Below are 55,058 nucleotides of genomic sequence, written 5' to 3' on the forward strand. Positions count from 1 at the left end.
AGGCCGGCTATTCATCTGCCGACGACGCCGGATACATCCAGGACCGCGGCAGCGGGAGTGCCGGCGACGCCGTATCCCGGATCGACGAGGATGCGCTGAGGCAGATTGCAGGGCAGCTCGGCGTGCCGTACGTCCACCGGGCTGAAGGGGATGCCGTCGCACCGATGATGCAGACGGCCAAGCCCGGGGTGCTCAAGGAAACGTCGGAGTCCCTCGAGGGCCGGGTGGAACTCTACTGGGTACCGGCCCTTGGCGCATTCTTCCTGGCCTTGTGGGAGAGCCTGCGGGTGCTCCGCCAGCTGCGGCAGCTCAGGCCCGCAAAGACGGAGGTCCGCCAGTGAACGCCCAGCCTGTCCCGGAACGGGCCGTGAACGGTCAGAAGCAACGCCGGTATCGTCTGCTGCTGATGTCCGCGGCACCCGGGCTGCTTGCCGTGGCCTTCGCCGCCAAGCTGCTGAGCGTCGGCTATCTGGGCGGCCAGGCTGCCAGCTCATTCAGCCGAGGCGACCAGGCAGCAGTTGCCGCCGCGGCGTCAGGCCTGGATTTCGCGAACCTCGTGGAACGGCACAAGGCGCCCTTCGCCGCCGCCGACGCCCTGGTGCTGGGCGGAGACTACGCAGGCGCCCGCGCACTTTTCGAAACCGCGCTCGCTGATTCCCCGCCGGCCGATGAGTGCAAGGTACGGGTCAACCTGGTCCTGGCCATCGAGCGGCTGGCGGACAAGAGCGGTGGGTCTGCGGCTGCCGGGACGGAAGCGGCCCGCCTCTACCGCGAGGGACTGGACGTGGTCAAGGCCGCCCCGCCCGGATGCTTCGACCCGCAAGGCGATACTGACAGGGCCAACGGGACCGACGGCGAGGGCGAACGCCTCAGCCAAGCCGAAGGGCGCCTGCAGGCCAAAGCGGACAAGCTGGGCAGCCAGGAAGCGGAACCCGGGGACGACGCCGAGAGCCGGCCCCAGCCCGATCCCGAGCCGCAGCAGAGCCAGCTGGACAAGCTGAAGGAGTCCGCGAAATCCGCGCAACGGGAACGAAACGACGGCATGCAACGGGACGAGTACCTCAGCGGGGGCAACTCGGACGCCGGCACCGACAAACCTTGGTAGGCTATGCGGGCACCAGCCGATTCCGGTCCTTCGGCGAACAATGTTCTGCACGGTAACGAAACAGAGCGTAAAGGTGCGTCTTAATTCGGCGGCCAGCTTGAACGCTCCGACGTGCGGGCCCTAGAGTCGTATACAAGTTACCGAGGTAACGTGTCAGCGATCCTCCGCCAGGAGGGTGTGGGTGCCCCCATGTGGGCCTGACATTTGCTCACGGACAACTTCTCATCAGGCGTAACAGTCGCGGCTGCGCCCTGCCGAAGTTCACTCCGTGTTCCCCAAACTCAAATTCATTGACGGTTCATCGTTTCCACGGTCCCGGGGACCAGGATACAGCTGCCGCCAATGGCTCACAGCCAAGGACGCAAATGTCACCACCTAGCCTTATTGACACACATCCGAATCTCTCCGACGCCGCACCGGTGGCACTCTCCTACGAGCTGTTCCCGCCGCGTTCTGCGGCTGCCGCGGAATCGCTCTGGACCACCATCCGCGAGCTGGAATCCACCGACCCGGACTACGTCTCCGTGACCTATGGTGCCAGCGGCTCAAACCGGGATACCGCCGTCGAACTCATCAACCGGCTCCTGCTGGAGACGACGCTGCGCCCCCTGGCCCACCTGACCTGTGTCGGCAACACGCCGCAGGAACTGTCCGAAATCATCGGTGAGCTGCTCGACGTCGGCGTCCGCGGGATCCTGGCGCTTCGCGGTGACCAGCCCAAGGACGGCGGCACCCCCGCCAGCGGTTCCCTGCGGTACGCCCAGGACCTGATCGAACTGATCCGCCGGGTGGAGCAGCGCCGCTCGGCGCTGCTGTGCGCCGGCAAGGTGGCGGTGGGAGTGGCCGCCTACCCCACCCGGCACCCGGAATCACCCACGGAAGCGCACGACGTCGAGGTGCTGCTGGCCAAGCAGCGCTCCGGTGCCGACTTCGCCATCACGCAGGTGTTCTTCCACACCGAGCAGTTCGCCGACCTCATCACGAGGGCACGCCGGGCCGGTGTCACGATCCCGATCATCCCGGGCGTGATGCCCCTGACGAGCGTTCGCCGGCTGAAGCGCCTGGGCGAGCTGACCGGCGTCGAACCCGCTCCAGAACTGATGGAGCGGCTTGCCGCTGCGGACACCGACGCCGAACGCCGCCTGATCGGCGTCCGCGCCACCGTGGACCTGGCGAACGCCGCCCTCGACGCAGGGGCGCCGGGAATCCACCTGTACACCTTCAACGAACACGCCTGTGCGCTGGACGTCCTGGACAAGCTCGCGCTGCCCCGCCCCGCCCGTCCGGCGAGCAGGCTCAATGCCATCGCACGCCGGCACCAGGAAATGGCGAGCTGAGGGACACCTCCGCCGCCCGCACCAACCCCGTCAGCACCACCAACCCCCGCTTTTGACAGCAACCTCCAAGGAATTTCACATGACTGAGCAGAACACTGCGTTCCCGTCCGCCTCCATCCTCGGCTACCCGCGCATCGGCCGCCGCCGCGAACTCAAGAAGGCCGTCGAAGCCTACTGGGCCGGCAAGATCGACGCCGCAGCCCTGGACGCCGCCGCCAAGGAAATCCAGCTGGGCACCGCCAAGCGCCTGCAGGGCCTCGGCCTGACCGAAGCCGCTGCGGTTCCGGGCACGTTCTCCTTCTACGACCAGGTGCTCGACGCCGCCGCCCACGTCGGCGCCGTGCCGGCCCGTTTCGGCAACCTCCTCAACGCTGAGGGACAGCTGGACATCGACGGCTACTTCACCCTGGCCCGCGGCAACAAGGAACAGCAGCCGCTGGAAATGACCAAGTGGTTCGACACCAACTACCACTACCTGGTGCCGGAAATCGGCCCGGAGACCAACTTCGCGCTGACCTCCAACCGCATTGTTGAAGAATTCGAGTACGCCCTCGCCAATGGTGTGGAAACCCGCCCCTACATCGTGGGCCCGGTCACCTTCCTGCTCCTGAGCAAGGCCTCCGATGACGCCCCGGCCGGGTTCAGCCCGCTGTCCCGCCTCGAGGACGTCCTGCCGGTCTACACCGCACTGCTCGAGAAGCTGGCCGCCGCAGGCGCCAGCTGGGTCCAGCTGGACGAGCCCGCCCTCGTGGTGGACCAGGACACCCCGGAGCAGGAAATCCAGGCCGCAGTCGCCCGTTCCTACGAGGTCCTCTCCGCCGCAGCCAAGCGCCCGCAGCTGTTCGTCTCCACCCCGTACGGTGCACTGAACGGCCAGCTCGGCACCCTCGCCGCCACCAACATCGACGCCCTGCACATCGACGTCTTCAAGGGCGCCGTACCCTCCGCAGCGGCACTCGCGGCCCTGGGCAGCAAGACCCTGGTCGCCGGCGTCGTGGACGGCCACAACATCTGGCGCAACGACCTGCAGGCCTCCGCAGACAAGATCGCCGAACTGAAGAAGTCGGTGGCCAAGCTGGCTATCAGCACCTCCACTTCCACCCAGCACGTCCCGCACGACGTCGAGGAAGAGGCTCAGCTGTCCGAGCAGCTCCGCAGCTGGCTGGCATTCGCCGACCAGAAGGCTGTTGAGGTTGTCACCCTGGCCGGCCTGCTGACCGATGCAGCCGCCGTTCAGCCGGCCATCGACGAGGCCACCCGCATCATCGCCTCCCGCGCCGCCGCCGAGGGTGTGCAGCGCGCCGACGTCCGGGCCCGCACCGCAGCCCTGACCCCGGCCGACTTCAACCGCTCCGAGTACTCGGTCCGCGAAGCCGCCCAGGAAGAGGCACTGCACCTGCCGCCGCTGCCCACCACCACCATCGGCTCGTTCCCGCAGACGTCCGAAATCCGTTCGGCCCGTGCCCGCAACAACAAGGGCGACCTCACCAACGAGCAGTACGAGCAGCTCATGAAGGATGAGATCAAGCGTGTTGTGGAGCTGCAGGAAGAGCTCGGCTACGACGTCCTGGTCCACGGCGAGCCCGAGCGCAACGACATGGTCCAGTACTTCGCTGAGAACCTCGAAGGCTTCGACGTCACGGTCCACGGCTGGGTCCAGTCCTACGGCTCACGCTGCACCCGCCCGTCCATCCTGTGGGGCGATGTCACCCGCAGCGCCCCCATCACGGTGGCCTGGGCGGAATACGCCCAGGCCCTGACCAGCAAGCCGATGAAGGGCATGCTCACCGGTCCGGTCACCATCCTGGCCTGGTCCTTCGTCCGCGACGACCAGCCGCTGGGCGAGACCGCCAACCAGGTCGGCCTGGCGCTCCGCGACGAGATCGCCGACCTCGAAGCAGCCGGCATCAAGGTCATCCAGGTGGACGAGCCCGCCCTGCGTGAACTCCTGCCCCTGCGCAAGGCCGACCAGGCAGCCTACCTGGACTGGTCCGTGAACTCGTTCCGCCTGGCCACCGCCGGTGCGGCTGATTCCACGCAGATCCACACCCACCTGTGCTACTCCGAGTTCGGCGCCATCATCGACGCCATCGACGGGCTGGACGCTGACGTTACCTCCATCGAGGCCGCACGTTCACGCATGGAGGTTGTCCACGACCTCGAGTCCCACGGCTTCGGCCGCGGCGTCGGCCCGGGCGTCTACGACATCCACTCGCCGCGCGTCCCGGGTGAGCAGGAAGTCACCGAGCTGCTCAGCACCGCGGTCAAGCATGTTCCGTCCCGCCAGCTCTGGGTCAACCCGGACTGCGGCCTGAAGACCCGCGGCTACGCCGAGACCGAAGAGTCCCTGCGCAACCTCGTCGCGGCCACCAAGACGGTCCGCGCGGAGCTGCTGGAAGCCGCCAAGTAGCCAACGGCACCACGCCCGACGGCGGGCGGTCACCTCACGGTGACCGCCCGCCGTCGGGCTTTAACTATCGATCGCTTCAGGACTCCCAGACGATTTCGTCGTCCACCACGCCGTCTTCATCGGCCGATGCCACCAGCACTTCGTCGGTGAAGTGCTCGCCCAGGGTGAAGTCCAGGACAAAGTAGCGTTCCGGCTGGCCGGGGTAGATTCCCACATGGCCGAGCTTCAGCGCCTTCAGGAACACGGCATTCGTCAGCTGGCTCTTGTCCTCGACACCGAACACCTTCCGCAGGTGCTCGTCCTTGATGGCATTGCAGTGGAAGTGGCGGTACTCCTGGGGGCTGGTGCCGTCCTGCTCCAGTTCCTCGGCGATCATGTCCCGCACCTGGTCCACGAGTTCGGGCAGGTACCGCAGCCGGTAGTCGACCTTGTGCATGGCCGCCTCGTCGAAGTGGTCATGCGCATTGATGTTCAGATCCAGCTCAACCGGCTGTCCGCCCAGTTCGTGTTTGACGGCAATGTTATGGTCCCGGCCGTGATTGAGTTCGATCTCACCAAAGTGCCGGCTCAGTACCTTGTTCATACCTTCAACATAGACCCGAAAAGCGGTGCATTCCAGCATCGGGGATTTTTTATCTGGGACGGTGGCCGGGCCGGTCTGGGCACGGGTACATTGATCGGATGCACAGTGCCGCCGCTGCCGTCGCCCGATCCCGTGCGCTTTTCGACAGCGGGATGAGCCGGCCGCTAGCCTGGCGCCTTGAACAACTGCGCAATCTGCGCAGGATGCTGACCGAACGCCGTGCGGACTTTTCCGGCGCGCTTCTCAGCGACCTGGGCAAGCACCGGAGCGAAGCCCAACTCACGGAACTCGGCTTTGTGACCGCGGAAGCGGCCCATCTGGAGCGGCACCTGGCAGGCTGGCTGCGGCCCCGCCGTGCGGATGTGCCACACGCCCTGCAGTCGGCCCGTGCCTGGACCGAGCTGACTCCGCTTGGAGTGGTGCTGGTGATAGGAACCTGGAACTACCCGGTCCAGCTCACCCTGGCTCCGCTCGCCGGAGCCTTGGCTGCGGGCAACACCGTCGTCCTGAAACCGAGCGAGCAGGCCCCTGCCACCTCGGCTGCCCTGGTCCGCTGGGTGCCCGAATACCTGGGCGGTGCCGCCGAGGTGGTGGCCGGCGGGATCCCGGAAGCCAGGGCACTGCTGGCCGAGCGCTTCGACCATATCTTCTTCACCGGCGGCCAACATGCAGCCCGCGCGGTGATGCGGGCCGCAGCCGAACACCTTACGCCGGTCACCCTGGAACTGGGAGGCAGGTGCCCCGCCTACGTGGACGGGACCGCGGATCTGGCGACGACGGCAAAGCGCATTGCCTGGAGCCGGTTCGTGAACGCCGGGCAGACGTGCGTGGCACCCGACTATGTCATGGCGGCGCCCGAAGTGCTGGACGCCCTTGAGCCGAAGCTTGTGAACGCCATCACGGGCATGTTCGGCGCGGACCCGGCGGGCAGCGGTTCCTATGGCCGGATCGTGGATGACCGGCACTTCGAACGGCTCGCTGCACTGGCGGACGGCAGCACGGTGGTCTACGGCGGGCAGCGGGACCGCGCCAGCCGGTACTTCGCGCCCACCCTGCTGCGGCCCCAGCCCGGGGACACCGTGCTGGACGAGGAAATCTTCGGTCCGCTGCTGCCGCTGGTGCCGGCGTCCGGACCGGACGAGGCGATCCGGACGATCAATGCCGGCTCCAAGCCGCTGGCACTGTATGTCTTCAGCTCCGACGAAAGCGTGCGCGGATCCTTCGCGGCGAACACGTCGTCAGGCGCCCTTGCCTACGGGGCGCCGGCTTCACACCTCGCGGTCCCGGCTCTCCCGTTCGGCGGGGTGGGCGGCAGCGGCATGGGCGCCTACCACGGTGAACACTCCGTCCGGACCTTCTCGCACGAACGGGCCGGCTTGGACAAGCCGGCGTGGCCGGACACCCTGGGGCTCGCCTATCCGCCGTACGGCAAGGCGAAGGACAGGCTGCTGACCGCGCTTCTGTCCCGTGCAGGGCGGCCTCGTTCAGGGTGGGGGAAGGGCCGGTCCAAGGCAGGCTAGGCCTTGCGGGCGGTCCCCAGGCTGTGCAACGTATCGGCCAGGAGTTCGACGAAGAGCTGGACGCGGGCCGTCTGCTTGTCATTGATCAGCAGCGCGAAGACGTTCCGGGCAAGCCTGATCTCCGGAACGTCGAGGACCACCACTCCGGCTGGCCGGTGCCGCAGGGCAAGCTCAGGAACTAGTGCGGCGCCAAGCCCGGCCGCCGCCATTTCCAGGCTGGCATGGAAGTCGTCGCTGTAGGCCACCACCCGCGGGTGCAGGTTGCAGCTGGCGAACAGCCGCTCGATGATCGCGGCATCGCTGGTGCCCGGATGATGCACGATCCAGGGCATGTCGGACAAGTGGTCCGCAGCCACTTTCGCCTCGGCGCGGAAACCCCAGGCCGCGGGTAGCACCACGCGGAACTCGTCGTCGCCGATCCATTGGCGGTTCACGGTGTGGGGCCAGGCCAGGCCGGACTGGCCCACCTGGTAGACCAGGGCAACATCGAGTTCGCCGCCGGAACGCAGTCCCTGGATGGTCTGGGACGGCTCCGCCACGGACACCCTCAGGTCGATTCCCAGCCCCTTCCACTTCGGGTTCCGCAGGATCTGCGGCAGCACATAGGTGGCCAGGCTGGGAAAGATGCCCAGCCGCAGCTCCTGGCTGGTGGCATCGTGCGTCCGGGAGGCGGCCGCCATCAGCGCCTCGATGTCTGTCAGCACCTTAGCGGCGTGCCGTGTCATCACCAGCGCGGCTTCGGTGGGGTGGATGCTCCTGGCCGAGCGCTGGAACAGATCCACCCCTGTGTCCCGTTCGAGGGCCGACATCTGCTGCGAAACAGCTGAGGCCGTGTATCCCAGCCGGTTGGCCGCCGCCGCGAACGATCCCAGCCGCGTGACCTCGACAAGGGTCCGCAGATGAACAGGGTTGATCAATGGTTGCCCTTCGCCTCGGAAATCCCGATTCATTGTGGCATATGCCCGGGGCCCCGGGATGCCGCCGAGGAACGGTTCCAGCAGATAGGGGCCCTGACGCAGCTTAGGGCCCCGTTTGTGTGCCCTGCGACACGCTTTCGGGACCGCCGCGACACGCCGTCCAACGCACGACACGCACGGGATTAAATGTGGCTAACTCCTCCACAGGGTGTGGATTTCGTCCTCGAAAACAGCTGAAATACGGACATTTTTCGCCCCCTTGCCTGTGGATTAACGGTGCATTAAATGACATACTTGTAATACATCATCTTGGGGTCAGCATCGGGGCCGTGCACTACATGTAGTATCGACATACAGGTCGAGCGGGCAGGGGCCAGCTTCGAACGGGGGTTCAGTTCGGGCAGTGCCCACCGCAACCGAGACTTCGCAGTCGAGATTTACAGAGCAGAGACTTAGAGCAGTGACTTCAACAAAGGGGACAGGAACCATGACCGTTACGGTTTACACGAAGCCGGCCTGTGTTCAGTGCAACGCGACCTACCGTGCGCTGGACAAGAAGGGCATCACCTACCAGAGCGTCGACATCTCGCAGGATGCGGATGCACTCGAGCGCCTGAAGGCCCTGGGTTACATGCAGGCTCCCGTAGTGGTCACGGACCAGGACCACTGGTCCGGATTCCGTCCGGACAAGATCGAGGAACTGGCGCTGAGCGCCGCCGCTTCAGTGGCCTAGGCTTCACACGCCGGTTCCGGCAGAGAACGCTACGTAGATGAGGTGACTCCCATGGCAGCGCCGGCACTTGCCGATGCGCCGGTCGCAGCGACGGCTGTGAACGCGACGCGGAGTCGCCTCATCTATTTTTCATCCACCTCAGAGAACACCTCGCGTTTCATCGAGAAACTGGGAGCCGATGCTGCCAGGATCCCGCTGTACGCCAAGGACGCGCCGCTTCTGGCCTGCGAACCCTTTGTCCTGGTAGTGCCGACCTATGGCGGCACCGGCGGCGAAGGATCAGTGCCGAAACAGGTCATCCGCTTCCTGAACAACCCGCAGAACCGCAGCCTGCTCAGGGGCGTCATCGGTGCGGGGAACACAAACTTCGGGGACAACTACTGCATGGCAGGCGACATCATCGCCGCCAAGTGCTCTGTCCCGCATCTTTACAGATTTGAACTCATGGGGACGCCGGAAGACGTCGACCGCGTACAGCAAGGATTGGAAAAGTTTTGGACACGACTGTCGCAGACACAGAAGTAACCAGGTCCGAAGGAAGGGACACGTCCATGGATACGGTCACCAGCGCTGTTGAAAAGCAGGACAAGCCCGCGTTGCCCGCAGCCTACAAGGGCCTGGGCTACCACGAGCTGAACGCCATGCTGAACCTGTACGGCCCCAACGGCGAGATCCAGTTCGAAGCCGACCGCGAGGCCGCGCACCAGTACTTCCTGCAGCACGTGAACAACAACACGGTCTTCTTCCACGACCTCGAAGAGAAGCTCGACTACCTCGTCAAGAACCAGTACTACGAGCGCGAGACCCTCGACCAGTACACGATGAACTTCATCCGCGAGCTCTACAAGCGCGCCTACAAGAAGAAGTTCCGCTTCGAGACCTTTCTGGGCGCCTTCAAGTTCTACACGTCCTACACGCTGAAGACGTTCGACGGCAACCGCTTCCTGGAGCGCTACGAGGACCGCGTGTGCATGGTTGCCCTGCACCTGGCCCGCGGGGACGAGCAGCTCGCACTGCAGATGGTGGACGAGATCATCGAGGGCCGCTTCCAGCCGGCCACGCCCACGTTCCTCAACGCCGGCAAGCGCCAGCGCGGCGAGCTGGTCTCCTGCTTCCTGCTCCGCATCGAAGACAACATGGAGTCGATCGGCCGCTCCATCAACTCCGCGCTGCAGCTGTCCAAGCGCGGCGGCGGCGTGGCGTTCGCGCTGACCAACATCCGTGAAGTCGGTGCCCCGATCAAGCAGATCGAAAACCAGTCCTCCGGCGTCATCCCGGTGATGAAGCTTCTCGAAGACAGCTTCTCCTACGCCAACCAGCTCGGTGCCCGCCAGGGCGCCGGTGCCGTGTACCTGCACGCCCACCACCCGGACATCTACCGGTTCCTGGACACCAAGCGGGAAAACGCGGACGAAAAGATCCGCATCAAGACCCTCTCACTCGGCGTCGTGATTCCGGACATCACCTTTGAGCTGGCCAAGAGGGACGAGGACATGTACCTGTTCTCCCCGTACGACGTCGAACGCGTCTATGGCATGCCGTTCTCCGACGTCTCGGTCACCGAGAAGTACTACGAGATGGTGGACGATTCCCGGATCAAGAAGACCAAGATCAAGGCGCGCGAGTTCTTCCAGACCCTCGCCGAGATCCAGTTCGAGTCCGGCTACCCGTACATCATGTTCGAGGACACGGTGAACCGGGAAAACCCGATCGACGGCAAGATCATCATGTCCAACCTGTGCTCCGAGATCCTCCAGGTTTCGCAGCCCACCACGTACCACGATGACCTGTCCTACGACGAGACCGGCAAGGACATCTCGTGCAACCTTGGTTCGCTGAACATCGCGAAGACCATGGATTCGCCGGACTTCGGCCTGACCATCGAGACGGCCATCCGCTCGCTCTCGGCCGTTTCCGACATGTCGAACATCACCTCGGTGCCGTCCATTGCCAAGGGCAACGACCAGAGCCACGCGATCGGCCTCGGCCAGATGAACCTGCACGGCTACCTTGCCCGTGAGCGGGTCCACTACGGCTCCGAAGAGGGCCTGGACTTCACCAACATCTACTTCTACTCGGTGGTTTTCCACGCGATCCGCGCCTCCAACAAGCTGGCGATCCAGACCGGCCGGACGTTCGGCGGCTTCGAGAAGTCCAAGTACGCGTCGGGAGAGTTCTTCGACAAGTACACGGAGCAGGAGTGGGTGCCGCAGACGGCGAAGGTCGCGGAGCTGTTCAAGAACATCCACATCCCCACGCAGGATGACTGGCGCGAGCTGAAGGCTTCCGTCATGGAGCACGGCATCTACAACCAGAACCTTCAGGCTGTCCCGCCGACCGGCTCGATTTCCTACATCAACAACTCCACCTCCTCGATCCACCCGGTGGCGTCCAAGATCGAGATCCGCAAGGAAGGCAAGATCGGCCGCGTCTACTACCCGGCGCCGTACCTGACCAATGACAACCTGGAGTACTACCAGGACGCGTACGAGATCGGCTACGAGAAGGTCATCGACACCTACGCCGCGGCCACCCAGCACGTGGACCAAGGCCTGTCCCTGACGCTGTTCTTCAAGGACACCGCCACCACGCGCGACATCAACAAGGCCCAGATCTACGCCTGGAAAAAGGGCATCAAGACCATCTACTACATCCGTCTCCGCCAGCTCGCGCTGGAAGGGACCGAGGTGGAAAATTGCGTTTCTTGTATGCTATGACAACCGATTTAGGTTGATTTACGAGAGGCTCGAGGGCAATGAAGGGGACGACGACGGCGACGGGCGGCTTGGTCTACGGCATCCGGCTTAGGCGGGAAGTCGAGTACCGTTATGTCGGTATTACGACCAAGACGGCCAGCCGTCGTTTCCATCAGCACCTACGTGTCGCAGCCGAGGGTCGCAAGACTCCGTTCTATGACTGGCTCCGTAAGCATGATGCGGCTGATCTCGTTGCAGATGAATTGGACTGGATCGAAGGCTTGCTGGAGTTGGGGCAGGCCGAGGTTGACTGGATTGCCTACCTTAAACGTGACGGTGATAGGTTGCTCAATATCTCCGAAGGCGGCCTTGGCCCGACGGGGGTGGTCTGGACGGAGGAGCAGCGCGAAGCCGCCCGCATCAGAAACACCGGTCGCAAGGGGCTGAGCCGGCCAGGCGCGGCCAACCCCTTCTACGGTGGGAAACACAGTCCCGAGCAGCGAGCCAAGTGGGCGGCCGAACGCCAGGGTACGTACTCCGGTGTGGAGAACCCTAACTTTGGTAAGTTCGGTGTAGACCATCCGGGCTTTGGCCGGGCAGTGTCGGATGAAACCCGCAGGGTCCTCTCCGAGGCGAAGAAAGGTGCTGGCAATCCGAATTTCGGGAAGAAATTGAGCGCGGAGACCCGTGCGAAAATGTCAGCCGCACAAAAAGGCAAGCCGAAGCCTTCCAGCCAGCGCAATGCCCACACCAGACATCACACAAACAAAGGCATCGAGAAAGCCGACTGCAAGTATTGCGTCGAGGACTCAGCCAAATCAAGTCTCTCTTCAGAAAGCGAGTCGGAGTCATGACCGAGAAAGTAAAGCTGCTTAGCCACGTCGAGGCGATCAACTGGAACCGCATCCAGGACGATAAGGACGTTGACGTCTGGAACCGGCTGGTCAACAACTTCTGGCTGCCGGAGAAGGTGCCGCTGTCCAACGACGTCCAGTCGTGGGCCACGCTGACGCCGGCCGAGCAGCAGCTCACCATGCGCGTGTTCACGGGCCTGACCCTGCTGGACACCATCCAGGGCACAGTCGGCGCCGTCTCGCTGATTCCGGATGCGCTCACCCCGCACGAAGAAGCCGTGTACACGAACATCGCGTTCATGGAGTCGGTGCACGCGAAGAGCTACTCCTCCATCTTCTCCACGCTGGCCTCCACCAAGGAGATCGACGAGGCATTCCGCTGGTCCACCGAGAACGAGAACCTTCAGAAGAAGGCCCAGATCGTCATGGACTACTACCAGGGCGATGACCCGCTGAAGCGCAAGGTAGCCTCCACGCTGCTGGAGAGCTTCCTGTTCTACTCGGGCTTTTACCTGCCCATGTACTGGTCGTCGCGCGCAAAGCTGACGAACACGGCAGACCTGATCCGCCTGATCATCCGCGACGAGGCCGTGCACGGCTACTACATCGGCTACAAGTTCCAGCGGGGCTTGGAGAGGGTCTCCGAGGAGAAGCGCCAGGAGATCAAGGACTACACCTTCGAGCTGCTCTTTGAGCTGTACGAGAACGAAGTCCAGTACACGCACGACCTCTACGACTCCGTCGGCCTGGCCGAGGACGTCAAAAAGTTCCTGCACTACAACGCCAACAAGGCGCTGATGAACCTGGGCTATGAAGCCATGTTCCCGGCTTCCGTCACCGATGTGAACCCGGCCATCCTGTCCGCGCTGTCGCCGAATGCTGATGAGAACCACGACTTTTTCTCGGGGTCCGGGTCTTCTTACGTCATTGGCAAGGCTGTTAATACTGAGGATGACGACTGGGACTTCTAGGTCTTCTTTTTGTAGATGGACAACCCATTTGGTCCTGTGACAAAGGACATGGTCCTTTTGAGAGATTCGGAGCAGGTTGGACTAATTCCGACAACTTGGGCTTCAGCCCAGCTTCCTCCGAAACAGCTCGGCCAGCGGAGTCACAACTTGATTGGTGAAGTGACAAGGGAACTTGGCCAGAGTGTAACGAACCATCAAGAGGAGGCGGAAATCAGTTTGAACCGCACCCCGGAAGTTGGATTCGAAATTGAGAATCCAACTTCCGGGGGCAGTTCTTTTATGGTCACGTATCGAAGACATGATGATGAGGTCCGTGGTCGCCTGGCCGCTGACTTGATTCAGCAGCCGCTGGCATGCGCGCCTTGGATGAATCGGCGAATCTGAAGATTGAGGACCGTTCCATCCTCACTCTCCGGAGCAACCAGCAGCCGAGTAAGGCGACGGGCAATTGCGTCGGCGTTCCCTGAGGAACGGGCTTCTTGCATGACCGGCGGCCCGTTGGCGATCGCCTTATGACACACTCGGCTCAGCCGTTCCCATTGATCTCACTCCCGTCGCATCTCTGCTTCGGTCGGTGACGCCTCCCGAGGGGCGAAGTGCGGCGTACCCAATGAAGAGCACCACGACCCTGGGTGCTGGGCGCGACATGACCGCCCCACGCTCAGGGTACGCACTCAGCGCATGGGCGGAAGCTAGCTGCCGGTGCTTGATGACGGCTACGTGTGTTTCGTCAACTTTAAGTAGGCCATTTCAGCGGTAAGAATCAGGCCGCTTCGGAACGTTTCCGGGCCGTTTCAGCAGTTTGGTTATTTCATGAACAAGAGCCTGGCACCCTCGGTATCGATCGGAAGGTAGCCCAGTTCGTCGATCGCCAGGAGCTGGTTTTTGGCCAGGGAACCGAGTTCCTTGTCCAGCCGGTCCTCGTCCTTGGCGCGGCGCAGCATCATGACCAGGGCGGAGGTGGTGAAGAACCTGGCTTGGATGCCTTGCCGGTAGGCGGCCGCGACCAGGGCGGTGGCCATGTGGGTTTTTCCGGTGCTTACGTCTCCGTAGAGGACCAAGTCCTGGGCCCGGGTGATGAACTCCAGCGATTCGAAGGGTTCTCGGCCGTAGCCCTCGGGGAACCTGACGCTGGTGTAGTCGAGTCCGGTAAGTGTCTTCATGTCGGGCAGTCTCGCGGATTTCAGCAGCCGTTGGCGGCGTGATTCCTGCCGGTGTGGCAGACATGCTGCGCTCCCAATATCATGTGACTTCGTCATCATCCTTGTGCTTGGGCGCACATGATGATCATCAGTCACGCTAGCAATAGGTGCCACAGTCTTTTTCAACCGTGAAAATACTTTCGGCCCTCTGGAGCATTGCCCGGCAGGAGCTTGCGTTGGCAAGGGGCAGTGTGCGTTCCGCTCAGGAGCGGAATTTTTCAAACTGAACGGTGCCAACGGGAGTTAGGCGGCTAACTGTTCGGTGGTTTCTTTGGGGTGGTTGATCCAGGCTGGTCCTGGGAGGGCGAGGATTTTGGGGTCGGTGGTGCTGGTGAAGCGTTCGGGGTTTTTCGCCCGGGCGGCAGTATGTGTTGCTGAGCGTTCATTGGCGGCACCTGCGGCGTGGCCGTAGTGGACGTTCGCGGGCGTGTGGAAGCCGATGCTGGAGTGTTGGAGGTGATGGTTGTACCAGTCCACGAAACCGCTGATAAAGAGTGCCTCGCTGTACGGATTATCATTCGACACCCGGGCCTGGAGTGGGACCGGGTGACCTCCAGGTCCGAGAGCAGCGCGGCGACGGTTTTGGAGGTCATGGACGTTCCCCGGTCCGCGTGCACGACCTGTGGGGTGCCGTGGATCCCGAAGATTCCCTTCATCATCTCCACGGCCAGCACCCCGGATTCTGTGGCGTGGACGTGCGCGCCGACGATGAACCTGGAATGAATGTCGACCATCATGTAGCAGTCAAAATACTTCCCCCTGACCGGGCCCGCGAGCTTTGTAATATCCCACGTGAACACCTGTCCCGGGGGCGTGGCCACCAGCTCGGGAACAGTCCGGGGCGGATGTTTGGCCAGCCGGCGCCGCTCCTTGACCTGCTCGTTTTCCTCCAGCATCCGGTAAAACGTCGACAAGGATCCCAGGTAGATTCCCTGGTTCAGCAGCTTTGTATAGACCTGCATCGGTGCCAGGTCCACGAACTCCGGTGAGTTCAGGGCCGCCAGAATCTCCGCCCTTTCGGCGGCGCTGAGCTTGTTTTGCGGGACCACCGGCGTCTGGTCCCGCGGCGGGACCGGTCGGCGGTTCGCTGTCGATCTGGAAACACCCGTCAATGAAGCTGCCCGGCGGGTGGGGATCTTCAGGTCCAGCATCGACCGGTAAGTGGCCATCAGCGTTGCTTGGACCGGGGCCCGTCCGGCAAATCCTCTGAGGCGCTCTCTAAGAACGCTGTAGTGTTCCCATCAGATCCAGGGCTGCCTCGGTCTTCTCCAACCGGCCTTGAGTCACCTCTAACTGGCGGCGCAAACGCGCGTTCTCGGCCTGCTCCGCCGAGAGTTTCCCGATCGATTCCCCGGCCTTCTTCCCGGCCAGGACGCCGGCGTCCCGCAACCGCCGCCACTCGGTCATCTGCGAGGAATACAGCCCCTCCCGACGCAGGAACGCGCCACCCTCGCTGTTCTCGCACGCCTTCTCGTACGCGGTCAAAAACTCGAGCTTCTGGACTGGGGTGAACGACCGGCGTGGCCGAGGACCACCGGCCCGCGGCCCGGAATTATTACTACTCACAGCACTATCTTCGCGTACTGCACTCAAAACTGGACTGGACATAATTACTGGATTCCTGGCTCGCGTCCCACGCGATTAAACGGACTTGCTATGAGCCGTTGGTACCGTTCCAGCCTGACACGTAGGGGAGTGGCTTCGAGCTTCGTCCCGGCACCCCACCTGCTTAACGTCGAGCTTCCGGATGCCATGCCGCCGGTGGCCGTCCGTGGATGTGGGAGGCTCGGGAATTAGTCGAAGCGGGGCGCACGATGGGAGCGGGTGTCGAGTGCGGCACGGGCGATATACTCGTCGACAGCCGCCTCGGGCACTCGGTAGGAGCGGCCGAATCGGACAGCTGGTATCTGGCCGGCCTGCACGAGGCGGTACACCGTCGCTTTCGAAAGCCGTGTCATGTAAGCCACTTCCGCGATGGTCAGGAAATGGTGTTGTGGACGGCCTTCCGTGCTCATGGTTCGCTCCTCAGGATGCACGATGCAGGATGCTTCCAGTTGAACAGAACGCTGAGCCGAACATAGCCACTATACAACTCCGGGCCCTGGCCCTGTTATATGCACCGGTCCGCTGGAACCCCTTAGACAGCTTGAAGTGCGGGCATCCTCACCTCCGCCGACCCGTCCGCCAGAGAAATGACCAACTCGAACCACACACGTGGCCAGAGTCACTCAAGACCGCCCATTTACCCGAGAATCAGTAGTTCGACGACCGGCGTAGCGTCGCCTCCGGGCTCGGGCTCGAGCTCGGGCCTGGCCTCGGCGGTGAGTCATCGGCGAACAGCTCGGCGACCCGGTTGTCAGTTCCGCCCTCACCAATATTCCGGGGCCGCGCAGGCCAGGGACTCGGCCCCGTTCTCCTCGGACCCGCCTGCGCGGCACGGGCGCCGGCATGTATGGTCAGCCTTTCCTCGGGGCGCCCTAGCCAACGGCGTGGACATAGGTTGGCGGCTAACTAATAAACGCTGTCAGCAAACTCATCACGCCGGCAGGCGGGGCTTCCCTCTCACGGCCAATATGACTTTCTCGCTTCACATAGCGGGACCTGCAACCCGCGCTGTCACTCCCGTATCAGAGGCCTCACCGGTTTATCTGATAACTGAGAGGTGAGTCTTCGAAAAAAGACATTTTCGTGTGTAACTTCTTCCCCGCATTCACCATCTTCGTCTTCCGATGCAGGCGTCTACTTCATTACTTGCTGGCACGTCATATCCGAGTAGTAGTGCTGTCTACTTTGTACTCTTTTTTCTTTAAAGACAGGTACTCACTACCTAGATTTTCCGGTCATACCGTCCCGTAATGTCTTTCCTGTTCAGCGCGTCGGCATCGGAATCAACGGAAGCCGGACGGCTGTGGAACATCCGTTAGGGAATCACGTTTAGTTAGGGAATCACGTTTATCCATCCCCGTAGAGCTGATCTAGAGGGCGACACTTAATAGTGAGGTGGAATGTTGGGTGCTCCAATAAGCGCCCAAGCCGCCGTCGTCGCCGGCCCCCGGGTATGTGACATATCATCGAAATGCCGGGGCAATATGATTTGCTATAGTGACCGTTCAAAAATTCAGAAATTCGCATCCCTGGGCGCAAACCGAAGAAATCCGCTTTGCATCAGCGGGCCGCAGGACTCCCTCACCCGCCGAGCCAGGCCGGCATGCGCGCCTCGCCGCTGCCGAGTGGCGCTGGAGGCCCCTTCCGGTGGCAGTAGAACCCCGGCGCTTCGGTCGAGAAGGGTAGCCCATGTCTAGGCATGCGGTCGGGGTTGCCAGGATTACGGCACTGATTCCAGCCCACAACGAGGAAGCACTTATTTCCGCTGCTATTCGCGGTCTGCTCGACCAGTCCAGAATCCCTCATAAGATAATTGTTGTTGCAGACAATTGCACTGACGGGACCGTCAGCGCTGTTGAGGCCATGGGGGAGCCCAGAGTCTTCGTCTTTGAAACCGCCGGGAATACCGACAAAAAAGCGGGTGCATTGAATCAGGCACTCGGTGTCGTGCTCCCGGGCCTGGATGATGATGATGTTGTTCTCGTCCAAGACGCGGACAGCATCTTGAACTCCGACTTCGTAGGGAACGCCGCCGTTCACCTGGACAGCGACCGTGGGCTCGGTGCAGTGGGGGGAACGTTCCGGGCCGTTCCAAGCGCTGGGGATGCCTCACTTATGACACGTTTCCTCGTGCATTTGCAAGACAATGAATACGCCCGGTACGCGCGGGACGTGCGTCGACTCAAGGGGAAATGCCTTGTGGTTACCGGGACGGCAGCCCTGTTCCGCGCATCCACGCTACGCAAGATCAGTGCCGCCCGCGTTGCCGGCACGCTACCTTCCGGTAACGGTGCCGGGGGTGTCTACGACACTACCGTCCTGACTGAAGACAACGAGCTGAGTTTCGCCGTCATGACCATGGGCATGCGGATCCTGGCACCCTCTGATTGTCTCCTCGTGACAGACGCCATGACCACATGGAAGGAACTGTGGGCGCAACGACTGCGCTGGAAGCGCGGAGCGGTAGAGAACTGTGTCCAGTACGGATTCACGAGCGTCACGGCATCCTATTGGGGGCGCCAGGCGTTGAGTATCGCCGGAGTCCTTGTCACCGCCGCCTACCTGGGGTCCCTTGTGTGGTCCTTGATATTCACCGGCGGCATTGTCGTTCAGCCGTTCTGGCTGGCCGTAACGGGGATCTTCGTCCTGGAACGCGGCATCACACTCAAAGACAAGGGCACCGGCCGGCGATTGCTGGCTGCCACCATGTACGAGCTTCCCTATGACCTGTTCCTGCAGGTAATCCATGCACGCGCCTACTTGGACAGCGTGTTCAAAACCAAGAAAGTGTGGTGACCGATGTACAGCAATCCAACATCCTCCCTGGCCGCAGGCGGCGCGACAGCTTCGGGTGCCATAGCAGCCTCTGGCGGCGGTGAGGCATTCTGGGTCGTCCTGGGGGGGTTCGCACTCCTCGCAGCCTCTACGGCCATATGGCGCATCGTTCCCCGCAAGGAAAAGTAGACTTCGCGGGAACGGGCTGGACACATGAACAGCGGTCTATTTCCTGAAAACCAACGTCCCGGGGCTTCCCTATATACGGCTCAGCGTTCCGTGCACTGGGAGGCATCCAGCCTCCGGCGGAGCCTGCCATGAGCACGAGACGCCGTTTGCACCAACGTTTGTTGCCCTCGCGGGAAGTAGCTGACATGACTAGACCATCCCAAAAGAGCGTGTCCCGCATCGTTCCAGCCCACCCGATACCGGAGGTCCGATTCGGGAGGGGCCGGCCATGCGTTGCCTGATTCCCCATGGTGATATACGGCGTCCACATTGGCCATCAGCGGCTCAGGGCGCGCGGCCCAGGTCGGCCGCATGTTCAGTGTCCCCGCGGAAATGTGGCAAGCGGCGGCACGGAAAAATCTCTGCGCCTTCTCTTTCCAGAAAGGACTCTCGTGACCGACGAAAATCCGCGACTCCTTGGGAAGCTCATTTTAGTGGGGTTAAACCATGACTCGTCTAACGTCTCTTATGGTAAGGCTTATTCGTTCCGCCGGGCTGAGGGCCCGTTGCAGGACCAGCCTCCAGGCCCTCGCGGCTCATCTGAATCGGTCCGCGGCAAAACAGCTCGCTCTGCTGACAGCTGTCAGCCTGATAATTCTTACCGCAATGAGCTTCCCAAAGGGCATTGACATGGCCTCCGGGACTGCTGCTGGCCCGGCGCCATTGGGGAGCTTCGCGTGGAAAGGGTTCAACTGGGAAAAACGGGTCTGGAGCGGACCGCCCCAGTACAACCAAATCTTTGACCCGGCCAACGTCAGCAACCCTGATGCTAATGGACACGTGACCCTGTCACTGTCCAACCCGACCGGCACAGCGCCGGCGGGTGCGGAGTTCCAATCGACACGTCAGGGATTCGGCTACGGAACCTATAGCACCACAGTGGAAAAAAGCCTAAGCCTGCTCCAGAAGGAAGTCGTCTGGGGATGCCTGTACACATACGATCCCCTGGCCGGTCCGGGCTATAACGAAATTGACCTGTGCGAAGCGTCGGCATGGGGAGGCGGAGCCATGTACGGACAGTCGTGGCCCGTCACACAGGGACACGGATACTGGTTCGATGCGGACAAGCCGACGGACGAGGGCAACAAAAAAACCGATTTTGAGGTGACGGACAACCCCATCCTTACCCACAAGATGGTCTGGGAACCGGGGAAGCTGACCTTCGAGACGTACGCCGGGGAGCGCTACACCGGCCAGCTGCTGAAGCGGACCGTCCTGCAGGGGCCCACCGTTCCCGTGCCTGCCCGGGAGGCCATTCACTTCAACCTCTGGGTAGTCGCTGGAGGAGGCGGCGATCCGGCGCATGTGCAGCCCGAGAAGGTCATCATCCGGGACTTCTCCTTCACACCGGCCTCCTCCGTCCGACCATGACTACAGTGCGGATCTGGCATACACCTTCGCCGAGCATGAGGACAAGCCTGCGACCTTCCGTGCCGGTAGCAATGAGCGCCTCGATGATCCGCGGTCCGTGCGATGTCTGCGGTACCCAGGGCCGTATTGAGCCTCATCTTCGATGCCTGTTCAAAGGCTGGGATCCTGCTCAGGCGGAAGCAAGCAGACCAGCGAAGTCAGCCCGACGACGACGCCGGCAGCCGCTGCCGCCCCGTCCGAGTCTGCCGCCCTGGCGCCTGCCCCAGCGGCCAGTGAGCCTCCGGCTCCTGCCGCTGCCTCGGCTGCTGCGGCACCCGCCGTCGGAACTCCATTCAGCGTCAAAATGCGGAATGGTGACGTCGCGAGAATCACCATTGTTTCCACGCTCAGGACGGATGCGGTGACGACGACGGCGCTCGCTACACCGGCTAAGAACGGTACCTACCTGCTCCTGGATGTGCTGTGGGAAACGGAAGCCGGCAAGACTTCGTCGAACCCGCTCTACTTCTCCGCCAAGGACGCGAACGGCCGGAAAGCGGACATTAGTATGTTTGCCGACAACCAGCTTGGATCGGGTGACGTTCTTCCGGGCGATAAGTCCCGCGGCTTCATTGCCTTCGACATCGCGGCCGGCCCTGCGACAGTGATGATCTCCGACCCGCTCCTGCAGGAAGCGGCACGGGTTCAGATCCCGGGCTAACTGGCATTAGGGGCCTCCCGTCGGATTGCCGGCGGGAGGTCCCTTGAATGTCTGGGTCAGACGCTTGGTGGCGGTTGGAAGGCTGACAAATGAACCTCAGCGGTACTTGAACCAGAGACGTCCACGCCGGTGCAAAAGCTGAGCGTCAATGCCTAAGCTGGTTGCATCGGATAGTCAGCTGCCGATGAAGGAGTGTGGGTGCCATGCCCAAGACCGGCAAGAACGATCATGCCCGGAAGGAAGAGCTTCCCTCGACCCTGCAGCGCTCTGAGCAGAAAGCCCAGGACACTTTCGCCAAGACCTACGATTCAGCCCTCGAGTCGTATGACAACGACGAGAGCCGTGCGGCCCGTGCAGCCTACGCATCTCTAAAGCACAGCTACGAGAAAGTGGGCGACCACTGGGAGCCAAAGGAGAAACGCGGCCCCTCCGACGAACGCGCGGCGGAAGGAATCGGTTCATCTGCGCCCACCGCCGGAGGCGTGGACGCGAACGCCTCGAAGGAGCACCTTTACAAGCGTGCCCAGGAACTGGACATCGCCGGGCGTTCGAAGATGGATAAGGACGAACTCGTCAAGGCGCTGCAGAAGGCCAACGATGCCGCAACCCGGAAGGCACGCGGGGACTGAACCCGTCGCGTAACCCTTAACCTTTCAAGGGCCGCGAGTAAGAGGATCCGGACGACGTCCGCTCCAGCACGCCGAAGTCGATCATATAGCGGCGCAGCATTACAACATCGTCGGTGTAGCTGAGCAGCCGTTCATTAACCTGCCGTTCGGTGAGGTTCTCGCCCGGCTCGATGGCTTCGCTGGCGATCCATGCCAGCAGCTCCCGCCGTTCCTCCCTGTTGGCCGGGTACCGCTCGATTCTGCCAAGGCGCATGAACCGAGCCACACCGGTCTGCGCGAGGCGTCTGGGTTGCTGGCTGAGAAGGTCGCGGAAGATCGTCTCGGAGGCCACCAGTTCGTTGTCGGGGGACCGTTCGACAAGTCCTGAATCGAGCAGGGCGGCGATGGCCCGCTCGCGTCGTTGGCCTGCCAGACCTGCCGCCACATCGGCCAGCCTGGCGCCGAGCACTATTTGTGCGTAGGCGGTCCGCGCGTCGTGATTAGCGAGGGCCGCCACCACCCGCCGCCAGTGCGGTCCGCTTTGCCTGGTTCCACTGCTCAAGCTGCTTCCCTCCGCCCTGGAGCTACAGTCCGCATGCTGCGGACGGCGCTGGCCGTCGGTGCGGACAGGCAAAATCGTAGTCCTGGCCGAGTTCAGCCGAAAGGGATCCCGCGGGCTAAGTGATGGCGCCGGGCCAGCGGTGTGATGTGAAATAGTCCTAGGGCACACGTCCCAAGGCGGGCCGGAAACGGCAGGCAACAACCTGGACCATTGCGCTGGCCGTGTTGGGCGCATGTCTTCCCGGAGTCATACCAATGGTTCAGGTGGCCCGCCCACTTCCACCGCAGGCGGGCACCTTCGCGTCATTGGCTTGGGCCTTTGCTAAGCCGCTGGTACGGCTGGGGCAACTTGCCTGACCGCTACTCCAGCCAGTCTGGTTCCTGGCAGCGGGGGAGCAGTGGAGCAGTAGCTGTGGCCGGTGGGTGTGGTGAATTCGATGGGGTGCCTTGGCCCTGGCCGTGGTCTTGCGATCCATCCGGGAGTTTCCTTGGTGTGGTTGCAGGCTTCGCAGAGACCGGCGCTGTTGCCCAGGGTGGTGGTTCCGCCGTCGTGCCAGGGAACAACATGGTCGTGGTGGCGGATGGGCGCATCGCAGGATGGCGTGCGGCAGGTGTCGTCGCGGGCCTGGATGAAGCGGCGGAGCCGTGCCGGGAAGAGCCTGGCCCGGGAGTCCATGGCGATGAGGTCTCCGGTGCCTGGGGCCGTGTACAGCCTGCGGAGCCAGATTTTGAGCTCCGCCCCGGAGTCGGGCATGCCCGTGGTGAGTCTCCGGGCCCAGCCGGCCGGCACGGTGCCGTAGCCGTTGAGGCGGGCCGGTTCGCTGTCGCCCTGGAAGAGGGTGCGGTCGGTCATGATGAGCTGGATTTCGACGCCGGTCACGCCGCCCGGGGCGCCGGTAGTGCGTTCGACCAGGGCGTCGGCCATGATCTGGCCGCGGGAACGGGCGTCGCCGTCGGAGTGCAGGGTATCGGCGTGGCGGCTGAGCGCGGCATGCACGGCGACTCCTTCGGAGATGGGGAGCAGCGCGGTCAGGTAGGTCATGGTGTCCGGTGCTGGGCGGAGGCTGACGTGCCGTTCGGCTGCGGCGTGGCTGGCCCGTTGCGTGACGGAGCGCGGGTCCCTGCGGTAGGAGGCGGCCCGGGCCGCGGCGATGATCGCCCGGTCTCCGGCGCCGGCGAAAGTGCCGGTGTCTGCAGCGAGTTCGTCGTCGACGGCGCACCGGTCCGCAGCGCTCAGGCACGCTGTTTCCTTCACCAGCAAAGTGGCACGCCATTCGTTCAGCTGCCCGGTGTCCAGGGCGGCAAGTGTGTGCGGCATCTCCGTGACGAGGGCTTTCGCCAGTCCCAGCAGGCGGCTGCCGCGGGCGGGCGACTCACGCCGGGCGAGGGCGATCTGAGCAGCCACTCCTTGGCCTTGTTCCGCTGCCGGAATTCCTGCATTGGCCTGGGATTGGCGTTGACTGGCATCGACGGCGACGGTTGCGCGGGCCTGCACACCGCTGATCGCTGACTTCAGGTCCTCAAGGCCGCTCAGCTGGCCGATCAGCCCGTCTGTGTCGGAAGACAACTGAAGGGAACGCACCGCGGCGACCAGGTCCTGCACGCTGGCACCTGGGACAACAGCACCCGGTACAGCAGCACCAGGGACAACAGGGCCGTCCGACGCCGCTGCCAGAGTAATCCGAGATTCCTGTATGCCGTCCATGTTTACAGTCTTCCGGTGACCTCTGACAATTTAGGCTCATTGATCCGTCTCACTGGGTAGGCTGAAGAGAAATTGCTCCGGCGTCGGCCCACAAGCTGGCCCATATCGTCGTCCCACCATGAGCAGGCAGGCACACCATGACAACGAACAGCAAGCACGGCCGCACGGGCAAAGGGGGTGCCAAGACGGCCAGCGAACGTACACGGACCGATCCTCCTTCCCTGAGCGCGTTTCGCGCCGGGCGCGCCGTTGACTCGCTCACGCCGCCGTTTGTCCAGTGGTTCGACGACGGTTCCCCCGGCGCTGCTGCTGCCGCGTTGGGGTGCCTGGAACAGGTCAAGGCTGTTATGGGCCGTTATATGCAAAGCACGGCCGCGGCCGACGTCGCACGTCTTGATCCAGTGATCCTGGCGGAGGCACTCGCCGCCGAGATCACCTCCGTGACGGGCGCTGATGCCGACGAAGCGGACGACGCCGGCCGGGCCGTCTACGTCGTCGCGGCCGTTCATGCCTTCGTCGATTTTCTCGCGGAAACGGGCCGTTGGGCGGGCTCCGCCGAGCAACTCGCTGAGGTCATCGACCTTCTACATGCCCTTGCCGGGGGCGGCGACGGCGTAGCGGGCTACGTTGATGTGCCGGACATTCCAGACGAGGACGCTCTCAGGGTCTTCTCTCAGCTTCCGCTTATCAAGCGGGCAACGGCGTTGCTTGAGTGGATCGGCGACGGCAAGCCGGTAACCGCAACCGGTGCGCTGCGCCTGCGGGATATTGAACCGGCCGCCGCCTGTGTCGGGGTCTCAGTCAAGGGCGCCTCCAAGCAGCCTGGAGCCGCGGTGGCGGTTGATGCAACTTCGCGGGATGCCGTGCCAACAGTCCGGAGCATGTATGAGGTGCCGCTGCTCGCTCAGCTGTGGGAGGCACTGGGCCGCACGGAACTGATCGAGACAGGCCCAACAAAGGCGCTGCCATCGGCCGCCACTGAAGTATTTCTAGCGGGCGGGACGTCGGAGCGGCTGCAGGAGCTGGTGTTTTTCACCGACCAGTTCCTGGACGCTGCCGTCCTCGGCTACGACCCCGAGCAGCAGTGGGAACGGGCGATCGCCGGAATGCAGGCATCGATCCTGCTGGCGGCGGCAACCGCTAATCCGGCCCGGAAGGAGCGCGTCCTGGCCGCACCGGATTATGCGCCCGCTGAGGAAAAGATGATGGCTGGGGTGCTGACCCGCGCGGCCGTGCGCGGCCTTGAAGAACTGGCAGATCTGGGGCTGTTGATCGTCGACACACACTTCCGGATACCGCCGGAGTTGATCCGCTGCATTGCCAATGTCTTCGACGACGCGTTGGTCCTGGAAGACCTGGGCCTGCTGGATCACTCCGGCCTCGATAACGTCCCCGCTTTCTGACTGTCAAGGAGATCCCATGAAATCCAACGAAGTTCTTCTGGACGCTTTCGGACGCATCCACGAGACGGTGGCCGCGACTCTCGCAGGGGTCGACGGCGGGATTCTGACCCGCAGGCCCGCGGGCAACGGTAACTCGATTGCGTGGCTGATCTGGCACCTTGGCCGCGTCGAGGACGCCCAAGTGGCCTCCGCGGCGGGCCTGGATCAGGTCTGGACATCGCAAGGTTTTGCGGACCGCTTCGACCTGCCACTGCCTGTGAGGGACACCGGCTACGGCCATACCACCGACCAGGTCGACGCCGTGAATTCCCCGCCGGAGTTGCTGCTCGCCTACTACGATGCCGTTCACCAGCAGACCGTGGACTTCCTGGAGACTCTCGATGACGAGGACCTCGACCGCATTGTCGACACCCGCTGGGACCCGCCCGTCACGCTCGGGGTACGCCTGGTGAGCACGATTGCCGACTGCCTCCAGCACGTGGGGCAGGCTGCCTACGCCAAAGGCTTGAAACGCGCAGAGGCCGGCGGCCGGTAATCAAGTCCCGCAGGCGGCTCGCACTAGCGGACTCTTCGGCTCACGGCGTGAGCGGGCCCCGAAGGACCTGGTGGGCAAGGTCAGCGTCGCCTTCAATGAGGGCCGAATCCTCGAGCTTGGACCGGCCCCAGAGGCCCAGATACATCGCTGGCACCGGAGCGGTGACGGATGCTGCGGCTTGGCCCGTGCCAACCTTCCAAGTGCTTGACCCGGGCACGTGGAAAGCCACGGCACCCGCCGGCTGCGGCATCCGCTCCAGCCTCATCTGCCGCGGAGTGAACATCGTCAGCACCTCGTCCACTCCGTCGAGCATGAATTCGGTACTGAGGCCCGGCGTCTCCAGTCCGGAGGCCTGGCAGGCATCTACGAGGTGGATGGCGTGCTCATGGGCCTGCCGCCGAAGCCAGAAACCGGCAGTGCGGGGCGGCGGACCAAAGTTCCAACATTCTGCCCCGGGATCCAGGGCGGTCATCACCTCAAGGAAAAGTGCTGCCCCCTCGAGAAACCATGCTGCGGCGCCTGTCACCGGAGGGGGCGCTTCCTCGACATACTTGCCGCCACGAACCACGTCCGCAGCCCAGCGTTCAATGGAACCGAGGTGCCCGAACAGCTGCTCGAGCGTCCAGCCCGGGCAGGCGGGAACGGTGCGCGACAGCACGCCTACCGGCTGGAGGGCGAGCATGCGCAGTCGGTCGACGAAGCCGGCCAGCTCGGCAAGATAGTTTTCGGGCGACATGCCAAGAGCCTAGCGCGGCGCGCCAGGCTCCATAGTGCAGCCGTACTTGCCGGGGTTACGATCGGGAGCGTGCAGCCTCTGAACCCCGGTCGATCCTGACGTCGAAGTCCAGGCCGACACCGTTGCCCGCGAGGCGGCGGAGCAAGTAGGCGCGGAGGGCGTCGTTTGTGGCAGTATGCGGGCTGCGGAGGGCTTCACCGCTGAGCAGGGCGTAGGAGTCGCCGACGTGGAATACCGTCAGGAAGCAGTCCTCCAGGTCATCCGTCCGCAGGTTCCGGACGATGTCCCGGAAGCTGCCTTCTGAGCCGCTCCTGGGCATGGTCGTCACCGAAAAGGTCACAGTGCTTGGCATGTTCGCTTGTCCTCTTAAGCCTTCAGCAGGGGACCATCCCCCGGCCTCTTAGACAGGCTAACGGCTGGTTTCCGCAGGCATAACCCTTACCGGGCAGTAAGTTGAGAAATTCATGAATTCAGCAATTTCCTGCGCGAGCATCCGGGCCGCCCGGCGCGCGGCCGCGTCATGTATTCCCACGCGGGAGATCTTGCTATGGTCGGAAGTGGACTGCCGGCCTGCGGTGTAGCAAGCATCTTCCGGCAACAGGACGAAGGTTGGTCATGAAGCGCACACGTCTTTCCGCTATCGGTCTCATCGCAGCTGCAGCACTCGCGCTCGCCGGCTGCGGGTCCGGGTCCACGACGCCGACCGGCTCGGCACCTGCCGGCGGCGCCGACACTTCGCTCAGCGATGTCACGAGCGCTGGCGAACTCAAGGTCGGCACGGAAGGCACGTACAAACCCTTCTCGTTCCACGCCGAGGGAAGCGGCGAACTGACCGGATATGACGTCGAGATCATCACCGCCGTCGCTGAAAAGCTCGGCGTCAAACCGTCCTTCCAGGAAACCCAGTTCGACGCCATCTTCGCCGGCCTTGAGGCCAAAAGGTTCGACGTCGTCGCCAACCAGGTTTCGATCACAGACGAACGCAAGGCGAAATACGAGTTCTCGGAGCCGTACACGGTGAGCACCGGCGTCGTTGTCACCAAAGCTGACGACAGCAGCGTCAGCTCCTTCGACAGCCTCAAGGGCAAGACAACAGCACAATCGCTGACGAGCAACTGGTACAAACTGGCCCAGGAAAGCGGCGCCAACGTGGAAGCGGTGGAAGGCTGGGCGCAGGCGGTGACCCTGCTCAAGCAGGGGCGCGTTGACGCCACCATCAACGACAAGCTGACCTATCTGGACTACCAAAAGACCGCGAAGGACAGCGAGATCAAGATCGCGGCCGAAACCAAGGACAAGTCGCTCAGCGCCTTCGCCTTCCGCAAGGGATCAACCAGCCTGGCAGATGCTGTAGACAAGGCGCTTGGCGAGCTGCAGACGGACGGCACCCTGACTAAAATCTCGCAGAAATACTTCGACGCCGACGTCACTAAATAGCGGTGCCAGAAGGTAGCGGGGCAGGTCCCGACGGCGAACGCGGCGCCTGCATATGACAATCAACTGGGACCTCGTGTGGAGCTCTCTGGGCCCTATCCTGATGGGGGCAGTCACCGGCACGATTCCGTTGGCCCTGGCGTCCTTCGGCCTCGGACTTCTGCTGGCGCTGCTGGTCGCACTGATGCGGTTGAGCAGGAATCCCGTCTTCTCTGCCGTTGCTCGGATGTTCGTTTCAGTCATCCGCGGCACGCCCCTCCTGGTCCAGCTATTTGTCATTTTCTACGGTCTTCCTTCGGTCGGCGTAACCATCGACCCCTGGCCCAGCGCCATCATCGCCTTCTCCCTGAACGTGGGAGGATACGCTGCGGAGGTCATCCGGGCGGCCATCCTGTCCGTTCCGAAGGGGCAATGGGAAGCCGGCCACACCATCGGGATGTCCCGCCGCCAGACACTGGGGCGCATCATCCTGCCGCAGGCCGCGCGGGTCTCGGTCCCGCCGCTTTCCAATACGTTCATCAGCCTGGTCAAGGACACGTCGCTGGCCTCGCTGATCCTCGTCACGGAACTGTTCCGCCAGGCCCAGCAGGTGGCGGCCTTCAGCCAGGAGTTCATGGTGCTCTACCTGGAAGCCGCGGTCATCTACTGGATCATCTGCCTGGTGCTTGCCGGCGGGCAGTCCGCCCTGGAGAAGAGATTGGACCGCTATGTCGCCCACTGAACCTGAGCTCGCGGACGACTCGGCCCTGCTCACGGTGCGGGGACTGCGCAAGGCCTTTGGCAGCCACGAGGTGCTGAAATCCGTTGATGTGGACGTCCGCCGCGGCGAAGTCGTCGCACTGATCGGGCCGTCCGGCTCGGGTAAGACGACGGTGCTGCGGTGCCTCAACGGGCTGGAAATACCCGACGCCGGAATCGTGGACTTTCTGGGCCAGCTCGCCGTCGACTTTTCCGCGCCGGTGTCCAAGAAGCAGCTGGCCGCCTTACGGGACCGCAGCGCGATGGTGTTTCAGCACTACAACCTGTTCCCGCACAAAACCGTCCTGGAGAACATCACCGAAGGCCCTGTCCAGGTGCAGAAACGTCCCAAGACCGAAGCGATCGCCCAGGCCAGGGAGCTTCTGGCCCGCGTCGGGCTGGCCGAAAAGGAGAAAAGCTACCCCTTCGAGCTCTCGGGCGGGCAGCAGCAGCGCGTAGGCATCGTGCGCGCCTTGGCACTGCGCCCGCAGCTCCTGCTCTTTGACGAACCGACGTCCGCCCTGGACCCGGAATTGGTGGGGGACGTCCTTACCGTCATCAAGGAGCTCGCGGACGAAGGCTGGACCATGGTGGTGGTCACGCATGAACTTGCCTTTGCCCGGCAGGTCGCCGACGAAGTCATCTTCATGGACGGAGGCGTCGTCGTCGAACGGGGCCACCCCGACACCGTACTCCGCGCCCCGCGGGAGGAGCGCACCCGGCAGTTCGTGGACCGGCTGCTGAACCCGTTCTAGGAAGGGCGGCCCTTGCCCGGTGGTGAACGGCAGAGGAGGATGTTTGGCAAACGGCAGGAGGCCTCCATGACGCAGCTTGGAAAGTTTGAGAAGTATCTCATCGAGGAATTCTTCGACGACTACCGTGCCGGTGCCATGAGCCAGCACACGTTCACACGCCGGGTGGCGTTCATTACCGGCAGCATGGCCGCCGCCGCAGGCGCCATGACCCTGGTTGGCTGCACGCCGCAGGAACTTCCGCGCAGCACCGATCCGATGCCTACACCCGCTCCGTCGGCGTCGTCAGCGGGAGGCGGCACTGCTCCCGCGCGTGCCGTACCGGGTGGTGCCAAGAGTCCGCTTTCCGTTCCCGAGGGTACCGCCGGCCTGGTGACCGAGACGGTGCGGTTCCCGTCCGGCGGCGCCGATTTCAGCGCCTACCTTGCCCGCCCCGAGGGGGATGAAGCCGGACCGGCAGTGCTCATCTGCCATGAGAACCGCGGGCTGACCCCGCATATCCAGGATGTGGCGCGCCGCTTCGCCAAAGCCGGCTACGCAGCCCTGGCGCTTGACCTGCTCAGCAGGGAGGGAGGAACCCAGAGCCTGGACCGCGACGCCGTTCCCGGAGCGCTGACCCAGGCCGGGGCAGCACGCCACGTGGCCGACTTCGCGGCCGCTTTCGACTACCTGAACTCACAGTCATTTGTCGTTTCCGGGCGGATTGCCTTGACGGGCTACTGCTTCGGGGGAGGCATCACGTGGCAGGCAGCGACGGAACTGCCCGGGCTGAAGGCCACGTCCGCTTTCTATGGACCCGCTCCGGACCTGGATAAAGTTCCCACCATCAAGCCGGCCGTTCTTGGCGTCTACGCAGAACTGGACGCCCGGATCACGGGAGCCCTGCCGGCGCTGCGGGATGCCCTCGCGGACACCGACGTCCGCCACGAGCTCAAGGTATACCCCGGCGTCGACCACGCATTCCACAATGACACCAGCGACCGGTACAACGAGGCGCAGGCCACTGCTGCCTGGAACGACACGCTGGCCTGGTTCGGCAAGTATGTCTAACCCTTCGCTCGCAACCGGAGTCGGCATCCGCAAAGGCATTTCGCTGCGGCTGATTCCGTCGGCGCTTGTCTCGCTCTCGGGCTTTGTCCTGTTCGTCCTTGAACAGGGCATGGCCGGGTACGGCGCGCTGGCGTTGGCGCTTGTGCTGGCAGCGATTATCGACCGGGCGCTCCTGCGTGATCTTGCCCTGATCGCTTCCGGGCTGGTGGCAATCAGCCTGGTGCCGATCACCACGGACATCAGCACTGAACACATGCTGGTCATGGGCACGGCGATGATCCTCGCCGTGGCGATTCCCTACTCAGTGTCGCGGTTTGTCTTCAAGGACCATGCGGTGAGGTTTCCGGTGATGACCGGGCACCCGTGGACGCGGACGGAGAAATGGTACCTGGCCGCCGTCGTCGTCATGGGTTATGCGCTGCTGCCGGTGTACATGGTCAGTACGGGGGTCTACCGCAACTGGCCCGCTGTTTCGGACCCGGAAGGAATCTTCCGGCTTTTCCTGGGTACCAATGCGCTGGGAATCTGGGACGAACTGTTCTTCATCTGCACGGCCTTTATGCTCCTGCGCCGGCACGTGCCGATGACGCAGGCCAATGTCCTGCAGGCGGTCCTGTTCACGTCGTTTCTGTGGGAACTCGGGTTCCGCGCCTGGGCTCCGGTGTTCATCTTTCCCTTCGCCCTCGTGCAGGCATGGATTTTCACCCGGACGAAGTCACTGTCCTACATCGTGGCCGTCCACCTGCTGTTTGACTTCGTGCTGTTCCTGGTCCTGCTGCATGCCCACAACCGGGAATGGATCGACATTTTCATTTACTGACGGCGGGACGCCGTCCGCCGCCGGGGTGTTCCTTTGCCGCTTGGGCAAAGGGAACCGGTCCAGATCGTTAGCAGCGACGACGACGGCGCCGCCCGCGCGGGCGGCGGCCTGGTCCGCCAGGAGGCTGGCATCGACGTACCGCGACGAGAAATGGGTAAGCACCAGCGTTCCGGCTCCGGCGGTGGACGCCAGCTCCCCCGCCTGGCCGGCCGTGAGATGGAGATACTGAGCCGCCAGCCCGGAGTCGCTGTTGCTGAACGTCGACTCAGCCACGAGGAGGTCCACTCCCTCCGCGAGTTCCTCGGCGCCGCCGCACTCCGCTGTATCCATAACGAAGGCGAAACTCTGGCCGGGGCGCGGAACGCTCACATCCTCCAGTCGTACGCCGCCGAACCGTCCCTCCAGCTGCAGCCGTGCGATGTCAGGCCCTGCGATCCCTGCCGCTGCGAGCCGGTCAGGCAGGAGCGTGCGGCCGTCCGGCTCGACAAGCCGATAGCCGAAAGTCTCGATCCGGTGCAGCAACGGCTGCACGTCCAGGCCCGGCGCGACAGGCCCGGCAGCGCCATGCGGATGGAGCCGCAGGTCAAGGCCGCGGGAGGCCAGGGAAACAAGTGCGCGGACCACCTCCTCACCGGCAGCCGGATAGTGCAGGTGCACCGGGTGCCGAACCCTGTCCAGGACCATGCGCGAGAGCACCCCGGGTAGCCCGTAGCAGTGGTCCCCGTGAACGTGGGTAAGGCAGATCCGCGTGACCTGGCTGACGGAGACGCCAGCGTGGATCATCTGCCGCTGGGTGCCTTCGCCCGGATCGAAGAGCAGGCCCTCGTCCTCCCACTGAAGCAGGTATCCGTTATGGTTGCGGGTCCGGGTAGGAACCTGCGAAGCGGTGCCGAGGACAACCAGTTCACGCATGGCACTGAGTGTCTCACGTGGCAATGTTGGGACAGAATAGTCGGATGACGGAAGCGGCCGACTTCGTGGATGCCTCGCTGCAGCGGGAAAGCTCCTGGCTCCGTGCAGAGGAGGCCGAGGCCCGGCTGGGGAGCGGACTGAATTATTACGGCGCCTCGGTGGGTGCGGTCCGGGGAACCATCCGTGACATGGTGCGCCGGTATCGTGACCTGGGGCATGATGACATCACCTCGCTCAGCACCGAACTTTGGCAGGTGCCGGTCTTCGAGCGCCGTTTGGCGGCGGTGGTGCTGCTGCAGTCCCGGGTTGCCCTGCTCAACAACACCGATCTCACCCGGATCGAGGGCTTTGTGCGGGAGGCGCAGCTGGGTGAGCTGGCAGACCCGCTCGCCGCCGACGTCGTCCGTCCCCTGGTCGCCGGGCTGGAAGGGCAGGCGAGGGCGCGGGCCCTGGTGGTGCTGGACCGCTGGGCGCAGGATCCTGACCCGTGGCTCCGGCGTGCGGCCGGACTGTCACGGCCGGACGCCGCTCAGCCGCCGGCCCGCCGCTCCACCACTGCATAGGCCTTGCCCTCGAGGAATTCCCAGTCAGTGACCACCAGAAACCCGAGGGCACCGACCCGGTCATTGAGGACCAGGATGTCAAAGCCGCCGTTCCGGGGCTCGGCATCCCAGGTGGCCACGTGCAGTTCCTTGCCCTCGAGGATCAAAAGCTCCGTGTTGACGCCGAAGTTCTCCTGCGGCTGATCGCTCGGCTGGCAGATGGCCACACAGTAGTTAGTCATCTACGGATTCTGCCTCATGATGGCAGTTACGCAGGGAAGGCGCTGTTGTAACGGAAGAGGAAGGCAGCCACCTGGTCCCGGTTGACGGGCAGTCCCGGACGGAAGGTCCTGGTGCCGTCGGATTCGGTCCAGCCGTTGGAGATTCCCTGGGATGCAAGCCAGGAGATTTCCGTGTAGAAAGCCGACTGCGGGGAGATATCAGCAAAGGGAGACGCCGTTGGCGTGTAGGCAGGGTTGCCGGCGAAACGGTACACAAACGCGGCAACCTGGTCCCGGTTGACCGCCACCGTGGGCCGGAAGGTCCGGGTGCCGTTGGCTTCCTCCCAGCCGGTGGTGATTCCTTGGGACGCAAGCCAGAGGATCTCCTTGTAGAACGGGGTCTGGGGCGTTACATCCGCAAAGGGTGAAGTCCCCGGCGTGTAGGCAGGGCTCCCTGCCAGCCGGTAGAAGAACGCCGCCATCATGTCCCGGCTGGCGGCCACGCCGGGACGGAAGGTTCGGGTACCGTCGCTTTCGCGCCAGCCGGTTGATATTCCCTGGCTCGCCATCCAGCTGACCTCTGTGTAGAGCGGGGAGCCGACCGGGACGTCGACGAACGAGGCCGGCGACGGTGACGGGGATGGTGAGGGGGACGGTGTCGGTGAGGGAGACGGCGAAGGTGAAGACGACGGCGACGGTGCCGGTGCGGGTGACTGGCCCAATGCCTGCGCCACTGTCCGGACCGACGTCGTGCCGTTTGCTGTCCTGGCCGCCAGCCACGTGACGAAGGATTCAAACAACGCCGGACTGATGGTCAGCGAGGGATCCGTTCCCACAGCGATTTCGTGGAAGGTCAGCTGCACCCATCCGCCGGTGGTCTCGGCGTCGGTGACACGGGCCTGCAGGTCCGCCAGAGTCCACGAGCTGGCCACCTGGTCCGGAGCCCGGGTGACCATGGGATTGGCCGGTGGGAGCGACTCCGCCACCGGGCAGTCGGCGCAGCTGGCCGGCGAACGCAGGTCGCCCAAGCCGCGTGAAGTGGCGAAGCCGCAATCCCGGACCGCTGATTGGGCGGTCGCATTCTCTGCGGCGAAGGGGTACGCGAAGTTCGTGACGGTGAAGCCCCAGCCTTCCAGTGTTGTCTTGCTGTTGCAGACTTCGGCACGGGCTGCGGTCGCATTGAGGGTGGTCAGGTCCGGATGGGTCACACTGTGTCCGCCGATTTCGTTGCCATCAGCGGCCAGGGTGTTCAGGTTCGCCCGGGTAAGGAAACCAGAGTTATCGATGAAGGAAGTAGTGATGTAGAAGGTTCCCACCAGCCCGTGCGCCTTCAACGCCTGCGCGGCAGCGAGCTGGCTGACGAGGCCGTCGTCGAACGTCAGGCTGACGATGGTCGGCTCCGCTGCTTTCGACGTGCCAGCGACTCCCACCACAGTACTGACGGCAAGCAGCAAAACCCCCACGATCGCAGTCCAGCGCCGGCCGTGCCAGCCTCCGGCTGAGGGCTCAGGGGGTTCCGCCAGGTGACGGGCCTGGTTGCGGACAGGGTGCTTCGACCAACGCATGATGCCTCCAAGCGTGTAAGTCCCCCCCGCAAGAACATGCACGTAGACTACGCCGCGCGGCGTGAAGGCAAAACACTCGAATTTATCGGCGGTTAATCCGAGTACTTCGACGTCCCTACTCGCATTTCAGGGTGGCGAGATGGCGAGCTGGGCTGCGCTCTCGCCCTGCGCGTATTTGATGCGCAGGCTGACATCGCGCGTGTCGGCGGGGACGATGAAGCGGACATCCCCTGACTTGCTTGAATCACCCGCCACGAGCTCGTTCAGGCCGGAATCGGGGGAGTAGTTGACCCCGCCCGCGCCTAGCCTGAACGTCGAGTCCCAGAAGTTGATGTCATACCTGCCGTGGTTCGTGCAACGGATGGTGAACGACAGGGCGACCTTGCCGGAGGCATCAGGGCGGACAGCGGCATCGAGAATTTCATACTCGACGTCGACCGACCGGTACTTGCGCTCGGCCGGCAAGGCCACGGTCCACCCCGCATTAGCGCCGTCACCGGAACGGCTTCCGCCGGGTTGCGGCGTTCCTCCATGCTGCGGGGCGCCGGCGGTGCTTGGGCCGCTTACCGGGGCGGCCGGTCGCCCGCCGTCGAACACGCCGAGTTGTCCCAGCCCAAGCAGCAGTCCGGTCACGGCGGTGATCACGGCAGCAGCGGCGGTCAGCAGACCGGGCAACGTGGTCCACCAGTTGGCAGGTTTTTCGTCGGGCATATGGGTGCCCCTCGGGATCGGCGAGCATTATGTCCCATGCACGGGCCCTGTTGCAGGTGCCCGGACCCTCGTACTCTGGTTCTTGGAGGTGATTGCCATGAAGGCAACCCAGGGAGACCGGATCACTATCCGGGGCAAGACGGTTGAATCCTCGGACCGCCACGGACAAATCATTGAAGTGAAAGGGCCGGACGGTGCGCCGCCCTACCAGGTTCGGTTCGACGACGGACACGAGACCACGGTATTTCCCGGCGGCGATTTCGTAGTTGACCGGAACCAGCCGCCGGCCTGACACGGCTGGCGGTGGTTCGCGGGCGGTGGTTCGCGGCCGGAGGTGACTTCCGGCCTCGGTAGTTCGCGGCCTACTCGGGAGCCTTCGCAAAGACGGCGGCGCTGACGAATTCGATGCCGACGAAAGGTTCGTTCCCTTCGACCCATCCGTCATGTCCGGGCGGGATGGTGTAGGAGTCCCCCGGAGCGATGTTGATCTGGCGGCCGTCGGTCGTCTGAACTACGAGGTTCCCGGAAACACAGAAGCCGACGTGGCTGTTTTGGCACGAATCGGTCTTCACCACCGGCTTGATGCAGTCGGACCAGCGCCAGCCGGGATCGAACTTGATCCGGCCGATCGTGTAATCGCCGACGGTCACAACGTCCACCTCGGTCTTGTCCGGGCGGCGTTTTTCGTCTGGCGAATTGTGCGACTTTACTTCCAGCTGACTGACAACGTTTGTTGTTGGCATTGCACTTCCTGCTTTCGCTTGGAGGCGGGGGAAGGTGCTGTCCCGGCAGGGGAACCAGCCGGACAGCGGAATCGGCTGGCCGAGGATGATGATCACCGGCCGGACCGACATTTGACGCGCTACGATGCCTAGCCTCCTCCGTTCTTTGCTGCTTGTCGAGACTCCTTTTTCAGACCCCGGACGGAGGCCGGGATCACGCGCCGTTTGCATTGCTAATCAGGAGTTTCGCTATATTCCTTAAGAGTCGTGAATTGGGTCGTGGTAAAGCTCGCTTTACCGAGTGAGATCGCTAGTTTGCCCAGGCACCGGAATTGGTCAATGACATGATCACAAACATCGCGCCAACAAAAGCGAAGAATCCGCCGACGAACCTCGCATATCCCGGAAGTGGCCGGAAACGACCGGGAATAGTCGATGCCCATCGATCTTGATAATGTGACAATAAGCACGAGGAAAAACAGGATCAAGGGAACTTTGCCGAGCACTTCCAAACGTTCCTGAACCGAAAGTACCGTGGCTACCGGCTGGAGTGTGAGCCATACTTTCCACATGGACGACGCAGCGGCGGGAAAACCAAACCGGATCCTGGTGATTATCGGGGCAATTATTACGGTGCTCGTAGTGGCGGCCCTGGCGGTGGTTTTCTCGCGGGGTGAACCCGTCCTGCTGGACGAATCCACACCCCAAGGTGTGGTGCAACGCTACTCGGCTGCCGTGATTGAAGGGGATGAACCTGCAGCCGCCGCCTACCTGACGGAAACCACCCGGACCCAGTGCGTCGACTTCCAGGGTGCTTCCAGCGGCAGTCTGCGGGTCACGCTGGTGTCCACAACGGAGCGGCCTTCATCCGCCGACGTGAGGGTGCTGATTGTGACGTCCAACGGCAGTGGACCATTCGGCAACTCGGAGTACGAAACCGAAGACGTGTTCGATCTCGTTAAATCGGACGGCAAATGGCTGATCGACTCAGCCCCGTGGCAACTCAGGACCTGCGCGAACCGGCCGGTGAAACCGTGAGTGTCCGGACGGTGCCAGCGCCGGCGGCCGGGTCGGCCCAGCCCACGATTCGGCGGCTGATCGTCTTCACTCTGCTGTTCGCCTTGGTGGTGGTGGCTGCGGCCGGTCTCAGCGGCCTCCTGGGCAGGCTCCTGGGCGCGGGCACAGTGCTCGTGGCGGGCGACAGGGCCGGCCTGGCCCGCTCGCTCGCTTTTACTCTGATTGGCGGCCCCATGGCCGGCGCCCTCTGGTGGTTCGTCTGGCGGCGACTGGATGACGCCGCTGAGCGCTCCTCCGTCGGCTGGGGCCTGTATCTGGCCATCACCTACGCGGTTTCACTCATAGCATCGGCAACAGCCTTGCTCGGTGCGCTGGCTGCCGTCATTGGCGGTAATTCGCTGGGATGGCAGCGTTCATTGTCCGACGGGCTGGTGTGGGCCGGTGTGTGGGTATTGCACCGCTGGATGTTGCGCCATCGGCGGAAGCGTCCGTCGCTGATGTCGGATGTTCCCATTGTGGTGGGGTCGATGTTCGGGCTCATCATCGGTGTGGGCGGAACCGTAACGGCGCTCGCAACCCTTCTCGACACAGCGATCCGGGGCCTCACGGCATCAGCTATAGTCGGGGATCCGTGGTGGCGCTTCGTGCTGCAGTCGCTGGTCTGGGCCGCCGGAGGTCTTGCCATTTGGTGGTGGCATTGGCTCCGTGAAGCCGGACGTCGGCTGAAGACCGGCTTCGCCGACGTCGCGCTGGTTGTGGTCGGAATCCTCGGTGCGATATTGCTGACCCTGGGAGGCATCGGCACTGTCCTTTTTGTCGTGCTTCGGCTGGCCTTTGACCGCACGGACCCGGCAAGCGGAATCGCGGAACCGCTGGGAGCAGCCATGGCTGCCGGTTCCCTCGGTTCCCTGGTCTGGGCCTACCACCGGACTGCGTCCCTCGGACGGGCCGAAGCCACGCTGCAGTCGGCGAAGCTCGTGACTTCCGGTGTTGCCCTGGTTGCCGCTGCCAGTGGCATTGGAATTGTGGTCAACTCGGCCCTGAGTATTGCGGCCACCCCGCTGGCCGGCAACGGCACACGTACCCTCCTGCTGGGTGGCATCAGTGCCTTGGCCGTCGGCGCTCCGCTCTGGTCGCTTGCCTGGAAGCCCGGTGTTCCGCCGGAGCCGACCGAGCTGGGGCGCCGGGGCCGGCGGGTCTACCTGATCGCGGTATTTGGCCTGAGCGCCATCGTCGCCGTCATCACGCTCTTGGTGATCGGGTACCGCGTCTTTGAATTCCTGCTCGACGACGTCACGGGCGGAAGCCTCGTGGACCGTACCCGCGCACCTCTGGGCCTGCTGGTAGCCACCGGACTTGCGGCGGGTTACCACTTCGCCGTTTGGCGGCACGATCGTTCCCTTGCCACAACCGCCCCCCGGAGGCGTACCGTCGGAAGGGTGATCCTGGTGACCGCGGGCGATCCGGAGCCGCTGGTGCGGGTAGCGGCGGAGGTCACCGGTGCGGCTGTCACCGTCTGGAGAAGGGCCGACGTCGGGACCTCCGGTGCGGCCCTGCCGGCCGGGGAACTCGCGGAAGCCCTTCCGGGAGAGATTGCGGACCGACTCGCCCGGGCACTGGAGGGCATCACGGCGGACCGTGTCCTGGTGGTCGCGGGACCCGGCACGGGAATCGAGGTGATCCCGCTGGCTACAGCGTGAAAACCGGCAGTGAGGAGCAAGAGTCCGTCTATCGACATCCCAAATTTCAGAGCGCGGGCGATCCGGGTTCGCCGAGCGGGTACTCGCGCTGAATCTGGGCGACCTTCGGATCGTTCTCGTCGGCGCCGTAGTCCGAGCTGCGGGTGATGTCCTTTCCTTCAGGGAGCTTCAGTGCGTGGAAGGCCAGGGACAGGCCGGCGGCAACGATAAGGTTTATGGCAAACGCCACGACAGCGATGTAGACCTGCACGTCGGTGCCGGGGATGGCCGCGATGGAGCCGCCAAAATGGGCTTTCGTGACGGGGTTGACCACGTTGTAGGCCGCGACGGTGCCATAGCTGATTCCGGCTACCCACCCGCCGAAAAGCGCCCACCGGTGGAACCAGCGGGTATAGAGCCCGGCCACGATCGCCGGGAACGTCTGCAGGATCCAGATGCCGCCGAGGAGCTGCATGTTGATTGCTGCCGACTGGTCCATGGCAATGACGAAAACCAGCGCACCGAACTTCACCACCAGCGACGCGATCTTGGAGACCTTTGCCTCCTGCCGTGGTTCGGCGTCGGGCCTGATCAGATCGCGGTAAATGTTGCGGGTGAACAGGTTTGCGGCGGCTATTGACATGATTGCGGCCGGGACCAGGGCGCCAATGGCGATGGCAGCCAGAGCGATACCGGCAAACCAGTCCGGGAAGTGATCCAGGAACAGCTGCGGCACCACGAGTTGCGGGTTCACTGCCCCGTTCAAGTCAACGGGCTGGGTACCGGCGTAAATAGCCGCGTAGCCCAGCAGCGCCAGGAACCCCAGCATCAACGAGTACAGCGGCAGCACGGCGGCATTTTTACGGATCGTGTTCCTGCTCTTGGTCGCCAGTACGCCGGTGATCGAGTGCGGGTACATGAACAGCGCCAAGGCCGAGCCCAGAGCCAGCGTCCAGTAGGCGGAGTAACTGCCCGCGCCCGGGATGAAGACCCCGGCGGGTCTGCCTGTCGCTGGATTGACCGCAGTGAGTTTGGTCTCAGCGGCGTCGAAGATGGTGCCCCAGCCTCCGAATTTGATGGGCAGGTAGATCACCGCAACGATCACTGCCAGGTAGATCAGCAGATCCTTCACCACGGCGATCAGGGCGGGAGCCCGCAGGCCCGATGTGTACGTATAGGCAGCCAGGACCACGAACGCGATGATCAGTGGCAGGTCCGTCAGCAGGACGTTCTGCGCACTGCCCAGGCCGAGGACGGTGAGCACGGCCTTAATGCCGACCAGCTGCAGCGCGATGTAAGGCATGGTCGCCACGATGCCGGTGACAGCGACGGCAAGGGAAAGAGCCTTGCTGCCATAGCGTCCGCCAACGAAGTCGGCCGGCGTGACGAACCCATGCCGGTGCGAGACGGACCACAACCGGCTCATCAACAGGAACACGATTGGGTACAGAACGATCGTGTACGGCACCGCGAAGAAACCGCTTACGGCTCCGGTGGCCCACATTGCCGCCGGAACGGCGACGAAGGTATAGGCGGTGTAAAGGTCGCCGCCGAGCAGGAACCAAGTCACCCAGGTCCCAAAACCGCGGCCGCCGAGGCCCCACTCGTCAAGGCTGTGCAGCCCTGTTTCCTCGTGCCGGCGCCACCGCGCAGCAACGAATCCCAAGGCCGCCACCAGGATAAAGAGAATGATCACAATGGTGAGTGCAACGCCGCTGATGGGGCGGTCCGGAACGGCCAGCGGCATTGCGGCCCCGGTCATGGCTTGTCCTCCGCGCTGGTCATGCCCCGCACGGATTCCCGACGGCGGCGATCCTCCTTGGTAACCAGCCAGTAAGAGATCCCCACCAGGCCCGCGGTGACCGGAATCCACATCATCTGGTACCAGTAGAAGAACGGCATACCGGCCAAGCGCGGCTCGTCGACCGAATATGCGGGCACAAACAGCGGAACCACAATGGCGATGGACAACAGGATTCCGGCGATGATGTACGGGCCGGGTCTGGCCGGCGCGCGGGTTGGCACATCAGGACTGGACATTGACGCCTCCTCATCGAGACGGGCCCCCGGAGCGGGAAGGCTTCCCGGGACGTGCCGGCGGCCTGCGGACCGTGTGTCGCGGCGGTCCTAAGCAACAGGATAGACACCGGATTTATTCTCCGACAGACCGCTAATGCCCGCCGTCCCGAATGGCAGGCGTCAGGACGAAGGTGTCCCCTGAATGGGGGTCGAATCCTGGCCATATTCGGCAGACACCAGGATGGGAAGGTGGTCCGACGCGCCGCGGGCTAGGGTCTCCACCTTCTCGATGTCCAGCCCCAGGGAGGTGGCAAAGTCGAAGTGCCCCTTGAAGACCTTGTAGCGCGTGTAGGTTCGCCGGTCGCTGAGGGATAGTTCGTAGCCGGAGTTCTTCATATGTTCAGTGAGGTTTTTGGTGAAGAACGGGTAATTGAAGTCGCCCACCATGAGTGTCATCAGTCCGCTTCCCATGCCGAGGAGTTCGGCGTGCGCCGCCTTGATCTGTTTGCGCCGCAGCGAATTGGAAGCCGTCAGGGGCGCGGCGTGGAATGAGGCGATCACCAGCTCGTGGTCTGTTTCGTTGTCCACCACCCGCGTGCCGATAAGACGCTCGTGTGCCGGGGCCAGAACGCGGTCGTGCAGCGACTTCTTCAAAGCGAAGGTGTTGGTTTCAAAGGCCGTGAAGCGGTCCATCCGGTAGTAGATGGCAAGTCCCAGCCTGTTGCCCTTGGTCGCGTCGGCCAGGTGAAGGGGTCCCAGCGTGTCCGGCAGATCCGTCGTGTCGCACTCCTGCAGGCACAGGGCGTCTATGCCGAAATCGCGTGCCAGATCGAGCAGTTCGCCGCTTGCTGCGTGCTTGCGAAGGTTGTAGCTGATGACTCGTATCAGGGGAATACCTCTTCCGAGCAGTAGTAAGGAGAACCAGTTCCTGAGTCTACCCAGTAGACGGTGCCCGGCACAGGAAGACACCGCAGGAAGACACCCCAGGAAGACACCGCAGGAAGACACCGCAGGATTGAGGTATTGGAAGACGGCCGGGACCCGCCGGGCCGCCGTTCCCTTCCCCCCGAAACGTGCCGCGTCGCGATTAAGACAGGTACGCCGCAGAAATAAACAAGTAGTGAATACGCATGTCCGGCAAAGCCCGCGGAACTAGTTTGAATCAACAGCTAACACGTGGGGATGTTCAACAGCAATGACACCCGCGGCAGTGCACCATAATGATGCGAGGCGGCGAAATGCGAGCAGTGATTACCGGCGGGGCAGGATTTCTTGGCTCTCACTTGTGCGGGGCGTTACTGGCGCGGGGCGACACCGTGGTTTGCGTCGATAACCTTTCCACCGGGCGGCTCGCAAACCTGGCCGGGTACTTGCAGCACCCGGCATTCACCTTCCAGGAAGGTGACGTAAGTGAATTGCTGGAGGTAGCTGGACCAGTTGACGTAGTGGCGCATCTGGCCAGTCCGGCGTCACCGCCTGATTATCATCGGTTTCCGTTGGAGACTCTCGCAGTCGGCAGCAGGGGCACGGAGAACGCATTGCGCCTGGCGGAGAGGAACTCCGCCCGTTTCATTCTCGCGTCCACTAGTGAAGTTTACGGCGATCCCGCCATCCACCCCCAGACCGAAAGTTACTGGGGAAATGTGAACCCGGTCGGACCGCGGAGTGTCTATGACGAGGCCAAGCGGTTCGCGGAAGCACTGGCAATGGCCTATGCCCGAAGCCGGAATGTAAATGTGGGAATAATGCGAATATTCAACACCTTCGGGCCTCGCATGCGTGCCGAAGACGGTCGGGTGGTCTCCAACTTTATTGCCCAGGCGCTAAACGGCGATCCGCTAACAATTTATGGTGACGGCTCACAGACCCGTAGCTTTTGTTATGTGGACGACCTGGTGAGGGGAATCCTACGCATGATTGACTCGGGTGCGACGGGCCCCATAAACCTAGGAAACCCCGTCGAAAAGACGGTTTACGAGCTGGCCGGAATTGTGCTCAAACTTACCGAATCTTCTTCCGGGGTTCAGTTCCACCGTTTGCCCCTTGAGGATCCTGTGCGGCGCTGCCCGGACATTGGCCAGGCAATGCAGGTATTGGGTTGGCAGCCGGAAGTATCCATTGAGGCCGGCATCCAACGAACAGTGGATTACTTCCGCCTCCGCAGAAGCGAGGTCGCGTCGGCGGCAGGTACGATCGCCGGACCGCAGTTCGAGGGTGCCGCAAACGAGGCCTCACGGAACGCTGCCAGCGCGGCTATCCCGGCTTGATCGGCCAGTCATGGGGGAATACACAGTGCTGGTCACAGGCGGCACCGGCTTTATCGGAAGCCACTGCTGCCGTGACCTACTCGATAATGGTTACGACGTCGTGATCGTGGATAACCTTGTCAACAGTTCCGGTGAGGTCATCGACCGGATTCTTGAGCTCGGGAACGGCAACCTCTATTTTTACTGCCTCGACGTCAACGACAGTGACGCGCTCGCGAGGGTATTTCAGCGGCACGCCGTTGACGTCGTTGTCCACTTTGCAGCCCACAAGGCCGTCCGTGATTCAGTGGGGCGTCCCTTGGAGTACTACACGAACAACGTGTCCGGCCTCCTTAGTCTTTTGGCCGCAATGCAGAGTGTCGGGGTTCAGCACCTGATTTTTTCCTCTTCGTGTTCCATATACGGCGATTCCAATGACAGTGCATTGACCGAAGCTTCTCCGCCCAGTCCGACGAATCCCTATGCCCGAAGCAAATGGATGTGCGAAGTGATCCTTGAGGATTTCTGTAGCCAACGTCCCGCATGGTCGGTGACCGCATTGCGGTACTTTAATCCGGCCGGCGCGCACTCCAGCGGGCTCCTGGGGGAGGCTCCCAAGGGTGTACCGAGCAACATCGTCCCGTTCCTTGCCCAGCTGGCTGCAGGCCGGCGTGAAGTGCTTGAGGTTTTCGGCTGCGACTACCCCACACCGGACGGAACGGCAATTCGGGACTACATCCACGTCTCGGATGTAGTGGAGGGGCATCGCCTCGCCTTGGAACGCGGACCAGACAGCGGGTTCCGCCGCTACAATCTTGGGACCGGAGTGGGCACGTCTGTCCTCGAACTCATCAGTGAATTCGAAATCGCCAGCGGTCGCCGTTTGCCGTACAGGCTCATGGGGCGGCGCCCCGGTGACGTACCTCAGCTGGTTGCTTCACCCGCACTGGCCAGAGCGGAACTTGGCTGGGTGGCGACACGAACGTTAACGGACATGTGCCGGGATTCCTGGCGCTTTCAGGTGGCCAACCCGTCCGGCTACGGCGCCCTCAGCCCTGGAGCCAGGAGCGAGGCATGACCACGGGAAAAGGGCAGCCTGTTCCGCCAGCGACCGTGGCGGACATCGCGGGCACTGCGAGCCTTGTTGTCGCTGCGACGTCGGCCGGACCAATATTTGCCGGCCGCAGGGCTCCTGAACGCCGTACCGGACCACGGACATTCTGCGCTGCCCTCAGTCCACGTGACCGGCTTGCTGTGGCCGCGCTGAGCGCTGTCTGGGCGGTTTTGTTCATTGCGTTTTGGCTCTGGTGGCTGAGCCCTGACCATATGGCTGGCCGGACAGGCCTTGTCCTGAATTCGATGTTCCTGATTTACCTGTCTTATTTGTCCGGGTACTTCGTGCTCATGGCCAACCGGCTTCGGCGGATAAATCCTGAGGTACAGGTGCCTGCCCTGCGCACGGCGTTTGTCATCACCAAAGCCCCATCGGAACCGTGGGAATTGGCCCGGACCACGCTGTTGGCAATGCTCAGCCAGGACTTTCCGCATCAGTACGACGTCTGGCTCTGTGATGAAGCACCAACTCCGGAGGTTCTGGCATGGTGCGGTCGGAATGAAGTCCGTGTATCCACGAGGAACGGTGTTGCCGGATACCATCAGCCGGAGTGGCCCCGGCGAACCAAATGCAAGGAAGGCAACCTTGCATTTTTCTATGATCACTGGGGTTATGCGGACTACGACGTGGTCGCCCAGTTGGATTGTGACCACGTTCCCGCGTCCACGTACCTGGCTGAAGTTGTCCGTGCTTTCGCGGATCCTGCCATTGGCTATGTGGCTGCACCAAGCATCAATGACTCGAATGCCGGAGATTCCTGGGCGGCGAGGGGCCGGCTCCACTGCGAAGCCACCCTTCACGGGCCGGTGCAGCTCGGCCATTCCGACGGACTTGCCCCGTTGTGCATCGGTTCCCACTACGCCGTGCGAACGCAGGCCCTGCGAATGATCGGAGGCATAGGGCCCGAGCTGGCCGAAGACTTTTCCACGACTCTCCTCCTGACGTCGGCAGGGTGGAAGTCCGCATTCGTCCATACCGCTGAGGCTCATGGCGAAGGACCACGCAACTTCTCCTCCATGGCAACCCAGGAGTTTCAATGGTCCCGGAGCCTTATGACCTTGTTTATGGACACGGCTCCGGGCCATCTTCGGAGGCTGCCTTGGCCTCTCCGCATACGGTTCCTCTTCGCGCTCGGTTACTACCCGCTGCTATCGATGGCAACGCTCCTGGGACTGGCCATGCCTATCATTGCCGCAGTCACAGGTGATCCTTGGGTCAAAGTGAATTACGGCGAGTTCCTTGCCAGATGGACGGCGGTTGATCTGGCCACCCTGACCCTGATGCTGTTCCTTCGCCGCCGGAACTTGCTTCGCCCCGAGAACGCTCCCGTGATCAGTTGGGAAGGTTGCCTGTACGCACTCGTTCGGTGGCCGTTTGTCGTCGGGGGCATCCTGGCGGCGGTTCTGCAGAAATTCCGGCCGGCTCCTGTGCAGTTCCGGGTCACACCAAAGACTCCGCAGGGCGCGGAGGTCCTTCCGGTGCGCCTCGTGTTGCCGTTCTGTGCCGTTTCCGTGGCGCTGGCTTTGGGGGCGCTGATTGGTGAGACCACAACCCGCGCCTATGGTTACGTCTTTATGTGCTCCATCGGGTCCGTCTGCTATGTGATTGTGGCAGTCTCCATTGCGGCGCTCCATGCTCTGGAATCTGCCCGCACAACCGACGGGCGGTTCTTCCGGGCAGCCCGGAAATCGGCATCAGTGCCGCTCGCGACGGGTGCGGGTGCCTCGATGCTCGCTCTGGCTTCCGTCATTAATTATCCTTCGTACCTACTGAGTGCGCTTGGCTACTGACGGGGACGTCCAAATGAGGTGGTTTCGTGGTCTGATTATCGGCGTCCTGGTAGCCGCAAGCGTCAACTTTGCACCATCCACACGTCTAATGGAGCCGCTTTCGGCGGATGTGCGCATGGTTGGCGCCGACTTTTCGTTCACGCTCCAGGAAGAAGCGACCAACAACCATGTGAGCGAGAACGGGGAAACCCGACCGGTCGAACAAATTTTGGCCGGCAATGGCGTGAATTACAGCCGGCTAAGGCTGTGGGTGAACCCCGAATCCGGTAAAAACGACCTGAGCTCGGCGCTGGCGATGGGGAAGCGTTCGAATGCCGCCGGGATGAAGCTTTTGCTGAATCTTCACTACTCGGACACCTGGGCGGACCACAACGACCAGGACCTTCCTGCCGCCTGGCGGGGTCTGGATATGGAAGGTCTGACCCTGCAGGTGCGTCGCTATACAAGGGAAGTCCTCCAGGCTTTCGCCCGGCAGGGGACGCCGGTGAGCATCGTTCAACTGGGTAATGAAGTCACCAACGGAATGTTGTGGCCCTTCGGCCAGATCTACAGTTCCGGTGAAGAACACTGGGAAGGATTTGCGGAGCTGGTCAAAGCGGGAGCGGCCGGCGCCCGGGAAAGCAACCCTGAAAATCCGCCCCTCATTATGCTGCACACCCATGGCGGCGGCGATTTGAAAGTTACCCGGCACTTTTTTGATAACGCCCGTGAGCACAACATGCCCTTCGACTTGATCGGTGTTACGTTCTATCCGTTTTGGGGAGGCTCGCTGGGGCGCCTGGGCAGGAATCTGGCGTACATGGCCGAACGCTACGACAAGGACATAATTGTCGTGGAAACGGGATACCCCTGGACGTTGGAAACCAGCGAGGACGGCCCCAATGTGGTTCGAAATGCCTCAATGTTGCCCCAATCCGCTGTCTACCCCCCGACGCCCGAGGGCCAGGCGGATTACTACCGGGGACTACGGAGGGTATTGGCTAACGTGCCCTCGGGCCACGGTGCCGGCTTTTTCGTCTGGGAGCCCGGATGGCTGCCCGGAGTAGACGCTGCCAGCAACGGCGGCAACGGATACAGCAATCTAACGCTCTTCGACTGGGAAGGCAGGGGCCTGCCAGGGCTCAAGGCGCTGAACCCTGTGAGGTAAGCAGTGCCCCTACTTCTTTCTTTTCGAATCGAAGGCCCGGCCGCGAACAATCCACCCGGAATCGCGACCGGGCCTCTTTTCGGACTGGTTAGCGGCCGCCGGGACCGCGTGCGGCCGTGTATTGACCGGCGGTGACGGTGCCTTGCCCATGGGCCCCGTCCAACGTTCCTTCGCCGATGCCGGCGGTGACCTGGGCGGTGCTGCCGGTGTACACGGTGTATTCCTCGCCGGCGGTGATGGCCGCAGAGGAATAGACCAGCGAGGCTGCCTGCTTGGCCGTCACGAACGTCGCCACCACGGCGCCGCTGGAATCCGCCACCTGGATGGTGGTGCCGGCCGGCAGTGCTGAGCCGAAGGTCAGCTGGACGCCCGACGGGGATGAGGAGGTTCCCGGGGTCACCGCCATGCCGGCGCTTCCGGCCCCGGCAACCGTGCCGCCGTTAACCACGAGTTCGCCGTTGACGTCCAAGGCACCGTTGCCGTCGTTGGTGGGGCCGTTGACCACGACCGTGCCGCCGGTGACTGTGGCGTTGCCGTTGGAGTCCAGGCCGTCGCCCTGGGAGTTGATGGTGAGCGAGCCGCCGGTGACTTCAACGGTGTAGTCACCCGCGGCCATTTCGCCGCCGCCTATGCCGCCGGGACCGCCGCCCATTCCGCCCTTGTCCGAGGGGGTGCCGGGGCTGCCCCCGGAGGCATTGACGCCGTCATCGTTGGATGTGACGTTTGTGGTCCCGCCGGAGATCACGATGTGCTGGGCTTCCAGGCCTTCCTCGGACTCTTCCACAGTGGCCGTTCCGGCCGCGACCGTGAGGCTGTTGAATGCCTTGATCCCGTCGTCGCCGGCTTTCACGTTCAGGGTGCCGCCGTTGACCAGCACCCAGCCCCGGCCTTCGTCTTCCTCGTTGTCCGACTTGAAGCCGTCGTCGCCAGCGGTCACGTGAGATCGGCCATGGAGTACAGCGCGGCGTTGGCTGCGTCCGTCCCCTGGTCGGCGTAGGTGGCGGCGTCGCTCAGGGCGTTGGAGGTTCCCTCGTTAAGGAAAACGATGGCCTCGTCGGCGCTCTGCACCACGAACGGGGAACCGGTTGAGCTGGTCACCTCCGCCCCGTCAAGGATGATCCGCACTACGTCTTCTTCGCCGGCGGCCACCACCACCCGGCCGTCAGAGAGTGAACCGCTCAGGCGATAGGTGCCGGCGGCGCTGATGGTGACTGTGTCGCCGTCGACCTTTACCGCGTCCGACGGCGTTCCGGCGGCCACGCTGCTGGCACCGTCCGCCAGTGTCACGGCTACTTCGGACGCGGCGTCCCAGGTCAGGTCGTCGGCGTCGTAGTGCGTGTCTGCCGCGAGGGTGTCAAGGGAGACAGCCTCCGCGGTACCGGACGTCGTTGACGTCCCCGAAGTGCTGGCGCCGGTGATGGAAGTGCCGGTGGAGGCCGTTCCGGCGGCGGAGCAGCCGGCCAGTCCCACGGCGAGGGCCAGGGCGGTGACGGAGAGGTAGGGGCGAAAGCTTTTCATGGTGTGTTCCTTCTGTGAAGTGCGGGGGAGGTAGATGGGGGAGGCAGGGGTCACGCGGCAGGGCGGAGGGCCAGCTTCCTGCGCAAGGTCCGGTTCCAGCGGTTGGCCGGAAGTTCCGGGCACAGGGCGGCCATGCCGGTGGCGAATTTGGAGATCCTGGAGGGCCGGACGCCGTTGGCCCAGAGATGCAGGTAAAGCGTGGTGCGGCGGTAGCGGGTTTCCAGCACGGGACCCAGCGGGCCGGCAGGCGTACCTCCGACGGTCGCGGCAAGGGTTTCGTGGACATAACTCCAGGCCTTCGGGCGTCAGCCGGTCGCGGTTGGTGGGCTCGTAGGGGATGCGTTCCTTGACCGTGGCCTCGCGGGCGCCTTCCGTCTTGACCTCCAGGAAGCTGATGGCGCTGTCCACATAGGTCCTGGTGCGGACCTTGTAGCGGCGCCGGCGTCCGAGGGCGGCCAGCAGGTAACTGTCCAGCTGTGCGGTGTCGAAGTACACCGAGTCGTAGGCGAAGCAACGCGAGCCGTCCATCTCCAGAACGCGGACCTCCGCGTCGAACGCCGCCAGGAGCTCCTGTGCCAGCGTTTCGGGGACGACGTACTTGCGGTCCACGCGGGTCTGCAGCGCAGCCTCTGCGTTCAGTTCTTCCAGCCCGACGGGCGGAAGCAGCCGGACGGCGCCAAGGACGCCGGCCTGCGCCTGGGCGCTCATGCGGCACCTGCCGGGGCGTGGACCTGGTCGGCCCCGAGGCCGGCAGGCATCGTCGGCGCGTTGCCCGGCGCCGGAACAGCAACCGCAGGCTCAAACATCCGGACCTCGGCTGGCGGGCGGCCGAAGGCGGAGCCGGGAGAAACCGCTGCCGGAAGGTAGGCATAGCGCACATCAACAATCGTCCTGTCGTTGACCAGGTCCAGCTCCTGCACCGTGGCCGAGTGCACCTTGCCGTGCACCACCTCTTCGAGCCGGGCGTAGAGTTCCTCATCAACGGCGATGGCACGGTCCAGGATCACCGTCTGGTGGCGGTAGGCCGGCAGGACCCGTGAATGGTCTCCGACGAACATCACCAGCAGGATCATGCCCATCAGCGCCAGCGGTAGCCAGACAGGGTCGATCCCGAGGCCGGCGATGAGGCCCAAGGCCAGGGCCGAGAAGTAGTAGGCCACCTCATGCTGTGCGAGTTCGGTGGAGCGGAGCCGGATGATGGACAGCACCCCGAAAAGACCAAGGCCGAGTCCGACGCCGGCGGCCGACCCTGAGAGCGCTGCGGCCACTGCCATCACGCCGACATTCATGCCCAGGTAGGACACCACGAGGTCGCGGCGCCGGTGCTGGCGCAGGTACAGGCCGAACGTCAGGATGCTGATGGCGGCCAGGTCGGCAGCGATAAGGAGGAGGGGTGTCATGGGATTCTCCGGAATCTGATGGGTGGATTGGTCTTCACGATCCACGGCCAAACTGTGCAGTTGCTGTGACGGGCCCTAGGCCCGAATATGAGTGTTCGCCGAACGTTCGTCGACAGTTTCCCCAGCGGTTTCCTCGGTGTCCTTCCCGGAAGAAGCAGTTTTTGGGTGAACAGGTACCGTTGCTGAACCACATAGCCCACCGCCAGCAGGATGGCTTCGGCGAGGACCTTGGCAGGCAACGCGGGAAGGGACAGCGCCTCCAAGGCAGCGATAAGCCCGAAATTGGCCGCGAGGAGCGCCACGACCAGGCTGAAGTAGCGGGCACCGGTGCGGGCCGCAGGCTTCTCCCGGCCGTGCCGGAACACCAGCCGGCGGTTGACTGCAAAGTTGACAGCCGAGCTAACTGCCCGGGCACCGACGACGGCCAGCAGCAACGAGTCGGTGGCCAGGGTGAGGAGCAGGAACAGCACAGAGTCCACAAGGAACGCCGTGAAGGACGAGGCCAGGAATTTCAGCAACGGGGCATAGATGCGGACGGAATCCGCCAACGGCCTGAAGTGCGACCCCGAGTTGCGGTCCAGGTACACCGTGGCGATATCCACGCATTTGATGTCATATCCGGCCTGCTTGGCTTCCAGCAGAAGGTTCAGCTCGTACTCGTAGCGCTCGCCGCGGACGGAACGCAGCCACGGGAGCATGCCGGCCGGGTAGCCACGGAGGCCGGTCTGCGTGTCGGAAATGCGCTCGCCCGTGGCCAGGGTGAACAGCAGCCTGGTGGCGCAGTTGCCGAACCTGCTGCGGGCAGGGACGTTGCCGGTGAAGCTTCGGCTGCCCAGGACCATGGCGTGTTCCAGACGCCGTCGGCCAGCAGTTGCTCGGCGATGGCGGGGGTGGTTTCGGTGATGTTCTCGCCGAAGCTGTTGTTGGCGGCTGACTGGAGGGCGGCGGCATCGGCCAGGACGACGTCGGCAACGTAGTAGGTGACGGTGCTGTCGCCGCTGCCGGTGGTCACCTTGGAAATGTTGATGTTGGAGGTGTCCGAAACGTAGGAGGTGCCGGTGGCGGCAGTGGTGGTGCTGGAAGCGGCATCCGTCCCGGTGGAGCTGGCTGGGGTGCTGGCCGCCGTCGTTCCGCCCTGGCTTGCCTGGTAGGCAGAAACGTCAGAGATTTCCACATGCTGCACCACAAACCGGTCCAGAGCCCAAGCGGTGGCTCCGCCTGCGGAAAGGGTGAGGGCAACAGCCCCGGCCACGACGGCCCGCCTAACGCGGCCGCCCTTGCGCTGGTTGTTCTTGAGAGAAGTCATGCCATTATTTCTAGGCACCGGACTTCTACGGGCCATGAGGCACGGATATGAGGAAGCTGTGAGCCCGGCGGCAACAAAGCAAGCGATAGTGTGTTCTGGGATCATCACCAGCTATGCGAAAGGGTCAACGTTGACTGCTGAACTGCCGGAACTTGCCGAGGGCGATTTCTACTACGAGTCGATGGGCGGCGGAAAGTTCCGCTCCACGATTCACGCCCAGGGCGCCTGGAACGTGCATGAACAGCACATGGCGCCCGCATCGGGGCTGATGGCGGACTGCCTGGAACGGCACGAACCCCGGGAGGACGTCCGGATGGCCCGTCTCAGCTACGAGATCCTGGGACTGATTCCGGGCGGCGAATTTGAGGTCGTCACCACCACCCTGCGGCCCGGCCGCACTATCGAACTCCTCCAGGCCGAACTCGTGGCCAACGGACGCGTGGCGATCCGTGCCACGGCGTGGCGGATGATCATCTCCGATACCACCGCGGTGGCGGCGGTCGAAGACGCCCGGATTCCGCGGCCGGACGAGTGCTCACCCTATGACGGCGCCAGCGTCTGGCCGGGAGGCTACATCCGTTCCCTGGAGATGCGGGTTGCCGACGGACACCGTCCGGGTGCCGGGAAGGTCTGGCTGCGCACGGGACACCCGCTCACAGATGCTGCGGACAGCGGCGACACGGCACGGCTGATGGGCCTCGTGGACACCGCCAACGGAATAGCGGCCCGGGTGCCTCCGGGCAAGGGCAGCTACGCGTTCCCCAACCTGGACCTGCAGATCCACATGTACCGGAAACCCGCTGGTGACTGGCTTGGCCTGGATAACGCCGTCTCGTTCGGAGCAGACGGCATCGGGCTCACGTCAACGGTGCTGCACGACCTCAGCGGGCCCTTCGGCCGGGCAGAGCAGATCCTGACCATCCGCAGGACCTAGCGCTCGCCGTCGAGCGCGGGACGCAGGCAAAGAACACGATCCCGGCAATGTAGGTCACGTAGAATACCACCGCGTACCCTAGATTGGGCCGCTCGGCCAGCAATTCACCGATTTGGCCGCGGTAAAAGGGGTTCATCGTCTTAAGCCAGATGGCATCGATAACGGCGAACGCGGCTGCGACCACCAGGAATTGCAGAATGACCATAAGGGAGCTTAGCAAGATGCAGCACGCGGCCGGCGCACCAGCCACGCTGACCATCGTCCGGCAGGAGGAGTCGCTGGGGGCTGCGCGGGACCTGGCATTCGGCATTGAATTGCTGGGCATGGCCAAGACCGGCAGGATCGGCCCGACCCTCAGGCTCTACCGCCCGGCTCCCACTGTGGCCTTCGGCCAGCGCGACGCCCACCTTCCCGGCTTTGAGGCAGCGGCCCAGGCGTGCCGGGAGCTCGGGTTTGAGCCGCTGGTCCGGAAGGCCGGCGGCCGGGCTGCGGCGTACCACGAAGGAACGCTGATCGTTGACCACGTGGAACCGCATGCCGATGCCATCGCCGGCGCCAAAAAGCGGTTCGCCTTCTTCGGCGAGCTGCTGGCAGACGCCCTGAGGAACGCCGGTGTGCACGCCGCAGTCGGCGAAATCCCGGGCGAGTACTGCCCGGGGGAGTTCAGCGTCCACGGCCAGCACCCGGCGGATCCCCAGCACCGGGTCAAACTGATCGGAACCGCCCAGCGGGTGGTCTCAGGCGGCTGGCTGTTCAGCTCCGTCATGGTGGTGGAAGATTCCGCACCGATCCGCAAAGTCCTGGAAGCCAGCTACGCCGCCCTTGGGCTGGACTGGGACCCGGCCACTGCAGGCGCCGTCGACGACCTCGTGCCGGGCCTCGACGTTGCGGCCATCGAAGCGGCGGTCATCAACACCTATGCCGGGTACGCGGCGTTGGCCTACGCGGACTTCGCGGGCCTGCAGGAGTAACGGGACTGGCGGCATGCAGAAGGCCGGGCACGTCCGGTGCCCGGCCTTCCGCAATGAACTGACGTCTTAGGCCGCGAGCCGGTTCTTGACCTCGGCTGCCGACGGGTTGGTGGCCGCCGTGCCGTCTGGGAACAGGACGGTGGGGACGGTCCGGTTGCCTCCGTTGAGCTGCTCCACGAGGTCGGCGGTGCCTTCAACTTCCTCGATGTTGATCTCGGTGTAACCGATGCCCTGGGCGTCGAGCTGCTTCTTCAGACGGTTGCAGTACCCGCACCAAGTGGTCGAAAACATGGTGATGGTGCCGGATTCGGGAGTGAAATCCACTGAGTTCTCCTCAAGCTCGTTGTTGCTCGCTGTTATCAAGCAGGTGTCTATCCCCTCAACCGTAACCCGGCGGCCGGTATTCCCCCGGCGGTCTCCCCGCTCTATTGACGCCGCGGGCCCGCCGCCGCAGCGACAGCGCGCTCCTGCGTTACCCCGGGTGACACGTCGGGGCGTGCGGTGGCATGCTGGTGGCATGTGTGGACGCTACGTGATGGCGAGGGCTGTCGGGGACCTGCTGGCAGAGTTCGATGCTGAACTGGAAGAGGAGCTGGCCGTACCGCCGTCGTGGAACGTGGCTCCGACTGCCGACGTGCCCATCCTGCTGGAACGGCTTGTGGACGGCACTCCGGTGCGGCAACTGCATGTTGCCCGCTGGGGACTGGTGCCGTCCTGGGCCAAGAATCTTTCCATCGGCTCGAAGATGATCAATGCCCGGAGCGAGAGCGTCCTGGAGAAGCCGGCGTTCCGGAAGGCGACCAAGTCCCGGCGCTGCGCCGTGCCCGCGGACGGCTACTACGAATGGAAGGGCGAAGGGCGCAACAAGCAGCCCTACTATGTCCACCCGAAGGACGGCCGGCCGCTGGTGTTCGCCGGGCTGTATGAATGGTGGAAGGACCCGTCCAAACCCGAAGGAGATCCGCAGCGGTGGATGCTCTCCACCTCCATCATGACCACCGACTCGCCGCCTGAAGGCTACGCCGGGGGAATGCTGGCCGAGCTCACCGCCCTGCATGACAGGGTTCCCCTGCCCATGGACCGCGAAACCATGCAGGCGTGGCTGGACCCGCAGGCCGATGATGCCGCAGGACTGGTTGATCTGGTCCGGGCCGGTGCACACGACGTCGCCGAAGGCTGGACGATCGACGCCGTCGGCACCGCCGTCGGGAACGTCAAGAATGACTCCCCGGACCTCATCCAGCCGGTGGGAAGCCTGTTCTAGGCGGCTGCCGGTCCGAGCCAGGTCCGGGCGGTCCTTTTTGCAGACTTGCTCTTGTCACACCGCCCTTTGTCACACTGTGACTTTGCCGCCGGCGTCGACCGTCCACGTGGGGTTGAAGGCGACTTCCCAGCGGAACCCGTCCGGATCGGCAAAGTACCCCGTGTAGCCGCCCCAGGACTGTGTTTTCGGCGCGGTCACCACTGTCGCCCCGGCGGCCGCAGCTTCGGCCATGACGCGGTCGACGTCGACCGCGGCGGCCACGTTGTGGCTCAGGGTAATGCAGGGGACCCCGGCGGGATTGTCCACGGCAGCCTCCGCCTGCATCTGGTCGGCCTTCCAGAGGGAAAGTATGAGGCCGTGGTTGGCCTGGATGAACACCACTTCACCGGGAACTTCCCGGTGTACCGGCCAGCCAAGGCCAGTGACGTAGAAGGCGCGGGAGGCGTCAACACTGCGGACGCCCAGTGAAATGAAGTCGACTCGAGGCTGCATTCTTAGATACTGTCATGCATATGCCCACAAATCACGGACACGACAAAGACGCCCAGGCCGACAGGGAGCAGCTGGCAGCTGTCCGTGTGGCCGTCGACGAGGTGGACGAGCAGATTGTCACCCTGATTGCGCGCCGTGA

57 protein-coding genes and 2 pseudogenes (2 of these 59 running past the window's edge) are annotated in these 55,058 nt (G+C 63.5%); 33 read left to right on the forward strand and 26 right to left on the reverse strand.

The features are described from left to right. The 4 genes from J7I92_RS05840 to metE all read left to right on the forward strand — a co-directional run. Positions 1-341: the final stretch of a VWA domain-containing protein gene (locus J7I92_RS05840; protein WP_214838487.1), read on the forward strand. Its footprint begins 670 nt before the window's first position; 341 of the gene's 1,011 nt are visible here — the last part of the coding sequence; the start codon falls outside the window, past its left edge; its stop codon occupies positions 339-341. Next, positions 338-1,105, forward strand: coding sequence for a hypothetical protein (locus J7I92_RS05845; protein WP_311380143.1), 768 nt, complete (start codon positions 338-340; stop codon positions 1,103-1,105). The genes J7I92_RS05840 and J7I92_RS05845 overlap by 4 nt, the downstream gene beginning before the upstream one ends. A gap of 365 nt (positions 1,106-1,470) precedes the next feature. After that, the gene (locus J7I92_RS05850) at positions 1,471-2,442 is read left to right on the forward strand and encodes a methylenetetrahydrofolate reductase (protein WP_214838488.1); all 972 of its coding nucleotides are present in this window, start codon (positions 1,471-1,473) and stop codon (positions 2,440-2,442) included. A gap of 79 nt (positions 2,443-2,521) precedes the next feature. After that, positions 2,522-4,852 (forward strand): 5-methyltetrahydropteroyltriglutamate--homocysteine S-methyltransferase, encoded by a 2,331-nt coding sequence (metE, locus tag J7I92_RS05855; RefSeq protein ID WP_214838489.1) that lies wholly within the window; start codon positions 2,522-2,524, stop codon positions 4,850-4,852. Positions 4,853-4,928: 76 nt separating this feature from the next. On the opposite strand, the gene J7I92_RS05860 is transcribed toward metE, so the two are convergent. Continuing rightward, on the reverse strand, positions 4,929-5,435 hold the full coding sequence (locus tag J7I92_RS05860; RefSeq protein ID WP_214838490.1) for a DUF2004 domain-containing protein: 507 nt from the start codon (positions 5,433-5,435) through the stop codon (positions 4,929-4,931). 98 nt (positions 5,436-5,533) lie between these two features. Here J7I92_RS05860 and J7I92_RS05865 point away from each other — a divergent pair, with 98 nt between their 5' ends. After that, on the forward strand, positions 5,534-6,955 hold the full coding sequence (locus J7I92_RS05865; protein WP_214838491.1) for an aldehyde dehydrogenase family protein: 1,422 nt from the start codon (positions 5,534-5,536) through the stop codon (positions 6,953-6,955). Here the strand turns inward: J7I92_RS05865 and J7I92_RS05870 are convergent. Further along, positions 6,952-7,872 carry a LysR family transcriptional regulator gene (locus J7I92_RS05870; RefSeq protein WP_214838492.1) on the reverse strand — a complete coding sequence of 307 codons (921 nt, stop codon included), beginning with the start codon at positions 7,870-7,872 and terminating at the stop codon, positions 6,952-6,954. The genes J7I92_RS05865 and J7I92_RS05870 overlap by 4 nt on opposite strands. A 487-nt stretch (positions 7,873-8,359) precedes the next feature. Here J7I92_RS05870 and nrdH point away from each other — a divergent pair, with 487 nt between their 5' ends. Genes nrdH through nrdF form a run of 5 tightly spaced genes read left to right on the forward strand, consistent with a single transcriptional unit; the run spans position 8,360 to position 13,126 of the window. After that, a complete protein-coding gene (gene nrdH, locus J7I92_RS05875; protein WP_011692201.1) occupies positions 8,360-8,605 on the forward strand; it encodes a glutaredoxin-like protein NrdH in 246 nt (81 codons plus the stop codon). Between the two features lie 51 nt (positions 8,606-8,656). Beyond that, complete coding sequence (gene nrdI, locus J7I92_RS05880) at positions 8,657-9,130, forward strand: class Ib ribonucleoside-diphosphate reductase assembly flavoprotein NrdI (protein WP_214838493.1); 474 nt, start codon at positions 8,657-8,659, stop codon at positions 9,128-9,130. A gap of 26 nt (positions 9,131-9,156) precedes the next feature. Then, positions 9,157-11,322, forward strand: coding sequence for a class 1b ribonucleoside-diphosphate reductase subunit alpha (gene nrdE, locus J7I92_RS05885; RefSeq protein ID WP_214838495.1), 2,166 nt, complete (start codon positions 9,157-9,159; stop codon positions 11,320-11,322). Positions 11,323-11,360: 38 nt separating this feature from the next. Next, on the forward strand, positions 11,361-12,155 hold the full coding sequence (locus J7I92_RS05890; RefSeq protein ID WP_214838497.1) for an NUMOD3 domain-containing DNA-binding protein: 795 nt from the start codon (positions 11,361-11,363) through the stop codon (positions 12,153-12,155). Beyond that, positions 12,152-13,126 (forward strand): class 1b ribonucleoside-diphosphate reductase subunit beta, encoded by a 975-nt coding sequence (gene nrdF / locus J7I92_RS05895; RefSeq protein ID WP_214838499.1) that lies wholly within the window; start codon positions 12,152-12,154, stop codon positions 13,124-13,126. Before J7I92_RS05890 ends, nrdF begins: the two co-directional genes overlap by 4 nt. An 806-nt stretch (positions 13,127-13,932) precedes the next feature. Here nrdF and J7I92_RS05900 read toward each other — a convergent pair. The 3 genes and pseudogenes from J7I92_RS05900 to J7I92_RS05910 form a co-directional block, all read right to left on the reverse strand. Then, positions 13,933-14,388: an ATP-binding protein gene (locus J7I92_RS05900; protein WP_214838501.1), complete on the reverse strand. Its 456-nt coding sequence runs from the start codon at positions 14,386-14,388 to the stop codon at positions 13,933-13,935. Positions 14,389-14,571: 183 nt separating this feature from the next. Beyond that, a pseudogene (locus J7I92_RS05905) lies at positions 14,572-15,936 on the reverse strand (DDE-type integrase/transposase/recombinase). 185 nt (positions 15,937-16,121) lie between these two features. Then, positions 16,122-16,343: a helix-turn-helix domain-containing protein gene (locus J7I92_RS05910; protein WP_214838503.1), complete on the reverse strand. Its 222-nt coding sequence runs from the start codon at positions 16,341-16,343 to the stop codon at positions 16,122-16,124. Between the two features lie 1,279 nt (positions 16,344-17,622). On the opposite strand from J7I92_RS05910, the gene J7I92_RS05915 reads away from it, so the two are divergent. The 4 genes from J7I92_RS05915 (at position 17,623) to J7I92_RS05930 (ending at position 21,636) form a co-directional block, all read left to right on the forward strand. Further along, positions 17,623-18,729 (forward strand): glycosyltransferase family 2 protein, encoded by a 1,107-nt coding sequence (locus J7I92_RS05915; RefSeq protein ID WP_214838505.1) that lies wholly within the window; start codon positions 17,623-17,625, stop codon positions 18,727-18,729. 987 nt (positions 18,730-19,716) lie between these two features. Further along, positions 19,717-20,307 carry a hypothetical protein gene (locus J7I92_RS05920; RefSeq protein ID WP_251039518.1) on the forward strand — a complete coding sequence of 197 codons (591 nt, stop codon included), beginning with the start codon at positions 19,717-19,719 and terminating at the stop codon, positions 20,305-20,307. Between the two features lie 142 nt (positions 20,308-20,449). After that, positions 20,450-21,007 carry a DUF4352 domain-containing protein gene (locus J7I92_RS05925; protein WP_251039519.1) on the forward strand — a complete coding sequence of 186 codons (558 nt, stop codon included), beginning with the start codon at positions 20,450-20,452 and terminating at the stop codon, positions 21,005-21,007. Between the two features lie 203 nt (positions 21,008-21,210). After that, complete coding sequence (locus J7I92_RS05930; RefSeq protein WP_214838507.1) at positions 21,211-21,636, forward strand: ChaB family protein; 426 nt, start codon at positions 21,211-21,213, stop codon at positions 21,634-21,636. A 16-nt stretch (positions 21,637-21,652) separates the two neighbouring features. On the opposite strand, the gene J7I92_RS05935 is transcribed toward J7I92_RS05930, so the two are convergent. Together J7I92_RS05935 and J7I92_RS05940 are read right to left on the reverse strand one after the other, a co-directional pair. Beyond that, positions 21,653-22,177: a DUF2087 domain-containing protein gene (locus tag J7I92_RS05935; protein WP_214838509.1), complete on the reverse strand. Its 525-nt coding sequence runs from the start codon at positions 22,175-22,177 to the stop codon at positions 21,653-21,655. A 321-nt stretch (positions 22,178-22,498) separates the two neighbouring features. After that, entirely contained in the window at positions 22,499-23,881 is a 1,383-nt protein-coding gene (locus J7I92_RS05940) for an HNH endonuclease signature motif containing protein (RefSeq protein ID WP_214838511.1), read from the reverse strand. 137 nt (positions 23,882-24,018) lie between these two features. On the opposite strand from J7I92_RS05940, the gene J7I92_RS05945 reads away from it, so the two are divergent. Both J7I92_RS05945 and J7I92_RS05950 read left to right on the forward strand, forming a co-directional pair. Further along, a complete protein-coding gene (locus tag J7I92_RS05945) occupies positions 24,019-25,284 on the forward strand; it encodes a hypothetical protein (RefSeq protein WP_214838513.1) in 1,266 nt (421 codons plus the stop codon). A gap of 16 nt (positions 25,285-25,300) precedes the next feature. After that, positions 25,301-25,819, forward strand: coding sequence for a mycothiol transferase (locus J7I92_RS05950; RefSeq protein ID WP_214838515.1), 519 nt, complete (start codon positions 25,301-25,303; stop codon positions 25,817-25,819). A 40-nt stretch (positions 25,820-25,859) separates the two neighbouring features. On the opposite strand, the gene J7I92_RS05955 is transcribed toward J7I92_RS05950, so the two are convergent. Next, positions 25,860-26,555: a maleylpyruvate isomerase family mycothiol-dependent enzyme gene (locus J7I92_RS05955; RefSeq protein ID WP_214838517.1), complete on the reverse strand. Its 696-nt coding sequence runs from the start codon at positions 26,553-26,555 to the stop codon at positions 25,860-25,862. Positions 26,556-26,610: 55 nt separating this feature from the next. Next, the gene (locus tag J7I92_RS05960) at positions 26,611-26,907 is read right to left on the reverse strand and encodes a hypothetical protein (protein WP_214838519.1); all 297 of its coding nucleotides are present in this window, start codon (positions 26,905-26,907) and stop codon (positions 26,611-26,613) included. A gap of 263 nt (positions 26,908-27,170) precedes the next feature. Here J7I92_RS05960 and J7I92_RS05965 point away from each other — a divergent pair, with 263 nt between their 5' ends. From J7I92_RS05965 to J7I92_RS05985, 5 genes are all read left to right on the forward strand, one after another. After that, positions 27,171-27,992 carry an amino acid ABC transporter substrate-binding protein gene (locus J7I92_RS05965; protein WP_214838521.1) on the forward strand — a complete coding sequence of 274 codons (822 nt, stop codon included), beginning with the start codon at positions 27,171-27,173 and terminating at the stop codon, positions 27,990-27,992. 52 nt (positions 27,993-28,044) lie between these two features. Next, on the forward strand, positions 28,045-28,710 hold the full coding sequence (locus tag J7I92_RS05970; protein WP_214838523.1) for an amino acid ABC transporter permease: 666 nt from the start codon (positions 28,045-28,047) through the stop codon (positions 28,708-28,710). After that, positions 28,697-29,482: an amino acid ABC transporter ATP-binding protein gene (locus J7I92_RS05975; protein WP_285290073.1), complete on the forward strand. Its 786-nt coding sequence runs from the start codon at positions 28,697-28,699 to the stop codon at positions 29,480-29,482. The genes J7I92_RS05970 and J7I92_RS05975 overlap by 14 nt, the downstream gene beginning before the upstream one ends. Before the next feature lie 66 nt (positions 29,483-29,548). Further along, positions 29,549-30,529 carry a dienelactone hydrolase family protein gene (locus tag J7I92_RS05980; protein ID WP_214838526.1) on the forward strand — a complete coding sequence of 327 codons (981 nt, stop codon included), beginning with the start codon at positions 29,549-29,551 and terminating at the stop codon, positions 30,527-30,529. After that, complete coding sequence (locus tag J7I92_RS05985; protein WP_214838528.1) at positions 30,522-31,349, forward strand: type II CAAX prenyl endopeptidase Rce1 family protein; 828 nt, start codon at positions 30,522-30,524, stop codon at positions 31,347-31,349. Before J7I92_RS05980 ends, J7I92_RS05985 begins: the two co-directional genes overlap by 8 nt. On the opposite strand, the gene J7I92_RS05990 is transcribed toward J7I92_RS05985, so the two are convergent. Beyond that, positions 31,245-32,261 carry a ribonuclease Z gene (locus tag J7I92_RS05990; protein WP_214838530.1) on the reverse strand — a complete coding sequence of 339 codons (1,017 nt, stop codon included), beginning with the start codon at positions 32,259-32,261 and terminating at the stop codon, positions 31,245-31,247. The two genes, J7I92_RS05985 and J7I92_RS05990, sit on opposite strands and share 105 nt — an antisense overlap. 44 nt (positions 32,262-32,305) lie before the next feature. On the opposite strand from J7I92_RS05990, the gene J7I92_RS05995 reads away from it, so the two are divergent. Then, positions 32,306-32,824 (forward strand): DNA alkylation repair protein, encoded by a 519-nt coding sequence (locus J7I92_RS05995; RefSeq protein ID WP_214838532.1) that lies wholly within the window; start codon positions 32,306-32,308, stop codon positions 32,822-32,824. On the opposite strand, the gene J7I92_RS06000 is transcribed toward J7I92_RS05995, so the two are convergent. From J7I92_RS06000 to J7I92_RS06010, 3 genes are all read right to left on the reverse strand, one after another. Beyond that, entirely contained in the window at positions 32,791-33,045 is a 255-nt protein-coding gene (locus J7I92_RS06000; protein ID WP_214838534.1) for a hypothetical protein, read from the reverse strand. The two genes, J7I92_RS05995 and J7I92_RS06000, sit on opposite strands and share 34 nt — an antisense overlap. 26 nt (positions 33,046-33,071) lie before the next feature. After that, positions 33,072-34,589, reverse strand: coding sequence for a polysaccharide deacetylase family protein (locus tag J7I92_RS06005; protein WP_214838536.1), 1,518 nt, complete (start codon positions 34,587-34,589; stop codon positions 33,072-33,074). A gap of 126 nt (positions 34,590-34,715) precedes the next feature. Further along, positions 34,716-35,300, reverse strand: a complete 585-nt coding sequence (locus J7I92_RS06010) for a hypothetical protein (protein ID WP_214838537.1) — start codon at positions 35,298-35,300, stop codon at positions 34,716-34,718. A 97-nt stretch (positions 35,301-35,397) separates the two neighbouring features. Here J7I92_RS06010 and J7I92_RS06015 point away from each other — a divergent pair, with 97 nt between their 5' ends. Continuing rightward, complete coding sequence (locus tag J7I92_RS06015) at positions 35,398-35,592, forward strand: DUF1918 domain-containing protein (RefSeq protein ID WP_214838539.1); 195 nt, start codon at positions 35,398-35,400, stop codon at positions 35,590-35,592. Positions 35,593-35,662: 70 nt separating this feature from the next. On the opposite strand, the gene J7I92_RS06020 is transcribed toward J7I92_RS06015, so the two are convergent. Beyond that, positions 35,663-36,043: a cupin domain-containing protein gene (locus tag J7I92_RS06020; RefSeq protein ID WP_214838542.1), complete on the reverse strand. Its 381-nt coding sequence runs from the start codon at positions 36,041-36,043 to the stop codon at positions 35,663-35,665. Positions 36,044-36,592: 549 nt separating this feature from the next. Here J7I92_RS06020 and J7I92_RS06025 point away from each other — a divergent pair. Continuing rightward, on the forward strand, positions 36,593-37,060 hold the full coding sequence (locus tag J7I92_RS06025; protein ID WP_214838544.1) for a hypothetical protein: 468 nt from the start codon (positions 36,593-36,595) through the stop codon (positions 37,058-37,060). Next, the gene (locus J7I92_RS06030) at positions 37,018-38,739 is read left to right on the forward strand and encodes a DUF5671 domain-containing protein (protein WP_311380150.1); all 1,722 of its coding nucleotides are present in this window, start codon (positions 37,018-37,020) and stop codon (positions 38,737-38,739) included. Before J7I92_RS06025 ends, J7I92_RS06030 begins: the two co-directional genes overlap by 43 nt. A gap of 46 nt (positions 38,740-38,785) precedes the next feature. Here J7I92_RS06030 and mctP read toward each other — a convergent pair whose 3' ends face one another. The 3 genes from mctP to J7I92_RS06045 all read right to left on the reverse strand — a co-directional run bounded on the left by mctP (position 38,786) and on the right by J7I92_RS06045 (position 41,622). Beyond that, the gene (gene mctP, locus J7I92_RS06035; RefSeq protein WP_251039520.1) at positions 38,786-40,480 is read right to left on the reverse strand and encodes a monocarboxylate uptake permease MctP; all 1,695 of its coding nucleotides are present in this window, start codon (positions 40,478-40,480) and stop codon (positions 38,786-38,788) included. Further along, on the reverse strand, positions 40,477-40,758 hold the full coding sequence (locus J7I92_RS06040; protein ID WP_214838546.1) for a DUF3311 domain-containing protein: 282 nt from the start codon (positions 40,756-40,758) through the stop codon (positions 40,477-40,479). The genes mctP and J7I92_RS06040 overlap by 4 nt, the downstream gene beginning before the upstream one ends. 159 nt (positions 40,759-40,917) lie before the next feature. Continuing rightward, positions 40,918-41,622, reverse strand: coding sequence for an endonuclease/exonuclease/phosphatase family protein (locus J7I92_RS06045; protein WP_214839051.1), 705 nt, complete (start codon positions 41,620-41,622; stop codon positions 40,918-40,920). 353 nt (positions 41,623-41,975) lie between these two features. Here J7I92_RS06045 and J7I92_RS06050 point away from each other — a divergent pair, with 353 nt between their 5' ends. Genes J7I92_RS06050 through J7I92_RS06065 form a run of 4 tightly spaced genes read left to right on the forward strand, consistent with a single transcriptional unit; the run spans position 41,976 to position 47,034 of the window. After that, positions 41,976-43,004 (forward strand): UDP-glucuronic acid decarboxylase family protein, encoded by a 1,029-nt coding sequence (locus tag J7I92_RS06050; RefSeq protein ID WP_214838548.1) that lies wholly within the window; start codon positions 41,976-41,978, stop codon positions 43,002-43,004. 10 nt (positions 43,005-43,014) lie between these two features. Beyond that, positions 43,015-44,061 (forward strand): UDP-glucose 4-epimerase GalE, encoded by a 1,047-nt coding sequence (galE, locus tag J7I92_RS06055; protein WP_214838551.1) that lies wholly within the window; start codon positions 43,015-43,017, stop codon positions 44,059-44,061. Then, positions 44,058-45,887 (forward strand): glycosyltransferase family 2 protein, encoded by a 1,830-nt coding sequence (locus J7I92_RS06060; RefSeq protein ID WP_214838553.1) that lies wholly within the window; start codon positions 44,058-44,060, stop codon positions 45,885-45,887. The genes galE and J7I92_RS06060 overlap by 4 nt, the downstream gene beginning before the upstream one ends. A 13-nt stretch (positions 45,888-45,900) precedes the next feature. Next, positions 45,901-47,034, forward strand: a complete 1,134-nt coding sequence (locus J7I92_RS06065) for a glycosyl hydrolase 53 family protein (RefSeq protein ID WP_214838555.1) — start codon at positions 45,901-45,903, stop codon at positions 47,032-47,034. An 88-nt stretch (positions 47,035-47,122) separates the two neighbouring features. Here J7I92_RS06065 and J7I92_RS23730 read toward each other — a convergent pair whose 3' ends face one another. The 6 genes and pseudogenes from J7I92_RS23730 to J7I92_RS06090 all read right to left on the reverse strand — a co-directional run bounded on the left by J7I92_RS23730 (position 47,123) and on the right by J7I92_RS06090 (position 51,258). Continuing rightward, positions 47,123-47,971 (reverse strand): carbohydrate-binding domain-containing protein, encoded by an 849-nt coding sequence (locus J7I92_RS23730; protein WP_311380156.1) that lies wholly within the window; start codon positions 47,969-47,971, stop codon positions 47,123-47,125. Continuing rightward, positions 47,968-48,552 (reverse strand): carbohydrate-binding domain-containing protein, encoded by a 585-nt coding sequence (locus J7I92_RS24510; RefSeq protein ID WP_251039521.1) that lies wholly within the window; start codon positions 48,550-48,552, stop codon positions 47,968-47,970. The genes J7I92_RS23730 and J7I92_RS24510 overlap by 4 nt, the downstream gene beginning before the upstream one ends. Positions 48,553-48,602: 50 nt before the next feature. Beyond that, a pseudogene (locus J7I92_RS24515) lies at positions 48,603-49,260 on the reverse strand (VTC domain-containing protein). After that, positions 49,257-49,952 (reverse strand): DUF4956 domain-containing protein, encoded by a 696-nt coding sequence (locus J7I92_RS06080; protein ID WP_214838557.1) that lies wholly within the window; start codon positions 49,950-49,952, stop codon positions 49,257-49,259. Before J7I92_RS06080 ends, J7I92_RS24515 begins: the two are co-directional and overlap by 4 nt. Then, positions 49,949-50,650: a GtrA family protein gene (locus J7I92_RS06085; protein ID WP_251039572.1), complete on the reverse strand. Its 702-nt coding sequence runs from the start codon at positions 50,648-50,650 to the stop codon at positions 49,949-49,951. Before J7I92_RS06085 ends, J7I92_RS06080 begins: the two co-directional genes overlap by 4 nt. Next, entirely contained in the window at positions 50,599-51,258 is a 660-nt protein-coding gene (locus tag J7I92_RS06090; protein WP_251039522.1) for a hypothetical protein, read from the reverse strand. Before J7I92_RS06090 ends, J7I92_RS06085 begins: the two co-directional genes overlap by 52 nt. A 130-nt stretch (positions 51,259-51,388) precedes the next feature. On the opposite strand from J7I92_RS06090, the gene J7I92_RS06095 reads away from it, so the two are divergent. After that, positions 51,389-52,192 (forward strand): thioesterase family protein, encoded by an 804-nt coding sequence (locus J7I92_RS06095; protein WP_214838561.1) that lies wholly within the window; start codon positions 51,389-51,391, stop codon positions 52,190-52,192. Here the strand turns inward: J7I92_RS06095 and J7I92_RS06100 are convergent. Next, positions 52,140-52,517, reverse strand: coding sequence for a DUF2177 family protein (locus J7I92_RS06100; protein ID WP_396020356.1), 378 nt, complete (start codon positions 52,515-52,517; stop codon positions 52,140-52,142). The genes J7I92_RS06095 and J7I92_RS06100 overlap by 53 nt on opposite strands. Between J7I92_RS06100 and J7I92_RS06105 the strand changes: the two genes are divergently transcribed. Beyond that, positions 52,414-53,163 (forward strand): lipoyl protein ligase domain-containing protein, encoded by a 750-nt coding sequence (locus tag J7I92_RS06105; RefSeq protein WP_214839053.1) that lies wholly within the window; start codon positions 52,414-52,416, stop codon positions 53,161-53,163. The two genes, J7I92_RS06100 and J7I92_RS06105, sit on opposite strands and share 104 nt — an antisense overlap. Positions 53,164-53,229: 66 nt before the next feature. Here J7I92_RS06105 and J7I92_RS06110 read toward each other — a convergent pair whose 3' ends face one another. Beyond that, positions 53,230-53,487 carry a mycoredoxin gene (locus tag J7I92_RS06110; protein ID WP_214838563.1) on the reverse strand — a complete coding sequence of 86 codons (258 nt, stop codon included), beginning with the start codon at positions 53,485-53,487 and terminating at the stop codon, positions 53,230-53,232. A gap of 193 nt (positions 53,488-53,680) precedes the next feature. Between J7I92_RS06110 and J7I92_RS06115 the strand changes: the two genes are divergently transcribed. Next, a complete protein-coding gene (locus tag J7I92_RS06115; protein ID WP_214838565.1) occupies positions 53,681-54,427 on the forward strand; it encodes an SOS response-associated peptidase in 747 nt (248 codons plus the stop codon). Positions 54,428-54,496: 69 nt separating this feature from the next. Here the strand turns inward: J7I92_RS06115 and J7I92_RS06120 are convergent, their stop codons facing one another. Next, positions 54,497-54,919, reverse strand: coding sequence for a VOC family protein (locus J7I92_RS06120; RefSeq protein ID WP_214838567.1), 423 nt, complete (start codon positions 54,917-54,919; stop codon positions 54,497-54,499). 14 nt (positions 54,920-54,933) lie between these two features. Here J7I92_RS06120 and J7I92_RS06125 point away from each other — a divergent pair, with 14 nt between their 5' ends. Beyond that, positions 54,934-55,058: the beginning of a chorismate mutase gene (locus J7I92_RS06125; protein ID WP_055803374.1), read on the forward strand. The gene runs 202 nt beyond the window's last position; 125 of the gene's 327 nt are visible here — the first part of the coding sequence; it begins with the start codon at positions 54,934-54,936; the stop codon falls past the right edge of the window.

It is taken from the genome of Arthrobacter sp. ISL-72 (assembly GCF_018613755.1).
Lineage (GTDB): Bacteria > Actinomycetota > Actinomycetes > Actinomycetales > Micrococcaceae > Arthrobacter.

Coding starts and splice junctions, on each gene's coding strand:
- J7I92_RS05970 (WP_214838523.1), top strand. CDS start 28,045: ATGACAATCAACTGGGACCTCGTGTGGAGCTCTCTGGGCCCTATCCTG.
- J7I92_RS05975 (WP_285290073.1), top strand. CDS start 28,697: ATGTCGCCCACTGAACCTGAGCTCGCGGACGACTCGGCCCTGCTCACG.
- J7I92_RS06100 (WP_396020356.1), bottom strand. CDS start 52,517: ATGCCCAGCAATTCAATGCCGAATGCCAGGTCCCGCGCAGCCCCCAGC.
- nrdF (WP_214838499.1), top strand. CDS start 12,152: ATGACCGAGAAAGTAAAGCTGCTTAGCCACGTCGAGGCGATCAACTGG.
- nrdI (WP_214838493.1), top strand. CDS start 8,657: ATGGCAGCGCCGGCACTTGCCGATGCGCCGGTCGCAGCGACGGCTGTG.
- J7I92_RS05985 (WP_214838528.1), top strand. CDS start 30,522: ATGTCTAACCCTTCGCTCGCAACCGGAGTCGGCATCCGCAAAGGCATT.
- J7I92_RS05960 (WP_214838519.1), bottom strand. CDS start 26,907: ATGCCAAGCACTGTGACCTTTTCGGTGACGACCATGCCCAGGAGCGGC.
- J7I92_RS06090 (WP_251039522.1), bottom strand. CDS start 51,258: ATGACTTCTCTCAAGAACAACCAGCGCAAGGGCGGCCGCGTTAGGCGG.
- J7I92_RS05915 (WP_214838505.1), top strand. CDS start 17,623: ATGTCTAGGCATGCGGTCGGGGTTGCCAGGATTACGGCACTGATTCCA.
- mctP (WP_251039520.1), bottom strand. CDS start 40,480: ATGACCGGGGCCGCAATGCCGCTGGCCGTTCCGGACCGCCCCATCAGC.
- J7I92_RS06060 (WP_214838553.1), top strand. CDS start 44,058: ATGACCACGGGAAAAGGGCAGCCTGTTCCGCCAGCGACCGTGGCGGAC.
- J7I92_RS06025 (WP_214838544.1), top strand. CDS start 36,593: ATGGACGACGCAGCGGCGGGAAAACCAAACCGGATCCTGGTGATTATC.
- J7I92_RS06080 (WP_214838557.1), bottom strand. CDS start 49,952: ATGACACCCCTCCTCCTTATCGCTGCCGACCTGGCCGCCATCAGCATC.
- J7I92_RS06050 (WP_214838548.1), top strand. CDS start 41,976: ATGCGAGCAGTGATTACCGGCGGGGCAGGATTTCTTGGCTCTCACTTG.
- J7I92_RS05890 (WP_214838497.1), top strand. CDS start 11,361: ATGAAGGGGACGACGACGGCGACGGGCGGCTTGGTCTACGGCATCCGG.
- J7I92_RS06010 (WP_214838537.1), bottom strand. CDS start 35,300: ATGCCCGACGAAAAACCTGCCAACTGGTGGACCACGTTGCCCGGTCTG.
- J7I92_RS05955 (WP_214838517.1), bottom strand. CDS start 26,555: ATGTCGCCCGAAAACTATCTTGCCGAGCTGGCCGGCTTCGTCGACCGA.
- J7I92_RS06020 (WP_214838542.1), bottom strand. CDS start 36,043: ATGCCAACAACAAACGTTGTCAGTCAGCTGGAAGTAAAGTCGCACAAT.
- J7I92_RS06085 (WP_251039572.1), bottom strand. CDS start 50,650: ATGCTCCCGTGGCTGCGTTCCGTCCGCGGCGAGCGCTACGAGTACGAG.
- J7I92_RS24510 (WP_251039521.1), bottom strand. CDS start 48,552: ATGAAAAGCTTTCGCCCCTACCTCTCCGTCACCGCCCTGGCCCTCGCC.
- J7I92_RS06015 (WP_214838539.1), top strand. CDS start 35,398: ATGAAGGCAACCCAGGGAGACCGGATCACTATCCGGGGCAAGACGGTT.
- J7I92_RS06065 (WP_214838555.1), top strand. CDS start 45,901: ATGAGGTGGTTTCGTGGTCTGATTATCGGCGTCCTGGTAGCCGCAAGC.
- J7I92_RS05925 (WP_251039519.1), top strand. CDS start 20,450: ATGCCTGTTCAAAGGCTGGGATCCTGCTCAGGCGGAAGCAAGCAGACC.
- J7I92_RS06000 (WP_214838534.1), bottom strand. CDS start 33,045: ATGACTAACTACTGTGTGGCCATCTGCCAGCCGAGCGATCAGCCGCAG.
- J7I92_RS06105 (WP_214839053.1), top strand. CDS start 52,414: ATGCAGCACGCGGCCGGCGCACCAGCCACGCTGACCATCGTCCGGCAG.
- J7I92_RS05860 (WP_214838490.1), bottom strand. CDS start 5,435: ATGAACAAGGTACTGAGCCGGCACTTTGGTGAGATCGAACTCAATCAC.
- J7I92_RS06040 (WP_214838546.1), bottom strand. CDS start 40,758: ATGTCCAGTCCTGATGTGCCAACCCGCGCGCCGGCCAGACCCGGCCCG.
- J7I92_RS05950 (WP_214838515.1), top strand. CDS start 25,301: ATGAAATCCAACGAAGTTCTTCTGGACGCTTTCGGACGCATCCACGAG.
- J7I92_RS05965 (WP_214838521.1), top strand. CDS start 27,171: ATGAAGCGCACACGTCTTTCCGCTATCGGTCTCATCGCAGCTGCAGCA.
- nrdE (WP_214838495.1), top strand. CDS start 9,157: ATGGATACGGTCACCAGCGCTGTTGAAAAGCAGGACAAGCCCGCGTTG.
- J7I92_RS05990 (WP_214838530.1), bottom strand. CDS start 32,261: ATGCGTGAACTGGTTGTCCTCGGCACCGCTTCGCAGGTTCCTACCCGG.
- nrdH (WP_011692201.1), top strand. CDS start 8,360: ATGACCGTTACGGTTTACACGAAGCCGGCCTGTGTTCAGTGCAACGCG.
- J7I92_RS05910 (WP_214838503.1), bottom strand. CDS start 16,343: ATGAGCACGGAAGGCCGTCCACAACACCATTTCCTGACCATCGCGGAA.
- J7I92_RS06005 (WP_214838536.1), bottom strand. CDS start 34,589: ATGCGTTGGTCGAAGCACCCTGTCCGCAACCAGGCCCGTCACCTGGCG.
- J7I92_RS05945 (WP_214838513.1), top strand. CDS start 24,019: ATGACAACGAACAGCAAGCACGGCCGCACGGGCAAAGGGGGTGCCAAG.
- J7I92_RS06115 (WP_214838565.1), top strand. CDS start 53,681: ATGTGTGGACGCTACGTGATGGCGAGGGCTGTCGGGGACCTGCTGGCA.
- J7I92_RS05980 (WP_214838526.1), top strand. CDS start 29,549: ATGACGCAGCTTGGAAAGTTTGAGAAGTATCTCATCGAGGAATTCTTC.
- J7I92_RS05930 (WP_214838507.1), top strand. CDS start 21,211: ATGCCCAAGACCGGCAAGAACGATCATGCCCGGAAGGAAGAGCTTCCC.
- J7I92_RS05940 (WP_214838511.1), bottom strand. CDS start 23,881: ATGGACGGCATACAGGAATCTCGGATTACTCTGGCAGCGGCGTCGGAC.
- J7I92_RS05865 (WP_214838491.1), top strand. CDS start 5,534: ATGCACAGTGCCGCCGCTGCCGTCGCCCGATCCCGTGCGCTTTTCGAC.
- galE (WP_214838551.1), top strand. CDS start 43,015: ATGGGGGAATACACAGTGCTGGTCACAGGCGGCACCGGCTTTATCGGA.
- metE (WP_214838489.1), top strand. CDS start 2,522: ATGACTGAGCAGAACACTGCGTTCCCGTCCGCCTCCATCCTCGGCTAC.
- J7I92_RS05995 (WP_214838532.1), top strand. CDS start 32,306: ATGACGGAAGCGGCCGACTTCGTGGATGCCTCGCTGCAGCGGGAAAGC.
- J7I92_RS05850 (WP_214838488.1), top strand. CDS start 1,471: ATGTCACCACCTAGCCTTATTGACACACATCCGAATCTCTCCGACGCC.
- J7I92_RS06120 (WP_214838567.1), bottom strand. CDS start 54,919: ATGCAGCCTCGAGTCGACTTCATTTCACTGGGCGTCCGCAGTGTTGAC.
- J7I92_RS05900 (WP_214838501.1), bottom strand. CDS start 14,388: ATGATGACGAAGTCACATGATATTGGGAGCGCAGCATGTCTGCCACAC.